The organism is Kovacikia sp. CALU 1929 (assembly GCF_056784235.1).
Genome location: NZ_JBXBCF010000070.1, coordinates 57,672 through 107,135 on the forward strand (window position 1 = coordinate 57,672; position 49,464 = coordinate 107,135).

Annotated in this window: 46 protein-coding genes and 1 pseudogene (1 of these 47 cut by a window edge); 28 read left to right on the top strand and 19 right to left on the bottom strand. The window is 50.3% G+C overall.

Translation table 11 applies throughout. The annotated features are described in order from the left end of the window. Window positions 1–939, top strand: the 3' portion of a protein-coding gene (locus AC1S52_RS16240; RefSeq protein WP_482030075.1) for a cation:proton antiporter. It extends 651 nt beyond the left edge of the window; only the last 939 of its 1,590 coding nucleotides appear in the window; the start codon falls outside the window, past its left edge; its stop codon occupies window positions 937–939. 230 nt (window positions 940–1,169) lie between these two features. On the opposite strand, the gene ctpB is transcribed toward AC1S52_RS16240, so the two are convergent. Then, the gene (gene ctpB, locus AC1S52_RS16245; protein ID WP_482030076.1) at window positions 1,170–2,510 is read right to left on the bottom strand and encodes a carboxyl-terminal processing protease CtpB; all 1,341 of its coding nucleotides are present in this window, start codon (window positions 2,508–2,510) and stop codon (window positions 1,170–1,172) included. A 727-nt stretch (window positions 2,511–3,237) separates the two neighbouring features. On the opposite strand from ctpB, the gene AC1S52_RS16250 reads away from it, so the two are divergent. Both AC1S52_RS16250 and alr read left to right on the top strand, forming a co-directional pair. Then, on the top strand, window positions 3,238–4,035 hold the full coding sequence (locus AC1S52_RS16250) for a hypothetical protein (RefSeq protein ID WP_482030077.1): 798 nt from the start codon (window positions 3,238–3,240) through the stop codon (window positions 4,033–4,035). 302 nt (window positions 4,036–4,337) lie between these two features. Beyond that, window positions 4,338–5,543, top strand: a complete 1,206-nt coding sequence (gene alr / locus AC1S52_RS16255; RefSeq protein WP_482030078.1) for an alanine racemase — start codon at window positions 4,338–4,340, stop codon at window positions 5,541–5,543. Between the two features lie 139 nt (window positions 5,544–5,682). Here alr and AC1S52_RS16260 read toward each other — a convergent pair whose 3' ends face one another. Continuing rightward, window positions 5,683–6,522, bottom strand: coding sequence for a GNAT family N-acetyltransferase (locus tag AC1S52_RS16260; RefSeq protein WP_482030079.1), 840 nt, complete (start codon window positions 6,520–6,522; stop codon window positions 5,683–5,685). Window positions 6,523–6,625: 103 nt separating this feature from the next. Between AC1S52_RS16260 and AC1S52_RS16265 the strand changes: the two genes are divergently transcribed. Both AC1S52_RS16265 and AC1S52_RS16270 read left to right on the top strand, forming a co-directional pair. Then, window positions 6,626–7,126, top strand: a complete 501-nt coding sequence (locus AC1S52_RS16265) for a hypothetical protein (protein ID WP_482030080.1) — start codon at window positions 6,626–6,628, stop codon at window positions 7,124–7,126. Window positions 7,127–7,207: 81 nt separating this feature from the next. Beyond that, window positions 7,208–7,612 (top strand): DUF1499 domain-containing protein, encoded by a 405-nt coding sequence (locus AC1S52_RS16270; protein ID WP_482030081.1) that lies wholly within the window; start codon window positions 7,208–7,210, stop codon window positions 7,610–7,612. Between the two features lie 122 nt (window positions 7,613–7,734). Here the strand turns inward: AC1S52_RS16270 and AC1S52_RS16275 are convergent, their stop codons facing one another. Further along, a complete protein-coding gene (locus tag AC1S52_RS16275) occupies window positions 7,735–8,475 on the bottom strand; it encodes a DUF928 domain-containing protein (RefSeq protein WP_482030082.1) in 741 nt (246 codons plus the stop codon). Between the two features lie 213 nt (window positions 8,476–8,688). On the opposite strand from AC1S52_RS16275, the gene AC1S52_RS16280 reads away from it, so the two are divergent. From AC1S52_RS16280 to AC1S52_RS16315, 8 genes are all read left to right on the top strand, one after another. Then, on the top strand, window positions 8,689–10,662 hold the full coding sequence (locus AC1S52_RS16280; RefSeq protein WP_482030083.1) for a ShlB/FhaC/HecB family hemolysin secretion/activation protein: 1,974 nt from the start codon (window positions 8,689–8,691) through the stop codon (window positions 10,660–10,662). Between the two features lie 12 nt (window positions 10,663–10,674). After that, window positions 10,675–10,896: a hypothetical protein gene (locus AC1S52_RS16285; protein ID WP_482030084.1), complete on the top strand. Its 222-nt coding sequence runs from the start codon at window positions 10,675–10,677 to the stop codon at window positions 10,894–10,896. 602 nt (window positions 10,897–11,498) lie between these two features. Continuing rightward, window positions 11,499–11,984, top strand: a complete 486-nt coding sequence (locus tag AC1S52_RS16290) for a hypothetical protein (RefSeq protein WP_482030085.1) — start codon at window positions 11,499–11,501, stop codon at window positions 11,982–11,984. A 129-nt stretch (window positions 11,985–12,113) separates the two neighbouring features. Further along, on the top strand, window positions 12,114–12,764 hold the full coding sequence (locus tag AC1S52_RS16295; protein ID WP_482030086.1) for a hypothetical protein: 651 nt from the start codon (window positions 12,114–12,116) through the stop codon (window positions 12,762–12,764). A 48-nt stretch (window positions 12,765–12,812) separates the two neighbouring features. Next, the gene (locus AC1S52_RS16300) at window positions 12,813–14,456 is read left to right on the top strand and encodes a S8 family peptidase (protein WP_482030087.1); all 1,644 of its coding nucleotides are present in this window, start codon (window positions 12,813–12,815) and stop codon (window positions 14,454–14,456) included. Window positions 14,457–15,274: 818 nt separating this feature from the next. Next, on the top strand, window positions 15,275–15,451 hold the full coding sequence (locus AC1S52_RS16305; RefSeq protein WP_482030088.1) for a hypothetical protein: 177 nt from the start codon (window positions 15,275–15,277) through the stop codon (window positions 15,449–15,451). Window positions 15,452–15,682: 231 nt separating this feature from the next. Next, window positions 15,683–17,158 carry a leucyl aminopeptidase gene (locus AC1S52_RS16310; RefSeq protein ID WP_482030089.1) on the top strand — a complete coding sequence of 492 codons (1,476 nt, stop codon included), beginning with the start codon at window positions 15,683–15,685 and terminating at the stop codon, window positions 17,156–17,158. A gap of 100 nt (window positions 17,159–17,258) precedes the next feature. Then, window positions 17,259–18,728 carry a DUF2079 domain-containing protein gene (locus AC1S52_RS16315; protein WP_482030090.1) on the top strand — a complete coding sequence of 490 codons (1,470 nt, stop codon included), beginning with the start codon at window positions 17,259–17,261 and terminating at the stop codon, window positions 18,726–18,728. Between the two features lie 58 nt (window positions 18,729–18,786). On the opposite strand, the gene AC1S52_RS16320 is transcribed toward AC1S52_RS16315, so the two are convergent. Next, on the bottom strand, window positions 18,787–19,212 hold the full coding sequence (locus tag AC1S52_RS16320; protein WP_482030091.1) for a GlcG/HbpS family heme-binding protein: 426 nt from the start codon (window positions 19,210–19,212) through the stop codon (window positions 18,787–18,789). Between the two features lie 24 nt (window positions 19,213–19,236). After that, entirely contained in the window at window positions 19,237–20,421 is a 1,185-nt protein-coding gene (locus tag AC1S52_RS16325) for a BMP family ABC transporter substrate-binding protein (protein ID WP_482030092.1), read from the bottom strand. 295 nt (window positions 20,422–20,716) lie between these two features. On the opposite strand from AC1S52_RS16325, the gene AC1S52_RS16330 reads away from it, so the two are divergent. From AC1S52_RS16330 to AC1S52_RS16340, 3 genes are all read left to right on the top strand, one after another. Further along, window positions 20,717–21,928, top strand: coding sequence for a M20 metallopeptidase family protein (locus AC1S52_RS16330; RefSeq protein ID WP_482030093.1), 1,212 nt, complete (start codon window positions 20,717–20,719; stop codon window positions 21,926–21,928). Between the two features lie 177 nt (window positions 21,929–22,105). Next, complete coding sequence (locus AC1S52_RS16335) at window positions 22,106–23,422, top strand: DEAD/DEAH box helicase (RefSeq protein ID WP_482030094.1); 1,317 nt, start codon at window positions 22,106–22,108, stop codon at window positions 23,420–23,422. Between the two features lie 48 nt (window positions 23,423–23,470). Then, the gene (locus AC1S52_RS16340; RefSeq protein WP_482030095.1) at window positions 23,471–23,698 is read left to right on the top strand and encodes a hypothetical protein; all 228 of its coding nucleotides are present in this window, start codon (window positions 23,471–23,473) and stop codon (window positions 23,696–23,698) included. A 224-nt stretch (window positions 23,699–23,922) separates the two neighbouring features. Here the strand turns inward: AC1S52_RS16340 and AC1S52_RS16345 are convergent, their stop codons facing one another. After that, window positions 23,923–25,035 (bottom strand): saccharopine dehydrogenase family protein, encoded by a 1,113-nt coding sequence (locus tag AC1S52_RS16345; RefSeq protein WP_482030096.1) that lies wholly within the window; start codon window positions 25,033–25,035, stop codon window positions 23,923–23,925. A 374-nt stretch (window positions 25,036–25,409) separates the two neighbouring features. Here AC1S52_RS16345 and AC1S52_RS16350 point away from each other — a divergent pair, with 374 nt between their 5' ends. Then, window positions 25,410–26,984 carry a sensor histidine kinase gene (locus tag AC1S52_RS16350; protein ID WP_482030097.1) on the top strand — a complete coding sequence of 525 codons (1,575 nt, stop codon included), beginning with the start codon at window positions 25,410–25,412 and terminating at the stop codon, window positions 26,982–26,984. Between the two features lie 94 nt (window positions 26,985–27,078). On the opposite strand, the gene crtO is transcribed toward AC1S52_RS16350, so the two are convergent. Beyond that, entirely contained in the window at window positions 27,079–28,755 is a 1,677-nt protein-coding gene (gene crtO, locus AC1S52_RS16355; protein ID WP_482030098.1) for a beta-carotene ketolase CrtO, read from the bottom strand. A 92-nt stretch (window positions 28,756–28,847) separates the two neighbouring features. On the opposite strand from crtO, the gene AC1S52_RS16360 reads away from it, so the two are divergent. Further along, complete coding sequence (locus tag AC1S52_RS16360; protein ID WP_482030099.1) at window positions 28,848–29,774, top strand: GDSL-type esterase/lipase family protein; 927 nt, start codon at window positions 28,848–28,850, stop codon at window positions 29,772–29,774. Between the two features lie 47 nt (window positions 29,775–29,821). Here the strand turns inward: AC1S52_RS16360 and AC1S52_RS16365 are convergent, their stop codons facing one another. Continuing rightward, window positions 29,822–30,991 (bottom strand): glycosyltransferase, encoded by a 1,170-nt coding sequence (locus AC1S52_RS16365; protein WP_482030100.1) that lies wholly within the window; start codon window positions 30,989–30,991, stop codon window positions 29,822–29,824. 340 nt (window positions 30,992–31,331) lie between these two features. On the opposite strand from AC1S52_RS16365, the gene AC1S52_RS16370 reads away from it, so the two are divergent. After that, window positions 31,332–31,541, top strand: coding sequence for a hypothetical protein (locus AC1S52_RS16370; protein WP_482030101.1), 210 nt, complete (start codon window positions 31,332–31,334; stop codon window positions 31,539–31,541). Window positions 31,542–31,619: 78 nt separating this feature from the next. Here AC1S52_RS16370 and AC1S52_RS16375 read toward each other — a convergent pair whose 3' ends face one another. Together AC1S52_RS16375 and coaD are read right to left on the bottom strand one after the other, a co-directional pair. After that, window positions 31,620–32,363 carry an ATP synthase F0 subunit B gene (locus AC1S52_RS16375; protein WP_482030102.1) on the bottom strand — a complete coding sequence of 248 codons (744 nt, stop codon included), beginning with the start codon at window positions 32,361–32,363 and terminating at the stop codon, window positions 31,620–31,622. Continuing rightward, a complete protein-coding gene (coaD, locus tag AC1S52_RS16380) occupies window positions 32,252–32,824 on the bottom strand; it encodes a pantetheine-phosphate adenylyltransferase (protein ID WP_482030103.1) in 573 nt (190 codons plus the stop codon). The genes AC1S52_RS16375 and coaD overlap by 112 nt, the downstream gene beginning before the upstream one ends. 314 nt (window positions 32,825–33,138) lie before the next feature. Between coaD and AC1S52_RS16385 the strand changes: the two genes are divergently transcribed. After that, window positions 33,139–34,080: a hypothetical protein gene (locus AC1S52_RS16385; RefSeq protein WP_482030104.1), complete on the top strand. Its 942-nt coding sequence runs from the start codon at window positions 33,139–33,141 to the stop codon at window positions 34,078–34,080. Between the two features lie 89 nt (window positions 34,081–34,169). On the opposite strand, the gene AC1S52_RS16390 is transcribed toward AC1S52_RS16385, so the two are convergent. From AC1S52_RS16390 to AC1S52_RS16405, 4 genes are all read right to left on the bottom strand, one after another. Then, the gene (locus tag AC1S52_RS16390) at window positions 34,170–34,784 is read right to left on the bottom strand and encodes a glutathione binding-like protein (RefSeq protein ID WP_482030105.1); all 615 of its coding nucleotides are present in this window, start codon (window positions 34,782–34,784) and stop codon (window positions 34,170–34,172) included. Between the two features lie 79 nt (window positions 34,785–34,863). After that, the gene (locus tag AC1S52_RS16395; RefSeq protein ID WP_482030106.1) at window positions 34,864–35,760 is read right to left on the bottom strand and encodes a PTPA-CTERM sorting domain-containing protein; all 897 of its coding nucleotides are present in this window, start codon (window positions 35,758–35,760) and stop codon (window positions 34,864–34,866) included. A 331-nt stretch (window positions 35,761–36,091) separates the two neighbouring features. After that, window positions 36,092–36,595 (bottom strand): GNAT family N-acetyltransferase, encoded by a 504-nt coding sequence (locus tag AC1S52_RS16400; RefSeq protein ID WP_482030107.1) that lies wholly within the window; start codon window positions 36,593–36,595, stop codon window positions 36,092–36,094. Window position 36,596: 1 nt separating this feature from the next. Beyond that, window positions 36,597–37,196: a MiaE family protein gene (locus AC1S52_RS16405; RefSeq protein ID WP_482030108.1), complete on the bottom strand. Its 600-nt coding sequence runs from the start codon at window positions 37,194–37,196 to the stop codon at window positions 36,597–36,599. A gap of 326 nt (window positions 37,197–37,522) precedes the next feature. Between AC1S52_RS16405 and AC1S52_RS16410 the strand changes: the two genes are divergently transcribed. From AC1S52_RS16410 to AC1S52_RS16420, 3 genes are all read left to right on the top strand, one after another. Next, the gene (locus tag AC1S52_RS16410; protein WP_482030109.1) at window positions 37,523–37,831 is read left to right on the top strand and encodes a DUF6464 family protein; all 309 of its coding nucleotides are present in this window, start codon (window positions 37,523–37,525) and stop codon (window positions 37,829–37,831) included. Between the two features lie 115 nt (window positions 37,832–37,946). Continuing rightward, window positions 37,947–39,476: an anthranilate synthase component I family protein gene (locus AC1S52_RS16415; RefSeq protein WP_482030110.1), complete on the top strand. Its 1,530-nt coding sequence runs from the start codon at window positions 37,947–37,949 to the stop codon at window positions 39,474–39,476. Window positions 39,477–40,172: 696 nt separating this feature from the next. Then, the gene (locus AC1S52_RS16420) at window positions 40,173–40,631 is read left to right on the top strand and encodes an RNA recognition motif domain-containing protein (protein WP_482030111.1); all 459 of its coding nucleotides are present in this window, start codon (window positions 40,173–40,175) and stop codon (window positions 40,629–40,631) included. A 301-nt stretch (window positions 40,632–40,932) separates the two neighbouring features. On the opposite strand, the gene AC1S52_RS16425 is transcribed toward AC1S52_RS16420, so the two are convergent. Continuing rightward, window positions 40,933–42,813: a CHASE2 domain-containing protein gene (locus AC1S52_RS16425; protein ID WP_482030112.1), complete on the bottom strand. Its 1,881-nt coding sequence runs from the start codon at window positions 42,811–42,813 to the stop codon at window positions 40,933–40,935. A 30-nt stretch (window positions 42,814–42,843) separates the two neighbouring features. Next, window positions 42,844–43,518: a response regulator gene (locus AC1S52_RS16430; protein ID WP_482030113.1), complete on the bottom strand. Its 675-nt coding sequence runs from the start codon at window positions 43,516–43,518 to the stop codon at window positions 42,844–42,846. Window positions 43,519–43,711: 193 nt separating this feature from the next. Here AC1S52_RS16430 and ndk point away from each other — a divergent pair, with 193 nt between their 5' ends. Further along, window positions 43,712–44,161 carry a nucleoside-diphosphate kinase gene (gene ndk / locus AC1S52_RS16435; protein ID WP_482030114.1) on the top strand — a complete coding sequence of 150 codons (450 nt, stop codon included), beginning with the start codon at window positions 43,712–43,714 and terminating at the stop codon, window positions 44,159–44,161. A 61-nt stretch (window positions 44,162–44,222) separates the two neighbouring features. Here the strand turns inward: ndk and AC1S52_RS16440 are convergent, their stop codons facing one another. Further along, window positions 44,223–45,002 (bottom strand): TerC family protein, encoded by a 780-nt coding sequence (locus tag AC1S52_RS16440; RefSeq protein ID WP_482030115.1) that lies wholly within the window; start codon window positions 45,000–45,002, stop codon window positions 44,223–44,225. Window positions 45,003–45,392: 390 nt separating this feature from the next. On the opposite strand from AC1S52_RS16440, the gene psaM reads away from it, so the two are divergent. Continuing rightward, entirely contained in the window at window positions 45,393–45,488 is a 96-nt protein-coding gene (gene psaM / locus AC1S52_RS16445; RefSeq protein WP_482030116.1) for a photosystem I reaction center subunit XII, read from the top strand. 619 nt (window positions 45,489–46,107) lie between these two features. Further along, window positions 46,108–46,503, top strand: a complete 396-nt coding sequence (locus AC1S52_RS16450; protein WP_482030117.1) for a slr1601 family putative cell division protein — start codon at window positions 46,108–46,110, stop codon at window positions 46,501–46,503. 200 nt (window positions 46,504–46,703) lie between these two features. On the opposite strand, the gene AC1S52_RS16455 is transcribed toward AC1S52_RS16450, so the two are convergent. Further along, window positions 46,704–47,501 (bottom strand): tetratricopeptide repeat protein, encoded by a 798-nt coding sequence (locus AC1S52_RS16455; protein WP_482030118.1) that lies wholly within the window; start codon window positions 47,499–47,501, stop codon window positions 46,704–46,706. 478 nt (window positions 47,502–47,979) lie between these two features. Between AC1S52_RS16455 and AC1S52_RS16460 the strand changes: the two genes are divergently transcribed. Next, entirely contained in the window at window positions 47,980–48,444 is a 465-nt protein-coding gene (locus tag AC1S52_RS16460) for a hypothetical protein (protein WP_482030119.1), read from the top strand. Window positions 48,445–48,579: 135 nt separating this feature from the next. Further along, window positions 48,580–49,134 (top strand): glutathione S-transferase family protein, encoded by a 555-nt coding sequence (locus tag AC1S52_RS16465; protein WP_482030120.1) that lies wholly within the window; start codon window positions 48,580–48,582, stop codon window positions 49,132–49,134. A 215-nt stretch (window positions 49,135–49,349) separates the two neighbouring features. On the opposite strand, the pseudogene AC1S52_RS16470 reads toward AC1S52_RS16465, so the two are convergent. Continuing rightward, window positions 49,350–49,464 (bottom strand): annotated as a pseudogene (locus AC1S52_RS16470) (IS1 family transposase); the annotation flags it as partial.

A 49,464-nucleotide genomic window follows, 5' to 3' on the forward strand; every position in this document is an offset into this window, starting at 1 on the left:
GGGCGGTCAGATGATTCATTGAGCAGTATTTTGCTGACCGTGGCGATCGCCCTGGGCGCATTTCAAATTGGACAATCCCTGGGAGTTTCAGGGGTAGTTGCTGTGGTCATTGCCGGGTTAGTGGTGGGCAATACTGAGCAATTCCATACGGTTTCTGCCTCCAGCCGCGTCACTGTCCTTAGCTTCTGGGAATATGCAGGTTTCGGCGTTAACACCTTTATCTTTCTGCTGATTGGGCTGGAGATTGATCTGGCAACCCTGGGCAGAACTCTACCCGCGGTACTGCTGGCAATTCTGGCTTATCAGATTGGTCGGTTTTTGTCCGTCTACCCTCTGCTAGCAACCGTGGGTCTGTTCGATCGCTCCATTCCGTTGCGCTGGCAGCATGTGTTGTTTCTGGGCAATATTAAAGGGTCGTTGTCGATGGCACTGGCGCTCAGCTTGCCTGCCACCGTTGCGGGCAGGGAAAGCATCATTGCTTTAGTGTTTGGAACGGTTCTGCTGTCCCTGGTTGGACAGGGCATCAGCTTACCCTGGCTGGTCCGTCGGCTCCAAATCGCCTACACTTCTGAGACACAACAGTGGATCGAATCCCTTCAGTCTCAACTGATGACAGCCAAAGCGGCACAGGAGGAACTGGATTCGCTCTTAAAGTCGGGTGTCTTACCTAAATCGGTCTATGAGGAAATGCGATCCAGCTACCAGGTACGGATAGCTGCCGCAGAACGGTCTCTACGGGACTTTTACAATCGTCGCCCCGATCAATCAACCACTGCCAGCGGTAAAATTGTGCGGTTGGACGCGATTCGCCGTCGGTTGCTGTTGGCAGAAAAGAATGCCCTCAATGATGCGTTAAGAAAGCGGGTGTTGTCTGAAGATGTGGTGCGATCGCGATTGCAGGCGATCGACCAGCAACTTTTGGATTTAGAGGATGATTAACGGGATGGGCAACTGATTTGCTCTCATGCCGATTCTTCCCCCCCAGGAGAAGGGCTTTCAGCCATTTCCGGTCCCCTCTCCCATCGGACGAGGGAACCGGAATTATAGCTCTATTCTCTTCAGGGAGAAGGGCTGGGGATGTCGCTTACCTCCCGCAGGGTGGTCAACTCCTATCTGACTTCAGCAACCCCAAAGAATCCAGGGATTGCTGCTGACTATAAAAGTACAACCTATTCTTGCCAGGTATTGACCTTTTTAGAGGCAGATATAGGCTGAGAAGCAGGCTTAGGAGCAGATTGCGCCATTGCTGCTTTCTCTAACACTGAAAGTGCCCGCGCATATTGAGGGTCATCTTTAGTTGCCAGTAGTTTTGGATTAGCGGTTAGCTTCTGGCGATCGCCATCGGTCAGGTCAATCTTAATGTCGGGTGTAATTCCCTTATGACTGATATCGGTACCATTTGGCGTGTAGTAATGGGCAATTGTGACGGCTAATCCCGATCCATCAGACAGGGAATGAACCGACTGCACCAGTGCCTTACCAAAAGTTTGACTACCAACCACCGTTGCCCGCCGGTTGTCCTTGAGCGCACCCGTCAAAATTTCACTGGAACTGGCAGAGTTTCCGTCTACCAGAACGACCAATGGCAATCGGGTTAGAGCCGTCTGATTTGCGGCTATTTTCTCATCCTTACCCATCCGGTCAACCGTTTTGACAATCCCCCCCCGATCCAGCCACATACGACTGATTTCAATACTGGACTGGAGTAGTCCACCGGGATTTCCGCGCAGATCAAGCAGAAACCCATCTACCTTTTGGGCAGACAATTCTCTAATTGCCCGTCGCATTTGATCAGCGGCATGGGAACTAAACTCGCTCAGGCGGATGTAGCCAATGCGGCGGTTGCCCTCCTGTTTGAGGGAATAACGCACAGTTGGCAGTTCAATTCGGGCACGGGTCAGGGAAATGACTAAACCGCCTTTTCCAGCCCGACCAATCTCCAGTTTGACCTGGCTACCCACATTCCCCCGGATCAAATTGGAGGCATCTTCAACCGTCATCCCCTTGGTCGATTTGCCATCAATCGACAGAATGCGATCGCCCGACACAATACCTGCCTTAATTGCAGGTGAGTTTTCAATCGGTTCAACCACAGTCAAAACTTTGGACTGCTCGTTCACCTCTAGCCGAATCCCTACCCCAGACAGTTCCCCAGAAGTTTGACTGGTCAGCGCCTCATACTGCTTGGGGTTCATAAAGCGAGTATAGGGGTCATCCAGCTTTTCTAAGGCTGCCTTTAATGCCGTGTATGCCTGCTCCTTTGATGTGTAGTTTTTACTCAAAAGCTCCTGTCGAATGGTCTGCCAGTTGGTTTTATTGAAGGAGCCATCGACATATTCCCGATTCACAATCTGCCAAGCCTCATCAATGATGGCTTTGGGGCTGTCTTCGAGAGCCGCGTAGGCGTGTCTCAAACCGGAATCAAACAAAGAAACAGTAGTTGTTGCAAGAATTGCCCCACTGAAGAGAGCAAGATGAAACAGGGGAGAGCGCTGGGAGATTCGGTTCATTGATTGTTGAGTTAATAGAGAAGTTGTCTATAAAGTGTGGGGAACAAATAAATAGCCTGGAAATGATAATAGGCTACCTAGGATTGCGATCCAGCTCTGGCAGAGAACCTGGGTTGTTACAATTGGGCAACAATTCCAAGATACCTGGAGGCTTCGATTGCAATCTATCTAATGGATGACAGTTTTCAAGGTGATCCAGGTATCCATGCATCCGCGCATCAGTGCATCCACCAGATTGTATGGGAAACCAGCATGGACGATGGGATGCCCCTGCTGATAAACCCATCAACCCGACATTTGCGTTCTTATAGACGTGGTGTTTGCTAAATACCTGAACACGTTGATCACTTCAGGTGAAAACCTTTCCGACAATCTAACCGAATCCAGGGGGATTGGCATAGGGGATCGGCGATCATTTTTGTAAAGTTTTTACACTAAGTTTGTTTGAGCTTCATTTACTTTTGTTAAGTCCAGCTTTTCTCAACATAACTTGCTCGCCTACTTACCTCATTAAAGAGGCAAAGTACCTTACCTTCAGCCATTTCCCCTTTGCCTCAGCCACCCTCATCCCCACCGATGTGGTTTACCATCTAAAAGCGTTGTAACTCCCCCATAGCGATCGTTCTCACGATACTGGCGGCTATAACAGAAGAATGAAGATATTGGGTTAAACCATCAATTACTTGAATAGACTTGGACGCATAGGTTTTATTGGGGCTGTCTGAAGGTGAGTGATCGAAGAGTAGTTCAGTCCAGATGGTTACGGTTTGTGGTCGGCGGTGCGATCGCGGCGATCTCTTTGGCAGGGGTCATTCTGATGCAGCAGGCTCGGTTGAGCTACCCCTCCCTTTGGGTTTCTGATGCTAAACAAGCGGAGCAGCAGGAGGCTCTAAGGCTAGAGGTTTTGGGCAAATCCCCTACCTTTGGGTTTGATAATTTGCTGGCAGATTGGGTGTTTCTTAATTTCCTTCAGTACTACGGTGATACCCCCGTGCGAGAACAGACGGGTTATACCCTCAGCCCTCAATACTTTGACCTGATTACTCAACTTGACCCACGTTTTGTCGATATTTATCTATTTCTTTCTGGAACTCTTTCCTACCAGCTCGGAACTCCTGAACTGGCAATTCAGTATATGAATCGGGGAACCGAGGCGCTTTCCCCCCAGGTGCATCCTACCGCCTATCAAGTCTGGCGTTTCAAAGGGCTGGATCAGCTATTGCTTTTAGGGGACATTCCAGGTTCCATTCATTCCCATGAAATGGCAGCAAAGTGGGCACAGGCAAGCCCGGATGCCTACCTGGCACCTATTTTTCAGGAAGTTGCCGACTTTCTTCGTAAAGACCCCAACAGCGTTCCGGTTCGTCTGAAGTCCTGGGCAAGCATTTATGCTCAGGCAATCCAAGTTAAAGATAAACAAACCCAGGAGAGAGCCAAACAGGAAGTTGAGAAACTGGGCTACCAGCTCCAGCTAAAGGATGGGCAGATGTATTTGGTGCCGAAGAAGCCAGCGTTTGAGAAGTGAGGGAGTTGTTAGTTGTTGGTTTTTAGTTGTTGGTCGTTAGGAGTCTCCAGACCTCGAAGGTTTTGAAAACCTCTGAGGTCTCAACCCGGCGAATGAGTGTCTCCAACTCCCAACTTTCAACTCTCAACTCCCAGCTCTCAACTCTCAACTCCTCCCTTCCCATTTTCTTCTCCCGGATCCCCGGTTCCGAACAACAAACGATCCTTTATAGTTGTGGTTATTTCTGTGGCTGTGGGCTGACAGTGGTTGGCTGACAGTGTCTCTGTGGTGTGTATAGGTGGTGTAAAAGGGAGTTCGTTGACATGCTGAGTTGGGAGCAAAGCCCAAGTTTGGCGCTGATGCAGCGTGAGCGGGCATGGGTTGAAGTAAATTTGGCGGCGATCGCCCATAATGTTCGCCAAATCCGGAGTTTGCTGGCAGAGCAAACGGCATTGATGGCGGTGATTAAGGCAGATGCCTACGGGCATGGGGCAACCACCGTAGCTCAAACGGTGCTACGGGCAGGGGCTACCTGGTTGGGCGTTGCCACAATCCCAGAGGGGATTGAGCTACGGGAGGCGGGGATTGATGCCCCAATTCTGGTACTAGGAGCAAACCATACCCCGGAACAGATTCGGGCGATCGCCCACTGGCAGCTTCAGCCCACCCTGTGTACGCCCCGGCAGGCGCTTAATTTTTCCGAGACGATGGCAGAGTTGAGGGAATATTCTCCCCTACCTGTCCATCTCAAGCTGGATACGGGCATGTCACGTCTGGGCACTTCCTGGGAGCAGGCGGCTGAATTTGTTCATCTGGTTCATCGGTTGCCCAATGTAAGCATTGCCAGTGTGTATTCTCACCTGGCGACAGCCGATGATTCCAACCCGGCGGTGATGAAACTGCAACAGCAGCGATTTGCATCCGCGATCGCCCAGATTCGTGCCACGGAGATCACCCCACCCCGGCTGCACCTGGCAAATTCTGCGGCAACCCTGGCAGATTCCGCCCTTCACTATGACCTGGTGAGAGTAGGTTTAGCGATTTATGGGCTTTATCCCGCTGCCCATCAACAGGGCGTTGTAGACCTGCGACCGGCATTGCAGGTAAAAGCCAGGGTGACCCAGGTGAAAACTATTTCACCGGGAACGGGGGTTAGCTATGGGCACCAGTTTGTGGCTGATCGGGAACTGCGGATGGCAGTGGTGGGGATCGGCTATGCCGATGGTGTTCCGCGCAACCTGTCTAACCGAATCAGTGTCCTGGTCAGAGGACAGCGGGTACCCCAGATTGGAACAGTCACCATGGATCAAATCATGCTCGATGTCAGCCAGGTGCCGGATCTTCAGGAAGGAGAGGTGGTGACCCTGCTGGGACGAGATGGCGACCAATCGCTCTCTGCGGATGACTGGGCCCAAGCACTGGGCACCATTTCCTGGGAAATTCTTTGTAGCTTTAAGCATCGTCTGCCCCGAATAGCCGTCAGCCAAGCCTTCCCTGCCATTCCAGTTGAGTCTCAGTTTCCCAGGTGAACTGAAGCGGTTGCGTCAATAAGCTGTAGCATTGATGGCTCTAGCTGCGCCCGGAATGTGCCACTGAGATAGTAGGAGGGCATCGCGAATGCAGCCGATGGTGAGAGACGTTGTAAGGGGGAGGCAGGGGAGGAGAGGTTTAACCTAATTCAAAGGTGGTGACACCGAAAATGCCTTCAATGTGGCAGTTGGGAGGCTCCTTTGTGTACATGCGGGCAGTTTCAAAAACGGGAGTCATCCCATAGGTTTTGGCGAGACTGAGGGCAGCAACATTTGGTTCTGGGACATCCAGAAAGCAAGTTTCTCCATTGCTGTAGGTCGCTAGGCTCCGAAATAGTTCATCGGCAGTGGGTTCATTGAGGGCAAATAGAGGTCCCAGTTTCCAGCCGACCTGGCAGGGACGGATCACGCCATAGCCAAGCAGGTTCCGTCCCTCCCGTTTAACCAGAGCGATCGAACCCGGTTGGCTGATCCAGGCTTGTAGAAAAGATGGGCGTGGAACCGGGAAAAATTGAGCATCAAATGCCAAAAGCTGCTCGAAAGAAACGTCTGATGCATTCACCAGGTGGTTCGATCTGGCTCGAAATTGAGGAAATGTTCCCTGATAACGAATGTTGCGATAAGCGAGGGAAAAGCCAGATTTGCGGTAGTTTTGCTGTTGGGCGATGACTCCATCCAACCCAATATTTCGGTCTCCCAGGTGGTTCATCCCCTGTTGCCAGGTCTGCCAGCCATAGCCCTGTCCCCGAAACTTGGGATGGACGATGTAGAAACCAATGAAACCAAAGGTTTCTCCGTAGGAAACGGCAGAAATACAGGAGATCGGGCGGCTATCCAGTTCGCCAATCAAGAAGCCGTTTGGGTCAGCGTTATAAAAGCTAGCGACATCATATAAACCAGGATTCCAGCCTTCCTGTGCCGCCCAGGAAATAGCGGTTTCCAGTTCAGAAAGCTGCATTTGGCGGATCAGAAACTCCATACTGCACATCCCTCAGGCAAAAATTGCTATATTTCTCAGGAATTACTGCTTCAAAGGCAAAAGGCTGTTATAAGATTAGTACAATTGTCCTGTTAAAAATCCTATGGTTCAGTACACACTGGTTCAGAGTCCTGAGATAATTCTGACGGTTTCTGGAAAAGATTCTACGAAAGCCCGCGAAAAAGCAATGGATCAGTTGATTGAACTGATGGATGCGGGTAAACTCCCTACTGATCTCTCAGATGGTTTTGGTCCTGACCAGTTTATAGAAGTGAAAGAACAATCAACAAGTCCCAGCCCGGAGGAAGATGCTGTCACCCATGCGGTGCAGGTACTCAGTAATCTGGCAAATCTGAAGCTGAAGGTGCAGGAATCCCGTACCGAAGCGCTGCAAGTCCGCTCCAAAATCGACATTTTGTTCAGTGATGATCCGGTTAGTGAGGATGAGGTTTCTAGCCTCAAGGAAGGCTTCAAGGTTTTGAAGACTTATGCCCAGTCAAACCTGCGCTACCGGGAAGCCAGGGCACAGGCAGAACAGGCACGGACGGTGTTAGATCAGGCGTTGAATTCTGCTGAGGCAGAGACAAAGGCAGCGAAGAAGTAAGGTTGGTCTGCTATGCTTTCATGCAGACTTATGAATTAGCTCACGGCTACACGGTTGATTGTTTCCACTAAAGAAGCCCTTATGTTTAAATTTTCAGGTCAGCGCCCTACCACGCTTGGTGTCAACAACGGCAAGTTAACGCCCTGTCCGGGCACCCCTAACTGCGTATGTAGTTGCGACCAGGATGCCCAACACGCGATCGCCCCGCTCTCCTATACCTCCAGCCAGGCAGAGGCAATGGTGGCGCTAAAACAGGTGATTCAGTCGCTTGAACGAACACAAATCATTACAGAGTCAGCAGATTATCTGTATGTGGAAGCCAGTACCAAGCTGATGGGTTTCGTGGACGATGTGGAATTTTACTTTGATCCAGCCCAACCTGTGATTCAGGTCCGCTCTGCGTCACGGTTGGGCAAATCTGATCTGGGCGTAAACCGTCAGCGAGTCGAGCTAGTTCGAGAAAAACTGAAAGAAGCAGGGGCTTGAAGTTGAGTCAGATTCGCCTGAATGGGTAATCACCCCCTCTAGGAGACTCTATGTAGACTGCGGGATAAATTTGGTAACGCTGGTTGAACCAGGGCGGAGTTCGGAGTACAAAGCCGGTCAAGTCAATTGCTACACGGCTGAGCCATCGGTTCCCCAGCAACTTTGTCTAACTTGACTGACTTCATCAGTGTTGTCCAACTGGTGGCTAGGGAAGTGTTCTCGGGATTGGCACAGCGCTGATCTGCCAGGGTGGCAAGGGTGTCAAACCAAATGCCGTTAGCTGCATACAGGTTAACGCGATCGCCCAGATTTGCGGTTGCTAGCTTGTTTGATAATGCTGCCTCAGGGGTAATCCGCTGCACCCACCCTTCGACCATGACATCCCGCTTGCGGTCATTTGGGTTGCAGATGATGGCAACTGACCAGCGGTAGTCTTTGCCTGTAGTCAGCGGTGGCAGGGTTGCCTGGTGGGGCAGTGCCAGGCTGGCAATGCCAGGACTACCCGAAATGCTAAAGGTGGTGGTGTAAACGAGGGAGTTATCTTCCTGGTTCTCGTCTGACTCGTACAGTCTAAATTCTGCAAATTTTGCTCGTGTTTGGGGCGTATACCAGAAAAAACGAGGGTAGGCAGCCGTGGTTAACCCAAAGTTGGTTTGCGGCATCAGTGCGGTCAGGTTAGCGGGTTTTGCCTGGACGCAGACGGATGCATCGCGTGTCCCCCCCCCTTCCCGTCGTCCCGGAATTCCCCGTCTTGGTGGTTTAAATTCTGCTGCCATTGCCACCAGGGGTAAGCTGCACACCAGCAGTCCCAGAAATAACCCCATGCTGCGGGTAATGGCTACGGAACGGTTTGACGAGCGCATAAATTTTGGATCCTTGCTGAGTTACGAAAGCATTCGGTACACCCTATCTTATTCAAGCAAATTTACGAATTTTCCAGATTTGTATTGACTCTGGAGAACAGAGAATACAATAAACTGGCTTGCGGTGTGAGGTTGATACCAAAAGGTTTGAGCGATCGCCAGACCGAAGGATCGTTCCTTGTCCGTATTGCCACAGGTTGGTAGAGGCGATCCATGCAGTTAAAGCAGATTGGCATTAGATGTATTGGCATCAGTTGGGTAGCATCCGTTTCGGGTGGGCTTTTATGGTTGGGTCTGATTCAACAGGGATACGCCATTCCCAGTATATTGGCGGGGCAAGTGGGAACAGGTTACCTCAACCAGCCAGCCAATCGACTATCGATCCAGCAAAACTCTTCTCAGGAAAATTCTTCCCCATCCTCTGCTCCATCTAACAAGACGGAGGAATCCGTTGAGAAGACGACTCAGGTTGTCCAGTTAGAAATGGTAGATGGTTCCAGGGATAGCTCTGGATTAGTTGCCCAAACTCCCTTTCCAGATTCCAGACAAACTCCCCCAGACCCTGCTCGCGATCGCCTGATTCAGCCTGCTCCGCTACCTACTCCAGAAACCCCCGAACAGGCTGAGCCAGTCTTACCTACCCCAGATCCCAGCCCAACCCCCTCAGAGCCTGCCCCAGAGCAGCCTGCGGTCAATATTCCAGTCAGCCGGATTGAGGTAGAAGGTAGCACTATTCTAGGGGCGGCAGAGCTAGACCCGATTACAAAGCCGCTAGAGGGGCGATCGGTCACCCTGGAAGAACTGAGGCAGGCGGCAGATGCCATTACCCAGCTTTACCTGAATCGCGGCTTTATCACTTCCAGGGCTGTCCTGGTAGACCAAACGATTACCGATGGGGTAGTTCAGATTCAGGTCGTAGAGGGGTCCCTGGAGTCGATCGCGATTGAAGGGGCGCAACGGGTGCGGGACTCCTACATTCGTAGCCGAATCGCGCTGGGAGCACAGCGTCCCCTTAACCGGGATCAGTTGGAAGACCAACTTCGGCTTTTGAAGGCGGACCCACTATTCTCAAATGTGGAAGCCAGTCTGCGTCCAGGCACCCAATTGGGGCAGAGCATTTTAATTGTGCGGGTAACAGAGGCAAAACCCTGGTCTGCCCTGGTTGGCGTTGATAATTACTCACCGCCGAGTGTGGGTTCGGTTCGGTTTGGCGGTGGGGTGGGGTACCGTAACCTGACAGGTTTAGGCGATGAACTGTTTGCTTCCTACTACCGTTCATTTACGGGCGGGTCGAGTGTGGCTGACTTTAGCTATCGGTTGCCTGTCAATCCGATGAATGGGACAGTCCAGTTTCGCTTTTCGCCCAGCTTTAGTCGGGTTACGGATGATGATTTTGAAGCGCTGGATATTCGAGGCAGAAACTTTCTCTATGACCTGAGCTATCGGCAACCCTTGCTTCGGACTCCACGGGAAGAGTTTGCCCTTTCCGTAGGATTTAGTGCTCAAAATGGACAGACGTTTTTGTTCCAGAACATTGGGTTCCCGTTTGGGTTTGGTCCGGATGCAGAGGGTAACAGCCGCACTCGTGTCTTCAAGTTTGGGCAGGAGTACATCCGGCGCGACCCCCAGGGAGCCTGGGCACTGCGATCGCTGTTTAACATTGGCACCGGAATTCTGGGTGCAACGGAAAACCCTGACCCTATCCCTGATGGACGTTTCTTTAGCTGGTTAGGGCAGGCGCAGCGAGTCCAGCGGCTAGGGAACAACCATTTGCTGATTGTCCAGGGCGATATACAACTAACACCGGATAGCCTACTGCCGTCTCAGCAATTTGTAATTGGGGGCGGTCAGTCCTTACGTGGGTATCGCCAAAACTTCCGCTCTGGGGACAATGGTTTCCGATTTTCGATCGAAGACCGAATTGCACTGGTCCGTGACGCATCGGGGATTCCCACGCTGCAACTCGCTCCCTTTTTTGATGCGGGCACCGTCTGGAATACTTCTGGCAACCCTAATTTAATTCCCAATGGGCGGTTTTTGGCAGGGATTGGAACGGGTGTTCTCTGGCAACCCATTCCTAACCTGAATATGCGCTTTGACTTTGCCTATCCCATTACCAAACCAGACGATCGCGGCAACGATATTCAGGACAAAGGAATCTATTTCAGCGTTTATTACCAGTTTTAAACCTGATCCAAGGTGAGAACTGGAGATTTTTCCCAGGAAAAACTACAGGTTTCTAAGGAGATTTCCACCAAACAAAATAGCCCACCGCCTACGGCACCTCCCCTTGGTAAGGCTACGGTGTATACACAAGTCGTAAAAGTTGAATCGGTAGGCGATCGCAGAGTCAACGGTGAGTGCCAAAACCCTGCTTGGGTGGCTGCCCCCCCCCGGCGTGGCAGGGGATTTTACGGGTGAAAACACGAGGCAAGCTTTGTCAGTTCTCACCCGTAAAACAGGTTGCGTCCCCCGCACCCCCTCCAAAACGATGTAATCTCGACGTGAATAGCAACATTCATCCGATTGAGTCTTCAAGCAAGGGCAAACGGGTGACAAGGGGAACGGTTGTCTTTAAGTTTGAGGCAATCTGCGACCGATTTTCGTCGAGTTAGACTTGAATGCTCAGCGCCAGACCCTTAACTCCTGTGGAGACGCTACGCGAACGGGGGGTTTGGGGGAGTTAGGACCCCAAGAAGCCGAGATCTGTATACACCGTAGCTTGGTAAGGGGAGGCTGAGAGGGGGTCAACGGGGTAAAAATATTCTTGGAAATCACCTAAGTTGATGAGATTTAGAGGATGTTTGAAAAGTTCTGAGGCATCAAAACTGATGTTAATCGCCTCACCATAAAACCAGATCATGGCGAGGTAGATAAACGTTTCAGGCTGAAAGTGGAAGAGTACCCAATCTGGGTACTGCCGTGCCCTGTGTGAGTCGGTCACTATAGATTTGTTCAGACAAAGGAAATCCAAGTTTGAACAACCAAAAACAAAATCACTCAACTAACAGGAACACAAAATCATGTCTGAAGCAATTCTACCTTTGACAACTGTTCGTCCCAGCCCTTCTTTGAAGGACGTTGCAGCTTCTTCTGAAATGGAACTTTGCTGTCATCCAACCTACGTCAAGATCAACTCCTTGACTGTAGAGTCCGATTCTTGCGGCGTTGACACCATCTTCCCCGCCGACCAGCCCTTCTACGTAAATTCTGAAATTGAATTTTACGGTTCTGGAGCGCTGGCTCTGATGGCGCTGAACGTGCCCATTCAGATTGTCTACACGGCTGAGTCCTATGGTCCTGGTCCTGAAAAGGAAATCGCCGTAGTTGAACTCACCACCCAAGCTGATCAATTGGTTTACACCGCTGGTGCGAACGTGGCTGCGGGTACTTTAGAAGGTGACAAACTCTATCGCATTAGCATGTTGTTCCGCATGGGTGCAAAAGGTTCACGCCTTTCCATCGCAAACGGATTCATCTCTGGCATCCTGGTGCAGGCTTACAACTAACCCTGATCTTGGACAAAGGATTGGAGGTCTGCCGCTCAACAGCCTAGACCTCCTCCAGTGAACAACCATTGAATTGGCAGGTGCGCCCGGAACCTGCCAATTTTACAAAAAAGAACTGAGGACACCGCCATGTATGACCCTCAAACCTTTTCCACTAGTTTGCAATGCACCCTTTCGGATTTGTCTGCAAGCGGCACAACCCCTAATGCGATCGCCACTGGCGAACCATTGCAACTAGGGGTAACCATTACCTTCAGCGATACCGTAAACGGAAACCTGCTTAATCTACTGCTGCCCCTGGGTTTGGCAATCCGGGTTACCTTTAGCGCTCGTTCCTTGACTGAGCCACGCCTTGAAATTGACCTGGGACAGATCACCCTGGAGACTGAAGCCCATGTGGTTACTTACACACCAACTTTAGTGGTGCAAGGCGGACCGGGAGTGCTTGGGCTTGATCCCAATGCGGTTTACCAAATTAAGGCGATCGCCCGCGTAGGTCATGCCCCCTTCTCAATGCCAGCCCTGGGACGTGGGTTTATCAACGGCTTAGATTTACCCGTTGGCACACCGGAGACTCCAATCAGCCAACCTGAAGCATTGAAAGTAGAACCTGAAACTAAATTGAATTTAGAACCAGAATTGCCATCTCAAATTCAATCTAAAGCGGAACTGAGAGCCGATTCAAAAGCACAACCTAAAGCAGAACGAAAGTCTAATAAATCTCAAACAACCTCTCGTAGCAGAGCATCACGCAGTAAGGCAACCAGAGCGCAGATATAGCAGATGCCCTACCGTCCGTTACCTTCTAATTAATCCAGGAAGTGAACCATGTCCGGGAAGCCACCACAATCAAAAGCTGAGAACCTGGGTAGCTACTTTTGGCGAAATGGGCAGCGGATTGACCTGGAGAAGGAAGGAGATCGCTTTACCGTCATCCTCTCTGACCCCAAGTGGTTGGAGCAACTCCAGAAGATGACTGGCATCCGGGAAATTAAACCAATCACCCAAAAGCTGTTTCGGATCACCACCTCTCCCGAATTGCTGGAAGGGACTATGGCAGCGTTGCGGTCTGATCTGGTGGGGACGATCGCGCACCATGCCTACCATCCCAAGGATTCAGAAGGCACTATCTACTACATTACGGATAAAATCATCGTCCGGTTTGTGGCAGAGGCAACCCCCGCTCAAATTGATGCCATCCTGAGTGCCTATCAGTTGACTAAACTCAAGCATTACGACTGGCTCTCTAATACTTACCTGGTGCAGGTCACATCCGCCAGTGGCGAAAATCCCGTTAAGATTGCAAACCGGCTGATGCGGTCAGCACAGGTCGCCTCTGCCGAAGCCAACCTGATCAATCGCTTTTTGCCTGCCAATCTTCCCACTGATAACCTGTTTCCCAAACAGTGGAATTTGAACTCTGTCCAGGCACCAGAGGCATGGAAAATCACTCGTGGCGATCGCCGCATTGTCGTTGCCATTATTGACGATGGCTTTGACCTGAGTCATCCAGACTTGCGGGGGAATGGCAAAATTGTCTCCCCCAAAGACTACGCGGAGCAGGATGATCAACCGTTTCCGGCAGTCGGTAATTTTCATGGCACGCCCTGCGCCGGAATTGCGATCGCCGAGTGGAATGGCGTTGGCATCGTCGGTATCGCTCCCAACTGTGCCTTTATGCCCGTGCGCTTTCAGTTCCCCGACCGGGGCGAAGATTTCCGTTTGATTGAAATTTTTAAGGAGGTGGGCGATCGTAGCGATGTGATTTCATGCAGTTGGGGACCGCCACCCGTAGATTGGCAACTTTCAGAGGCGCTACACGAAACTCTGAAGCAAGTTGCCACGGTGGGAGGACGGCGGGGGAAAGGATGCACCATTTGCTTTGCGGCAGGCAACTGCAACGCGCCCATCAATGCTCCCCACGTCAATCAATTCCTCTGGCTCCACCCCGTATCGGGTGAGCGGAGAACCAGCGGGCGGATTGTGAACGGATTTGCAATTCACCCCAACGCGATCGCCGTTGCCGCCTCCACCAGCCTGGACAAACACGCTGCCTACAGCAATTGGGGCGCTGAAATTAACGTCTGTGCTCCCAGCAATAATTCGCACCCGACCCGACCCGACCGGCAACTTCCCGGCGAACCCATCTGGACAACCGACAATGAACCCTTTGGCGACGGCTTTTCCCCCAATAGCCGTTACACCAATCGGTTTGGCGGCACCTCCAGCGCAGCTCCTTTAGTCGCTGGTGTCGCTGCCCTCGTACTCTCTGCCAATCCTGCATTAAGCGCCGCAGAAGTAAAGGAGATTTTGCAGACCACGGCGGACAAGATTGTAGACCCTAGCCCGGATATAACTGGCATGAACCGGGGACGCTATGACAGGAATGGTCACTGTCCCTGGTTTGGCTATGGCAAGGTCAATGCTGCCAGAGCAGTGGCAGAAGCTGTTCGGCGAATTGCAACCTGGTAAAGTAATCTAGAAGTTCTGCAACGTAGCAACGTAGATTGGGTAGAGCGCCAGCGAAACCAAACGGTTTCAGCAGTCAGATGTTGCAAAGTCAATGACTTACTGCACTAGTACAGGATGGCGTAAATCTGTCTACCATTCCTGACACCTAAAACCTCGCACCTAAGGAACTCGCAAATTAATAAAGTCCCAACGTCATTCCCGCGCAGGCGGGGATCCATCGTGGAGCAGATTGTCTAGCGGGTACTTTATTTTGGAGCACATCCCTAAAACCTCTACGATGGTATGTTTACTTACGCCATAGACTACTAATGGGTCGCTTGCCTCAAATGTAGCCATTGAAAATAGCTGGAAAAGCTGCTGTGTAGGGGTTTATAACAAATGAACCATGAGTAATCAGTGCTATGAACCCACAGGGCAAGCCCCGGTCCGTGTTTCGCCCCAAGGGGCGGGGAATGAACCCAAAGGGATTCAATGCTTCAAAATTTGGCTACAGAACAAGGGGCTTAAGCCCCTTGCCTGCCGAGCGTATCCGTAGCTCAATCCACCAGAATTGGATATTAACGATTCGAGGTTCCACTTGTAGATGAGGTTTTAGGGCTAGGCATCCACCACCCAATGATGCCTGTAATACCGCCCCAATAAAGAGCACGACTATTGGAGTCTGTTGAGCGAAGACCACTCCAGCAAAGACTTAACATAAATAACGTGATGATAACTTGCACCAGGAACTTCAAGCTGTCTGTTCTTCTTAAACTAAACTCATCATCAAAATAGCCAGAAGTTGAAGTTGGTTCAGAGGAAATTGTTGGTTGAGAACGATGATTGTCTGGACTGGAGGTGGCGGATCGTTGGCTGGGCATGGTAGGCAACTCCTGAAGAAAAACGGGGGCATTTTTTCCTTGACAGAATATACGCCTCTCAACCAGGGCTTTTCGGAAAATAAAACCAAAATGCCCCATAAGGGTTATCTCAATTCAGGCGATCTATCTGACTAGATCAGATTTTGGTTTTTGATGGGTAAAATACCGGCTCGCTCTCACCACTGGAAGGATGCGCTATTCAATTGAGCGGCTAGCGGCTAGCGTAGGCAAAAGTATAGCGATCCTGGTTTGGATTGAAAGCAAGGATTCTGCGGCAAGACTCGACTCCTAGAACCAGACTTCTCACCCCTCACCATCTCCAGTTTGATCGATACTAGAGAGGAGTAGAGGAAAAGGAAATCCTGAATGCAGTTTCGAGTTACAGCCACTCCGGTTCTGGAATGGTCAGGGGATGGATTGGCGCTTGGCATGTTTGAAGATGCCGTAGAGCTAACGGGTGATCTGACAGCATTGGATGAAAAACTGTCTGGCACCTTGAAAGAACTGATCGCTGAAGCCGAATTTAAAGGCAAAGAAGGCAGTACAACCGCAGCACGGGTAGGCAGTGGTAGCACCATTCGGAAAGTAATCCTGGTCGGGTTAGGTAAACCAGATAACCTTAAGCTGGATGGCATTCGGCGGGCAGCCGCAGCCGCAGCCCGGTCCGCCAGGAAAGAAAAATGTAAAACCCTGGGCGTTTCCTTTCCGCTGTGGAATGGGGAATCCACCACGACTGCCCAGGCGATCGCAGAAGGGGCTGAACTTGCCCTCTATCAAGACAATCGCTTCAAATCCGAGCCTGAAGAAAAAGGCAATTCTATAGAACAGATCGAACTGCTGGGGTTGGCTGGACAGGAAGCAGCCATTGCCCGGGCGCGTCAGATCTGTTCGGGGGTGATTCTGGCACGGGAACTGGTCGCCGCACCGGCAAACATTGTCACCCCCATCACCCTGGCAGAAACCGCAGAGTCGATTTCCCAGGAGCATGATCTGGAGTTAGAAATTCTGGAGCGAGAAGACTGTGAAAAATTAGGCATGGGCGCTTTCCTGGGAGTTGCCCAGGCATCTGACCTGCCTCCCAAATTCATCCATTTAACCTACAAACCAGATGGCACTCCCCGGCGTAAGCTGGCAATCATCGGTAAGGGACTCACCTTTGACTCTGGCGGACTCAACATCAAAGGGGCAGGCAGTGGGATTGAGATGATGAAAACCGACATGGGAGGTGCCGCTGCCACCCTGGGAGCCGCCAAAGCGATCGCCCAACTCAAACCCGATGTCGAAGTTCACTTTATCACCGCCGCCACTGAAAACATGATCAGTGGTCATGCCATGCATCCTGGTGATATTTTGACCGCTTCTAATGGCAAAACCATTGAGATCAACAACACGGATGCCGAAGGTCGCCTGACCCTGGCAGATGCTCTGGTCTTTACTGACAAACTGGGACTCGATGCCATGATTGACCTGGCAACCCTGACCGGAGCCTGTGTGGTTGCTCTGGGGGATGACATTGCTGGATTGTGGAGTCCCGATGATGCGATCGCTGACCAACTCAACCAGGCATCGGAACTGGCAGGGGAAAAGCTCTGGCGAATGCCGATGGAAGAAAAATATTTCGATGGCATGAAATCCCTCGTTGCCGATATGAAAAATACTGGTCCCCGACCCGGTGGCTCCATCACCGCTGCCCTCTTCCTGAAGCAGTTTGTCAAAGAAACAGCCTGGGCACACCTTGACATTGCCGGACCCGTTTGGGCAGACAAGGAAAACGGTTACAACAATGCCGGAGCAACCGGTTACGGCGTTCGTACCCTGGTGAACTGGGTCAGCAGTCCCTAAGGGTCTGTCCAGGGTTTTTTTGTGGGTTGAAAGGCGAATTTGGCTTTCATACCTGCATTCAGCCATGCCAAAAGGTGAGAGAAGTCAGTGGTTAGTACAAATGAATGACTCTGTCAACGCACGAGACAAAGGAATCAATCGCCACCGGCTCTTAAACCCAGGCATTGTTACCTGGATGATTGCTGGCAATGCGCTCCTGTTGTTCATTGCCAGCAGTGTGCGTCATAGCCTGTTCCAGTCAGGTGCCTTTGATCTGGGCTACTTTGATCAGGCAATTTATTTGATCAGCCAGGGTAAAGTTCCTGTTGTTTCCTTCTGGGGATATCACTTTCTGGGTGGACATGCGGACTGGATGGTGTATCCACTGGCGCTACTCTACAAAATCTATCCCAGTGTTTATTGGTTGTTTGGGGTGCAGGCGATCGCCCTTGCCCTGGGTGCTCTTCCCACTTATCACCTTTCTCTTCAGGCGGGGTTAGCAAAATTTCAAGCCACGACTCTGGCAGCCGTTTACCTGCTGTATCCCCTCATCTTTAATCTCAATCTGTTTGATTTCCATCCCGAAGTCATGGCGCTGCCCCTGATTCTAGCGGCAGTTCTGACTGCGCGGGGGAATCGGATTGGCTGGTTTACAGTTTGTACGATCATCATCCTGGGATGCCGGGATGCGTTGTCCTTGACCGTAGCCGCGATGGGGTTCTGGCTGCTGGTGTTTGAGAAAAGACGGGTATGTGGAGCGATCGCCCTGGTCAGCGGAATTGCCTGGTTTTTGATTGCCACCCAGGTCATTATCCCCGCTTACCGCCCGGAGGGAGTTGAGGCAACCCTGCGCTATGCCTATTTGGGAGATTCTGTCCTGGAAATTGTCCGTAACCTGTTCCTCAAGCCCCATCTCATCCTGGGCAGACTGTTCTCTTTTGCAACCGTGGAATATGGGCTACTTCTCATCGCACCGCTGCTCTGGGGGTTATCCTTCCGTTACCTGACCCCTTTGATTGCGGCACTGCCCATGCTGGCAATGAATATCCTGTCAGACTCCCCCAGCCAAAGGGATCTGGTGCATCAATATTCCCTGCCAATCCTGCCATTTCTGCTGCTGGCAGTCATCGCGGCGCTTGCTGCCCAAAAAACCTGGCTCCAAAAGCGTTGGAAAATTCTACTCTGGTCGTTGATTGCCTTTCTAGCACTAGCAAAGTACGGGTACTTCGGTTCACTGTATCTCACGTCTTTAGATACCTGGAGCGCCTCACGGGAGGCAGTTTCTCAAGTCCAGACTGGAGGTTCAGTGCTCACCACCCACAACCTTGTTCCCCATCTAACTCACCGCCCCCAGATTCGGTTTACGCTTGCCAATGCGCCCCCCCCTGACCTGGCACAGTTTGACTATATTTTGCTAAACGTTCGCCATCCCGGTTGGATGAGTACAACAGAATTTGCGACCGGGCTGATACGTCAACTTCAGCAAGACTCCCAGTTTCAACTAAGTTACCAACAGGATGACGTTTACCTGTTTACCAAAGCAGTATTGCTAAATGACCGTATGCTGCCGACCAGCTCCCCGACTTCTTAATCAAGGTTGCCGGGGATGAGCGATTCAGCAAAAGAAGGCGGGAATCTAAATTTTATGCTTACGTTCTCTGCTTAATTGCCTCCCTCAATGCCGCGATCGCCACTTCGGCGACTTCAATATCCTCTTCATCGGTACCAGATCCTACCCCGATCGCACCCACCACTTCACCATCCATTTCAATCGGCACCCCCCCCGCGATCGCGGCATAACGGTTGTTGGTTGCCAGGGCAATCCCATACCCCAAATCGGTGGGTAAATTTCCGGTTGCAACCCGGTGGGAGGCTGCTGTAATCGCTTTCTGCATCGCAGAATACTGACTCAACAGTTTGGCTCCTTCCATCCGCTCAAACGCCAGCAGATTCCCCCCCCGGTCTACCACCGCAACACACTGGGGAATTCCCATTTTTTCGGCATGGGCGATCGCTGCCCGCAAAACCACCCGTGCCCCCTCAATCGACAACTCTGAAACTTTACGGACGTACATTATGGACTTGACTCCTGAACAATTCTACGCTGCCTTCACATCCCCTACGACACCCTCGACCAGCCAATCAATGGTTTCCAACTGAGGATCCTGAAGGGTGTACTGCTGACCCGCTGGGATCACGACATTTCCCCGGTTATCTTTCATTTCGCCTTTGAAGATAACCAGGCTACCATCAATCAGCTTCGCTTTGGCGGCTTCGGCGGCTTGGTTTGCGGCTTCACTCACCGCAGAACCATAGGCGGAATTTTTGCAATATCCCTCTTTCAGCCCACCCCGCAGGACATGGGGAATGCCCCCATTCATCAAGGTTTTACCGGCACGGGTCATTTCTCCATAGTTTGTGTAAAACTTGCCCCAGTTCCATTCCACGCCGGTCAGGTAGCCTTTGGGAGCCAGACTCGACTGGTTAACGTGATAGCCGCAGCAGTAAACCCCCCGGTTTTCAGCCGTTGTAATCAGCACCTTCAGGTTATCGACACGACCCGTAATCACATCGGCTCCCTGGTCAATCAGGCTATTGGCGGCTTCTGCCTCTTTGACAGGCAACGACCAATCCCCCGTCAGCACAGCCTGCACCGTGATGTCGGGTTTAACACTGCGGGCACCGAGCGTATAGGCGTTGACCTCTCGCAATACGATGGAGATGGGTTTAGGAATCACGTAACCAAGCTTGTTGGTTTTGGATGTATAGGCTGCAACCATTCCGGCAAGGTAGGCTGGCTCCAGCAGGTAAGCAAGGTAAGATCCCACATTCTTGGGATGAACGCCTTCTTTGTAGAGCGCTCCCGTATGAAAAAACTGCACTTCGGGAAACTCTTGAGCCATTTTCAAGATGTGCGGGTCGTAGTATCCATAGGATGAGGGAAATAGCATCGTGACCCCATTCTCACTAATCATGCTCCGCATGGTTTCCTGGACAGCCGTGGTCTCTGGCACACTGGCTTCCGTCACCGTCTGCACCCAACTGAGGGGGGCAAGGGCTTTTTTTCCTTCCGAAAGTGCCTGATTGTAGCCATAGTCATCTTCTGGACCAACGTAAATAAAACCCATTTTTAGGGTCTGCTCTGGAGAGGGACTGGTCTGGCTTTGGGGAGGAGCCGGAGTGCAGCCTGTCCAAAACCGTGAGGTGACACCAAACGCCCCGGTCGCTAACAGCCCGCGAATCACCGACCGACGGTTCATGGAAGAAAAAGGTTGGCTACTCATTGAGTCATCTCCTGAAAGGGTGCGATCGCGTTGGCTGGTATTTGGAGTCCAGATCGGAATCGATCGGAATCCAGTGATGATATTGCCCTGAACAGCCTCAAATGGAACGAAAAGTAAACAATCTCAATGGAACCACGGGTCCTAAAGTTACGGTGGATGATCCTGGAAATTGTTAGTTGCAAGTGTCAAAATCAAGTTAAAGAGCCTGGACTAAAAGGCTTTATCAATCGATCCTTTTTCTGAGCCTTCATCTGCCTGGGAAATGCCCGGTATCTATCAGGAACTATCCTTCACTATGGTTTCAACCTCACTCCTTCCTCTATCTGTAGACTCAGCGCGCATTCGGGCAGATATTCAAGACTTGCATCCTCAAATTGTGGAGTGGCGTAGACACCTGCACCAACGACCTGAGTTGGGCTTCCGGGAGCAACTGACGGCAGAATTTGTATCCCAAAAGTTGCAGGAGTGGGGAATTGACCACCAAACGGGGATTGCCAAAACGGGAATCGTTGCGATCATTCCGGGCGGTAGACCGGGACCGGTGCTGGCAATTCGGGCAGACATGGATGCACTGCCAATTCAGGAAGAAAATGAGGTTTCCTATCGATCTCAGCACGATGGGGTAATGCACGCCTGTGGTCATGATGGACACACCGCGATCGCCCTTGCAACTGCCTATTACCTGTCCCAACACCGCGACTTCTTTGCTGGCACGGTCAAATTCATCTTTCAACCCGCCGAAGAGGGTCCAGGTGGGGCAAAACCCATGATTGAAGCAGGGGTACTCAAACATCCTGATGTGGATGCCATTGTTGGTCTGCACCTGTGGAATTTCCTGCCCATAGGGACGGTTGGGGTCCGGAGTGGTCCCTTGATGGCAGCGGTCGAACGGTTTGAGTGTACCATTTCTGGCAAAGGAGGACATGGTGCCATTCCCCAGCATTCAATTGACTCGATTGTGGTGGGGGCACAGGTGGTCAATGCATTGCAAACCATTGTGGCTCGAAATGTAGACCCGATCGAGTCTGCGGTGGTCACGGTGGGCAAGTTTCACGCTGGCACAGCGAATAATGTGATTGCTGCCAGCGCCAAACTGAGTGGTACTGTGCGCTACTTCAACCCCCAGTACGAAGGCTTTTTTGGCGATCGCATGGAGCAAATTATCCAGGGTATCTGTCAGGCGCACGGTGCCAGTTACAACCTGGAATACCACAGCCTGTATCCACCGGTGATTAACGATGAACGGATTGCCCAACTCATTCGCTCAGTTGCCGAACATGTTGTAGAAACCCCCGCTGGGATTGTTCCCCGCTGCCAGACGATGGGCGGTGAAGATATGTCCTTCTTCCTCCAGGAAGTTCCCGGCTGCTATTTCTTTCTGGGTTCTGCAAACCTGTCCAGAGGGCTATCCTTTCCCCACCATCACCCCCAGTTTGACTTTGATGAAACCGCCCTGGGAATGGGGGTTGAAATCTTTGTTCGCTGTGTAGAAAAGTTTCTTCCGTAACCAGCATGTTAAGATAAATATTCGCCACTCCATTCCGGTCTGTTGTTGGCGCATTGGAGCTTGTTTGTTCGAGAATTGTTCGTTCGAGCCGTCCAACTCATCCATAAATTCACTGCTCTTAGACTGGTCCCAGCATTTCATTTGGGGTAGGGGCACCATCAGGAGCAACCATAATTCATGACATTTCGTACCCTCGGTCTTTCAGCCGAACTTCTTCGTGCTGTTGCTGATGAAGGCTACACCACACCAACGCCGATTCAGCAGCAGGCAATTCCTGCCATTTTGCAAGGGCAAGATATTTTCGCCAGTGCCCAAACTGGAACAGGCAAAACGGCGGGTTTTACCTTGCCTTTATTACAACGCCTCAGCAACGCTCATCCCAGCAAAGGGAACCGTTCTCCCCGCGCCCTCATTCTCACCCCTACCCGCGAACTGGCAGCCCAGGTTAGCGATAGTGTTAAAACCTATGGCAAACATCTGTCGCTCAAATCGTCAGTGGTTTATGGCGGTGTTGGCATTGTGCCGCAAATTCAAGCTCTGCGGCGAGGGGTTGATATTGTGGTCGCCACCCCCGGTCGCTTACTTGACCACCTGGGACAAAAGACCCTCGACCTCTCCCAAATTGAGATCCTGGTGCTGGATGAATGCGATCGCATGTTAGACATGGGCTTTATCCATGACATCCGCAAAGTTCTGGCATATTTGCCCTCCTCCCGGCAAACGCTGATGTTTTCTGCCACCTTCTCTAAAGCGATTCAGCAGCTTGCCAGCACCCTGCTAAAATCGCCTACTCTGATTGAAGTGGCACCCCGCAACACGGCGGCTGAACAAGTCGAGCAGATCGTTCATCCCGTTGATCGCGATCGCAAACGAGAACTGCTATCTCATATGATCGGCTTCCATAACTGGAAACAGGTGTTGGTTTTCACCCGTACCAAGCATGGTGCTAACCGCCTGGCAGAACAACTGGCAAAGGATGGGTTGAAAACCAGCGCCATTCACGGTAACAAAAGTCAGGCAGCCCGAACCCGTGCTTTAAACGACTTTAAGCAAGGAAAAGTTCGGGTTCTGGTTGCTACGGATGTCGCATCGAGAGGGTTAGACATCGACCAGCTTCCCCATGTGGTGAATTTTGAACTGCCCAACGTTCCCGAAGACTATGTGCATCGCATTGGTCGCACCGGACGGGCAGGCAACGAAGGGCGCGCCGTCTCCCTGGTTTCTAAAGATGAATATCCACTGCTGAAAAGTATTGAACAATTGTTGAATCGAACCCTGACGAAAGATGTGATTCCAGGATACGAACCCACGGGTTCATCTCAGTCTGGGGCTGATCAAGCCAATCCTCAGCGCTCCGGGCAACGTCGAGGGCAGTCGTCGGCACAACCCCGGACTCATGCCGCCCCCAGCCGCCGCAACCAGGCTAGTTCAATCGAAAATCGCTCTAGCACTCCGCGTCAAAACGTCAGTCGCAAACGGCTTCACACAGCTTAAGCGACTGGTAAGGGTAATGATTGAGCCAAGCATAACGAGGACTTAACGATGTGGCGGGTTATGATTCAATGCTCGGCTGATGCTTGGCGCAACAATGCCACAGTTTTTAATGCAATTGCTGCCAAATATCCAGGAATTCCCATCTCTGCTAAAAAGATGAAAGACAATGAATCTCGCTTGATGGAATATCAGCTTGAAAACGTGAGTGATGCTGAAGAATTCGTGGAAGAATGCTTAACCCTGGATGGTTTCACCGCCACCTTTGAAGCTCTCTAAGAGACTGCCTTAAAGGGGATAGGATGGTTGTTGACTGACAAATCTTTGGACCCTTATCCCCCGACCTTTTTCGAGCATAGCTCTGCCGGGCGTGCTCAGATTGAACTGTGCTCTTGGGCGAAGACCACCTCTTTGATTTCTGTTTGCAGGCGGAGAATTTGAACGCCTTGTCTGGTGTAGCCCCAAATTGCAGGAACACCTAACGGGGCATGAATCACTTTTACTCAGGAATAGCTTGAGTCAAAATTACGCTGAATCTCAACTCCTCGCTCTTGCATGGTTTTTTCAAACAGGTCAGTTGGTAAAGCTTCCTCCACCGTCCATACGCCGGGTTTATGAAGTTGGTTTGAGAGCAGGAGTTGGGCAACGCTGCCAGTACCACAACCGGCGGCGATCGCCGTATTGGGATGCACCAGGGTTGAGCAACTGCGTGCCGTTTTACCATCTTTCTTACCAGTCACTTCTGAACGAATGGCGACACCAATGCCGCTCAGGTGGTCGGTAACATCGGTCATCAAGTGGCTAACGTGGGATAGGAATTCAATCACGGGGGTTTGCTTTAGCAGCCAGGGGTGCCACCAGCGGGCAACACTCCAGGTGAGAAGGTTATAGAAGCGGGGAACGGTACCAAATTTGGTGATAACCGTCTTTGCTGGAAATGCATTGGGTAAGGTGAATGCCTCCGGAACATCAAACCAGTAAACATCGACTGGACCATAGGTGGGAAACTGGATGATTTCGCGATCGCTGTAGGGTTTCACCAGTTGCCACTGCTGATCAATCCATGCCTGAAACGGGCGCTGGAGTCCTAAAAAGGTGGTTCGCATCACGGTAACACCTGCCCCCCCGGATCCAGCAACGACATAACTGAGATGAATCCGGTCTGGCTCATCCAGTTGTTCTACATCTTGCCGCACCATGCTGTTAGAAATGCCAGGGAAGATGCCCGTGTTGACAATGGCGGTAATGCCTGCGGCTTCTGCGGCAGACCTGCAATCCATCGCCTTCCGGGTAAAGGAAGGATGATCACTGACATCGACATAATTGACACCCTGAGCGATACAGGTCTGAAGCACATTGGCATCCCGGTGGTGAAAAGGACCGGCACAGTGAATCACGACATCTGAAGCCGAAATTGCGCTGGTTAGCTTCTCCCGATCTGCCAGGTCTAACTTCAGAAACTGAACCCGATCGCCCAGACGCGCTCGAAGCCGATTGCCAACGGTAGCATTTCTGCCAGCCAGGGTGATCTGCGCCTTAGTATGGGCGATCAAATCTGCGGCAACGCTGCTACCGACCCGTCCACTTCCGCCCAGAATTAAAACATGATTTGTCATCAGACTTGCTATCCAGAAATGTAATGTTTTGCGAAGGTATTAATCATTTTTTTACAATTTTCTAATTGTTTTGGGGTGATGGGCATTCTTATACCCATGAAAAAGTTTTTGTCCGCTATTCCATCCTCCCATTCACAAATAAGATTTACCAACAAATTATGCAACCTGGATCTGAATGCCCATACTGTTCCTACCCTTTACTATGTCATGTCCGACGGGGGAAACTTTACTGGTTTTGCAACCATTGTTTTTGCGATGTGCCCTATGGGGTTGAGCAACAAAATTGCCCGAATTTTGTTGCTAGTTCTGCCCAAATTCAATCTGAAAATCTTGTCCTGGATATAGAAAAACAATCGCAATCATCTATCTCCAGGATGCATTCCCTTCAATTAAAAGAACAAATCACCCAACTGCGCCACGAACAGGAAAAGCTGAAACGTCTGCGGGACGATTTTCTGAGTAACACATCCCATGAATTGCGATCGCCATTGGCAAATATTCGTTTGGCGATTCAAATGCTGGAATTGGCATTACGCAAACAAGGAATCATTTCTGCGGAACCAACTAATCGTGAATTCAGTCCGGCAGGGATTGGACACCATCTGACGGTTATCAAAGATGCTTGTGAGAAAGAGATTGGTTTAGTCACTGATCTGTTGACGCTGCAAGAGCTTGAGGCAGGAACTCAAACGCTGCTACCGACTAAAGTTGCCTTACAGCATTGGCTGATAGACTTGGTCACGCCCTTTGAGAACCAGGCTAACCGCCAACAGCAACAACTCAAAACCAATATTTCAGCAAATTTGCCCCCTCTCATGACAGACCTGGCTCTGTTAAAACGCCTGCTGACCAAACTGTTGGACAATGCCTGCAAATTTACACCCGCCGGAGGACAAATTACTGTCAGTGCATCTGCCCACGCAGGCTTGGTGAAAATTCAGGTCTGTAATTCCGTTGAAATTGCTACCAGTGAACTGAAGCATGTTTTCGATAAGTTCTACCGGATTCTGGGCGAAGATCCCTGGAAATATAGTGGAACCGGGCTGGGGCTGGCACTGGCAAACCAGATCGCCGTCTGTTTAGGCGGCACCCTTCAGGTAGAAAGTGGGGCTGGTCAAACCTGGTTCTCGGTGGAATTGCCCTGTCCAGAGAGTCCTGCCACGACTCTGATGGATAAGCTGATGAGTTATGTGGCTTACTATCTAAGTCGGGGTAAGCAGGTAGTCAGCCCGATGGATGGACGCTTACCGTTTGAAAGCTTGGTCTATGAGTACTGGGGCTATCATCGAGACTTTTTAGAGGTTTGGCGGCAACTGCAACAGCGCCACGATTTCCAAAATCTTTACCTGGAGGGAGATATTTATTCCTTTGGGCAATTTCTTCACAGTGGTTGCGCGGTTGGCGAATGTGCCCGCTGCCAGTTACCTATCGCGATCGCGTCCGACGTTACCTACAATTCCAACTGTCCCTGTGACCAGTTGCTTGCATCCGAGCAAGACTCCTCTGCTGCATCCACCGATCTCGCTACCAGACCTGCACCGGGTCAGGCTTTTCTTGCCATTGGTCCATTGCCCCCTGATTCAGAACAGCTTGATAGCCTGCTCAAACTCAACGGGTTGGAGGTCACGTTTGCCCCTGAACCAGACGGCATCCCACTCCAGTTACTAGCTCAATCCTTCAGTCTGGTGATTATCCATGCAGAACTTTCTGAAGCCGAGGTAAACCGCTGGGTTACCAGACTGCGGTGCTATCCCCAACTGGAGGAAGTTCCTATGGTGGCGCTGGGTGCCCCCAATAGCTTTAGTCTCCCCTGGTCAGAGCGAATGCAACGGCTTGAAGATTATCTGTTGCCCCCCCTGGGAGGCGATCGCCTGGCGCATTATTTATGCCATCGGAGCCACTCAGCGCAATCCACAGACCAGCCAGATCTCCACTGGTTCCCTCGTTAATTGGCGTTGCTGAAGCTGGGGATGAAAAAGGGACTGGATGCTTGAACCTTCGTTTCAATTCATCCCGCTTTTCAGCAACGCTCGTTAATTTGGCTCAGCGAGGTTTTAGTGATCGCAACCATGCTTGCGCCCGTTGTAGTGTTTGGGCAACGGGAGTCTGAGCTTGCAAAAAGACGTGGGCGCAATTCCGTCCCGGCATTCCCGAAATCGACCCGCCGGGATGGGTTCCGGCACCCGTCAGGTATAGCCCTTTGATCGGAGTCTGGTAATTTGCCAATTCTGGTAGGGGACGGAGAAAGACCATCTGTTCCAGGGTCATATCAATGTGGTAGTAGTTGCCCTTGAACGCTCCTAACCGTTCTCCCAACTCAGCCGGACTTTCCACCCGACGGGCAATAGTTGCCGTTTTCACATTCGGAGCATATTCAGCTAATTTGTCGATGACGCGATCGGCGACCTTATTTTTTAGCGCATCAGTCCAACCGGTTCCATGCAGTCCCGTGCCTTCCAGTCCCTTCACCTGATAGGGCGCAAAAAACTCGATCCAGAGGGTGTGCTTTCCAGCGGGAGCCATCGACGGGTCGAGCATGGTGGGCTGCACGATATACATGGAGGGGTCTGCATCGGGAATTCTGCCCATCATCGGATCGGCGTGGGCAACCTCCACATGCTCCATTGAGTCTGCAATCAGCACGGAGCCAATCAAGTACTCGTCCCGATGGTCGTACTGCTCAAACCGCAAGGGTTCAGCCATCGCCAGGTCAATTTTCAAAATGGTTTCGTTGTTGTTGACAATCCGACGTTCCAGGCGATCGCGTAAATTGGGATCTGCGCCATCCACATCGGCAGCATCCATTGCCTGAAGGAACAAGCGCTTCGCATCAATATTAGAAATGACCCCTCTGGTTGCTCGATATTCCGTGCCATTAGCCACCCGCACGCCAACCGCCCGTCCATCATCCACCAACACCTGCCTGACGGATTGGTCCGTCAAAATTTCACCGCCCAGGGACTGAACCAGCTTGACCAGTGCTTGCACCAGTGCGCCCGTTCCCCCTTTGGGTCTTGCCATGCCAGGATTGTGGCGCATCGACATCATCATCGCTCCGATCGCCAGATTTTTTTGGGAGGGAGGCACCCCCATTTCAGCCGCTAACCGTGCCAGGGGGGCTTTCACCACCTCCGAATCAAACCACTCATTCAGCAAATCCTCGGCACTGGAGAGCATGGTGCGCAAAAAATCCAGCGCTTTCTGAGTAGAACCCACCGATGCCATCACAGCTTGAAATTTGGCGAAATCATAATTTCTCAGAATGGTGAGAACGGATTTCGGTGGTGCATTGAACATGGGAATCAGCGCACTCACAATCCGCAGCCAGTAATTTGTAAACTCGGCATACTTTTCAGCATCCCGGGGACTGTAGCGCTCAATTTCAGCACAGGTTTTTTCCAGGGAACGATGCGCCAGAAAGTACCTGCCATCTGGTTGGGGGCAGAACACAACCGGGTCACAAAACAGATACTCCAAGCCATACTTGGTCAGCTCCAATTCTTCTACCACCGGACCCAGATGGATAAACTCATGGTCGATCGCACACAGGTTGAACTTAAAATCAGGCAATTCTGGAATCACAGCTTCCGTAGTGGCGGCTCCACCGGGCACCGGGCGCTTTTCTAGCAGTAAGACGCTATACCCCGCTTTCAATAGATAGGCAGCACACACTAAGCCGTTATGTCCGGCACCGATCACAATTACGTCGTAGGTTTGCATGGAGGTCGATTTTATTGAACAGGTGTAACAACTTTCCTGATGTGCCCAAAAGAGCAGTGTGAATATTCTTTCAGACGTTCGCCCTGTTTATAATGACAGACCCGCTTACCCTTGCCGCCGCCGCCCTGGCTCAACACCCGCTTAAACTGCCCACTCTCCACCTGACACCGCCATTCAATGCTTGCAAATTAGGACTGTCAGAACTCCAGCCAGTTCGCCTGAAGGCTTACCAGGCTAGGGCAAGCGTTCAACCCGATTCCGGTTTTCAACAAGTTGAGTTTTCTCAACCCAGGATTCAACTGCCTCGTTCCAATAGCCAGTTATATCGCCAGCGGCTTGAGGCATTGAGGGCAGGACAACTCTACACTCGGCTGCCTGCGGGTAGTTTTCGGGCAGCCTGGGCAAAAACCACTCAGCCACCAACCTACCAGCAGTGGCAGACTCTCCTGGCACGCGAGGCGGCTGCGGCTGCCAAAGGGCAGGGCAAAAATCGGCTGAGTGTCATCGTCGGAGACTCCTTAAGTCTGTGGTTTCCTAGCGATCGCCTGCCCCAAAATCAGTTCTGGCTGAACCAATCTCTTTCAGGCGACACCACCACTGGCATCCTGCGCCGCCTTTCCGCCTTTGCCAAAACTCGCCCCAATGTGATTTATGTGATGGCGGGAATTAACGATTTGAAACGGGGTGCCAGCAATACCCAAATCCTAAAAAACCTGAGCCAGATTGTTTCTCGCCTCCAGCAGATTCACCCTCAGGCACAGATTGTGGTGCAATCCATCCTACCCACACGTTCTGCCAATTTCTCCAATCATCGGATTACCCAACTGAATCAACAACTGGAGGAACTGGCGTTTCAGAATAATGCTTTTTACCTCGACCTCTACTCCCAAATGACCGATGGCGCAGGAAACCTGCATCCCGACTTGACGACCGATGGAGTTCACCTCAATGTTAGAGGGTACGAAACCTGGCAGATGGCACTGAGCCAAGCCGATGGGTGGATGGCAATGGGAGGATGATTCAGCACCAAGGGCTTTTCTTCAGTCCGCTCCAAGCATATTGGTTGTTAGCCTGAATTTCTGAGAACAGGCTGTCCGGTTGCAATCACTGATTCAATGATGTTGGCTGCTTGCTGTACCCCACCAGAGTTTTGAATCGCAGATTGTAAACGCAATGCCTGAGTCTTATACGAATCCTGAGTAAACACCTTATGAATTACCGATCGCAAGCTAGCAACGGTTAAGTGCGAAATAGGTAGCATCTCCCCTAAGCCTGCCCAAACGATGCGAGCAGCGGTTCCAGGCTGATCATTTGCGATTGGAATAGCAACCATTGGTACTCCATTAGCTAATGATTCTAGAACAGTATTTGCTCCTGCGTGAGTGATCGTGAGGGCAGCTCTATTAAGTAACTCTAACTGCGGTGCATAACTAATAACCAAAGGTTTTCCAGGCAAGGATGACATTGCCTCCAGTGACATTCCGCCCCCTAATGAGAGCACCAACTGAACATCGAGTCCGACACAAGCAGCAGCAATTGTCTCGAATACTGGGAAAATCCGATTTTGAATTGTTCCCATTGATGCATAAATCAACGGTTGCCCGGTTAATTGATCCCACGGAAAAGAGACTTTCTCTCGTCCAAGAGAACTGTGATAAGGTCCAGTAAAGTGAAAGTGCGGTGGCAGGTTAGCACGAGGAAACTCGAATTCAGCAGGCTGCTGGCTGAGCTGAGCCAGTTTAGAATAGTTGTCGTTCGGATGAGCATGGAGAGGTAATTTCCACTGTTGCCGATACTCCGCCGTTAACTTCCTGATAGTCTTCGTTAAGACGGTTGATAAGGTGTAACCAAGGCGGTTCCGTAATTTGGCACTCCAAGTCGGGCTATATTGCCAAGTCGTAAATATCGGTGGAATGCTAATGTCTTTATTGAGCGGCAATGCGGCACACAGGCTAATAAATGGGATCTTAAGGTAATCTGCAACTGTTCCTCCGACTGGAGAGCATTGATCAACCAATAGAACTTCAATTCCTTGAGATTTAATCACCTTCGGCGCATCCTGAAGAATCACTCGCATATCTTGCTCAACAGTTTTAAGAGTATGCTTCAAGGAGGCTATCCCACTTAATTTACCTCTCTGGGTCAAAATTTCGGCATCTGAGCCAATCGGTCGCGCAGCCTCACCAATTGTCCTGAATCCAAAGTTCGCGGCTAGTATCTTATCCCGAGCATCCAAAATGTTTAGAAAGGTAACGCTATGTCCGCATCGCTGAAGCTCATAACCTAAGACAAAGTGGGTAGTCAGGTGGCTTCCCGTAGGACAAATGACACCGAAATGGGTCATAGGAATTCAAGCCAATTATTGGAACGCAGAGGATTATAAATTCAAGCAGTTTAGCAATATATCGTTGTGACAACAAATGAACTTTTTGCGAAATCATCCGTCTACAGACAGAAGTTTCTACAAACCTTGTTGGTTTTGTCTAAATTGATGGGCAGACTCAACTTAGATTTGTAAAGTATTCAACCGCACTTTTTGTCATATGGGTAGAAAAAAAGACCACTCCTTCTTGATCATGGTTCTAGTTTGTAGTACTGCTGGTGCGGTTCTGTTTGGAACAGCTAGCTGGGCAGAAAGTAATAGCTGCATGCAAGATGAGGCACTTACGCCAGAATGCCTGACTAAAAATCCTGCTACTAAGACATTGGAAGGTGTAGGGTTTGGCTTGGTCGCCGGAGTTGGAGCGGCTATTGGTGCAACCTGGAATGCAAAACGTCGAGGATAAATTCTGTTTGGACTTCGATTCTTACCCATAGAGACGCGAATTCTCGCGTCTCTTCTTTATAGGGGAGTCAATGAGGGGTTAATTCTTAGCGCGATCGCCCTTTGCACTAGAGGATGAACGCATGGAAGAGCCACCAGAACCAGGTTCCCTACCTCGCACGACAGGCGGTTCCGGAGTGGGCTGAAGTTGCTGGCGACCATTGCGAACCACCCGCATCATTTCGGTCAATTGGTGTTCCATCTCCTTCAAGACGCGATCAGCATATTCATCTGCCCCTGCCTGGATTTCCTCACACTCTTCCATTGCCAGACGGTGCATTTCCTCCAGTTCTTGCTGTGCCTGACGCCGCATTCGTTCCAGTTCAGCGATCGTCTGTTCCTTTGCCACTTCGCATTCCTGCTGAACTCGCTGACGAATCTGCTGTGCCTCAAGCTCCGCCTGCCGCAGAATGCCCATCTCATTTAAAATCTGAGCAGCCCGTCGTTCAGCAGTTTCAATCATTTCCTGAGCATATTGCTCCGCATGAAGCAAAATCTCTTCCTTATGATGAACGACATTCTCTGCTTCATGAAATGCCTCTGGCAAGCTTAACCGCACTAGGTCAAGCTGCTCCAATAGTTGCTCTTCGTCAATCAGCGTGCGACGACTCAACGGAATCCGAGGGCTATCCAGAATAATTTCCTCCAGCCGGTTCAGTTCCTGCTGAATGTTTACGTTTCCGGTTCGCCCACTGTCTCGGTTGAGCGTTCCATTCTGGGAGGCTCCGGTACCGGCGTTGAGTCCTGGGTCTGGGCTGATGCTAGATGAATCTTGGCGTAACATTTGTAAATATCTGGAGCGACTTGTTGGGGAACAAGATGGTCAATTGGACCACCAAATCGGGCGATTTCCTTCACTAGACTACTGCTTAAAAAGCTGTACTCATTGGAAGTAGCCAAAAAAACAGTCTCAATCTGAGCAGAAAGGGTTTTATTAGTATGAGCCATTTGAAGCTCCATCTCAAAATCAGAGAGCACCCTTAACCCTCGAAGCAATACCGTAGCCTGCCGCATCCGAGCATAGCTGACTGTCAACCCGTCAAAGCTGTCCACTTCTAAGTTAGAGAGATGATGGGTGGCTCGCTGAATCTGCTCAATTCGCTCTGCCACTGTAAACAGAGGCATTTTGTTTGGATTTCGCAAGACTGCCACCACGACTCGGTCAAAAAGTTTGCATCCTCGTTCAATAATATCGAGATGCCCCAGGGTAATGGGATCAAAGCTACCAGGATAAATTGCTAGCACAGGCTGGAACTAAAACCACTGAGGCTGATTATAAAAGCAATTGTCTTGGGTAAACCCCTCCTGTCAGTTGTTCAAGCTTGAGGTCAAATGAAATGCCTTCAGAGGCTTTGTGGACTCTATAACAGGGAAATCAGCAGACGATTCAGGTAGACCCCAAATTCAAAGATTTCATTACTCTATCAGACCAATAGGGTTTCTCAAAAGGAAAGTATTCCAAGATCGCAGGGGGCGTGGGGAAACCGCTCTAATGAAACATCCCTAAGAAATTTCACGGATCTGAGACTTTAAGGTTTAAATAGAGATAATTTAGGGTGGTGTCATTGAATCTCTTGGGGTTCATTCCCCGCCTCTTGGGGCGAAACACCGACCGGGACTTGCCCCGTGGGTTCATACCATTGATTGCGCCGATGAAATCCTGCGCCGTATTAAGGGGACAGATGATGGTCGTAACCAGAGAGCTTTTAACCAGCGTCTATACATCAAATCCAGCTCTGGTACAGAAGGCAGAAGCAGAGATCACGGACTTTGAAAAATCATTTGCCCCTGGGGTGTGGCGTCATTTAGACAAGGCAACTCTGATTGCTGAGATGCGATCGCGGATACGGAATCCCTTCCAGGTAAACCAGGGAGGACAGCCATTCTGTGGTCCTGCCTCCGTGCTGGTTGAACTGATCTGGAAACAGCCACTCCGCTACGTTGAAATCTGCCGCACTCTGTTTTTAGTGGGTGGGTTCCACGGAGCGACGCAGTATATCGCCTCTTCCGATCAGCTACGGCAAGCCAGCTACGGCAACCTGCGAATGCCCCAAACCGACTGGATGATTCTATCAACCCTACGGGAGGCAGAAAACTTCTTGTTCCCCGTAGAACCCAACGCCCCCGAGCTGATTCGTAACCTGGCGGGTATGACGAAATCCTGGGAAATGAAAGGTTGGGTGCGGGAAATTTTGGGCTATAAAAATGTTCAATACAATCATGCTTACCTGACCAACGACATTGGCACGATGAACGATGCCACTGCCGCTTTAAAGGCTGGGGGAGCCGCCTTTGCCCTGATTACCGCTGAAGGTATGCTGACCGATACCTCACCTCGTGTTCGGTTCCCCAGTCATTGGATTGCGTTGCTGGGCAATATTGAAGTCCAGGGTGATCCGGTCATGTTCGACATTTTTACCTGGTCTAAACAAATGCGTCTCAAGATGGATGTAAGTTCGTTTAAAGAACATCTCTGGGCGACTGTGACGGGAACTCCGTAAATAGGGTAAGGGGTATCGGGTACGGGGTGGAGGCGTGAGCTTCAGCCGGTGAGGTGGGGAATTGCGCGAGAATTCTCAATGGACGCGACTCAGGCATTACGGGAGGGGACATTCATGCCTTTTTGAACGGCGGGGCGTGCCTGGATGGTTTCAAACCAGCGTTTCAAGTTGGGATGGTGGTTAAGGGTCAATCCTTGAAATTCATAGGAAGCGACCCAGGGGAAGGTGGCAATGTCGGCGATCGAATAGTCGCCACAAAGGAACTCATATTTTTCCAGTTGACTGTCTAGAACGCTATAAAGCCGCAGGGTTTCTTTCTCGTAGCGATCGATCGCATAAGGAATTTTCTCTGGCGCAAATCGCTTAAAGTGGTTCAGTTGTCCAAACATGGGTCCAACGCTTCCCATCTGGAACATCAGCCATTCCATTACCAGAAAGCGACCTTTTGAATCCGTTGGCATTAGCTTGCCAGTCTTTTCTGCCAGATAAATCAGAATGGCACCTGACTCAAAGATGGTCATTTCAGGGTCGCGATCAATAATGGCAGGAATTTTACTATTGGGGTTGATCGCCACAAATTCAGGCGTGAACTGCTCTCCTTTGGTGATGTCAATGACATGCACGTCATAGGGCAGTTCAACCTCCTCCAGCATGATGGAAACTTTCCGTCCGTTGGGAGTTGTAAATGTATAAAGGTCAATCATGGAAGACCGTTTTAGAGAGGGTTGATAGCATTTGCCTCTCTACTGTCACACAACTCCCAAAAAAGATCTGAGGATGTTGTTACTCAAACGATTCAGACTTTGTTTTCAGCATTTCAGTTTTACGTCTGCGAAAAGCTGCCACTCCCATCCCGATGATGCCAGGCAGGAGAGCGGGTGTCGGAACGGGTGTTGTGCTGTCGGCAGGGGTTGTAGGTGCCGTTTCCTCCCCCGGAGGATCGGACTCATTCTCAGAGAAACCTGACTCATTCTCAAAAGCCGTTGTTGTAATGCCAGCTCCACCACTGGAGGGGTTTGACCCACCCCCACCAGAGCCTGACCCATTCCCAAATAAAGCGGGTAGAGCCGCCAATCCAGCGCCTAAAATTCCAATCAGTGGAGGAGATGTGAGGGCAGCTTCCGGACGATCGCTGAAATACACCGAAACCTGGGATAGCCCTTGGGGATTTCCTAGCTCATCGGTACTGACTCCAAGGGTGTTCCAGCTCAGGTCAGTGGCGCTTTGCAGCGTTCCGGCTGGGATGTAGTAAATGCTAAACGCATTGTTGGCTCTCAGAACGATCGCCAATGCTTTTTCAGACAAATCAATCCCGGTGAAGTTTAGGGTTCCCGTGATAGCCCCCAGCCCTGTTTGACTTAAGCCAAGGGTGTTAGGACCACTTTGATTCGGGTTCAGGTTGACATCAAACGTCCAATTCGTAATGCCATCAAACACTCCAGAGTTGAGGATTTGATTGGCAGAAGATGTTGTTGCTTCTGCGCCCACCTGACGAGAACCGACACAGGAGGTAAATCCGCTGACCCCTCCTACATTACAGGGGAGAGATTGCAACTGAACTGAGATGGTGGAGTCTAAAGATGGACTATTCAAGTCGGCGGCATGGGACAGGGAAGTCACGAATGGACTAAAGCTCAGAAAAACCAGGGTAAGTCCAGACTTGAGCAAGGTTACATACATAGTCTTTTAGACAGGAAGGAAACAGGAAAAGTAGTGACTTCTTCTCAGCAGGGTGGTTGTGTTTATTACACCGACTGCTTTAATGCAAGCGCAATTAAGGCGCTAGATGGCACCCAGGAATTGATAGCCTGTTCAATGTGGGTAAACTGCCCTTCAGCAAGGTTAGGCAAGGTTTACTTAAAAGCTACTTAATTGATGAAGCGATAGAGACCCTTCTCCGTATTAATCACTAATAAAGCATTTTCTCAGAAGAAGGGAATAACCTGGTTGTGAAAGTTTACCGTAGTTTTACGGTTGAACCGAAGTTTGATGTTGAAGTGAAGCCTGGTTGCTAAGGGTTTACCGCTGATGGCTGGATCAGTGATTTTACATAAACCCGATCGCAGCGCTTTGTCTCAACTCCCTCTGCCGGTTGGTAGCCACTGCTCTCGTATAGTTTGACGGCTTCCTGCAAAACACTGGCGGTTTCAATCCAGATCTGGTCATACCCACGAGTGGCGATCGCGCTTTCTAACTGGTGCAGTAGAAAACGTCCCAGCCCTTGCCCTCTGGTTTCTGGCAGCAGGTACATTTTGCGGATTTCTACAGCATTCTGCCCCCGCTGGATGGGGTAGTAGGCAGCCGTGCCAACCAGATTTCCCTGCCGCTCAACAACCCAAAACTCGCCACCCGTTAACTGGTAGTAGGTTTCAATTTCCAGCACATCCCGGTCGGCATCCGTCGGTTCCCAGCCCAAGCCATACTCCGCCAGCACAGAACCGATGATTGCGGCAGCGGATAGGCGATCGCCCGGTTCCCAATCCCGAATCAGGAAATCTCGGTAGGAGGTATTCATTTCAACTATGAACTCTAGGTTCGGGGTGGAGGGTAAAAAGGAGCTTGCTTTCTACCGCAGCCAGTTCTTCCAACCGTTTTTCCACAATGGAACGGTCGCTGTAAGTGGTTGCCAGCATCCAGTAGGCTCCGTAGTGGCGAGCTTCTGAAGCCATCAAGCTGCGGTAAAATTTTGCCAGTTTGGGGTCTGGGCAATGGGCACCTAAAAGCCCCAAACGCTCATGGCTGCGGGCTTCAATTAGGGCAGATACCAGGAGCGCGTCTAGCAGACGATCGGGTTCCTGGATTCGGATTTGCTTGGTTAAACCCGCACCATAGGGCGGGGGAGCCAACGGCCGGAGGGCAATTCCTCGTTCTTCCAAAATTTGATTGACCTGCTCAAAGTGTTCCAGTTCTTCTTTAGCAATGGCGGTGAGCGATCGCACCAATTTTTCACTGGATGGATACCGAAACATCAGGTTCAATGCTACTCCCGCTGCTTTGCGCTCACAGTGAGAATGATCCAGTAGGATAGTGTCCAAATGGTTCAGCGCTTGATGTAGCCACGCCTCGGAAGTCGGTTGTTGTAAAAACCTGATCGTTGTGGGAATTGAGGAAATCACGGTCTAAAGTTGAAGTGTAGGCTTATAGCAAGGGCAGAGAGTCAGAGACGATGTCTGTTAAACCTCTTTGTACAGTTTATTCGTACAGTTTAGTAGAGAGTGATTAAATTACAGTCCTGTTTTGGTAGAGCATTCTTTGTTTTAGTCAAAGAGTCCTGTGTTGTTAGCCTAACGCCTTGCCGCAACTTGATCCAGATCTTTTTCCCATCCCCCCAATCAGTAATTTCTTTGTATGAGTTTGTATGAGATGGAGTCGCTAGGATGTAGGGTGCCGTTTGCTTAAAGAAATCCCGTAACGAGTTGCGATAATCACTGGTCAGCAGGCTATGGTAATAACGCTTATTATTGTGATTGCACTCATCCCAGCAATTTTCTCTTTGCTGTTGATGCGGAAAGCGGAATTGCGGGCAAGGGAGCAGTTGCGGGCAGCAATGAACTCATCCGTTACCCATCGGCTTGGCAGGTTTTATGGTTATCCCCATGCGCCTGATCATCGTTATGTGGAAGGGATTGGTTATTTATTTGGAGATATCACCTGCCGCTATAATGCCCGATCTCCCTACATCCGCTGTGCTGTCAACCCTGCTGGACCCTGTAAAGAATGTCCGCATTATGAGTCATCTGAGTCGGAGTGATAGGGGATGGGTGATGATGGTTAGGTTTAGTTATTGTAATGACTGGTTAGTGATTGGTAGTTAGTAGCACTTAAAGTTTGTAATGATTTTTCCCTCTTTCTCTGAATTTTCTAGGTTGGCAAGTCAGGGTAATTTTGTGCCGGTTTACCAGGAGTGGATAGCAGACCTGGATACACCAGTGTCTGCCTGGTATCGGGTTTGTGCCGGACAACCCTACAGTTTTTTGCTGGAATCGGTAGAAGGGGGCGAAAATTTGGGGCGCTACAGTTTGCTGGGATGTGATCCCCTATGGACGTTGGAAGCCAGGGGAGATCGCACAACTCAAACATTCCGTGATGGCTCAACTCAGGTGTTTGTGGGGAATCCCTTTGAGGCGCTGGCTGGCTGCCTTGAGCCTTACCATCCGGTCAAACTGCCCCAGTTACCCCCGGGGATTGGCGGACTGTTTGGGTTTTGGGGCTATGAGCTAATTCACTGGATTGAGCCTCGTGTTCCGGTCTATTCCGCCACCGAGAATGATCTACCCGATGGCTTGTGGATGCAGGTAGACAATTTGTTGATCTTTGATCAGGTGAAGCGCAAAATTTGGGCGATCGCCTATGCCAACCTGCGCGATCCCAACACCAATCTGGAAGCGGCTTATCAGCAAGCCTGCGATCGCGTGACTCAACTGGTTAATAAGCTCCAGTCTCCCCTGTCAGAGCAAGCCAGAATGCTGGCATGGACATCCCCCGAAGTCAGGAAAAACGGGGCAGGCAATCAGCCAGTGTCAACACCCAATGCAGGACTCTCATTCACGAGCAATACCTCTAAACAGCAGTTCTGCGCCAATGTGGAAAAAGCCAAAAACCATATTCAGGCGGGAGACATCTTCCAGGTGGTTCTGTCCCAGCGGCTAACGGCAGAATATATTGGGGATCCCTTTGCACTCTATCGGTCTCTCAGGCTGATTAACCCCTCACCCTATATGTGCTACTTCCACTTTGGTAACTGGCAGATCATTGGGTCTAGCCCAGAGGTCATGGTGAAGGCAGAACAGGCTGATCCCACGGCGGCGATGGTGGCGGTCGTTCGTCCCATTGCAGGCACCCGCCCCAGGGGTAAAACGCCCCAGGAAGATGTTGCACTGGCGGAAGAGTTGCTACAAGACCCCAAGGAAATCGCTGAGCACGTTATGCTGGTAGACCTGGGACGGAACGATCTGGGCAGGGTTTCCGTCAATGGTACCGTCAGGGTTGACGAACTGATGGTGATTGAACGTTATTCTCATGTCATGCACATCGTCAGTAATGTGGTTGGAGAGCTTGCCCCGGCAAAAACTGCCTGGGATTTACTCAAAGCCTGCTTCCCAGCGGGAACGGTCAGCGGTGCCCCTAAAATTCGGGCTATGGAGATTATTCATGACCTGGAGCCTTGCCGTCGCGGTCCTTACTCCGGTGCCTACGGATACTATGACTTTGAGGGGCAATTAAACACGGCGATCGCGATTCGGACAATGGTAGTTCGCTCGTTGGGAGGAGATAAACACGCGGTCAGCGTTCAGGCAGGTGCCGGACTCGTGGCTGACTCTGTCCCCGAAAAGGAATATGAGGAAACCTTGAACAAGGCAAAAGGCATGTTGGAAGCCATCCATAGCCTTAGTTGAGAGACTGTTGACTTGCATACACCCTGCATTAGTGTTACATTTCTTTGCAAATGGCGATTGACTATTTTGCCTTAGCTGATTGAGTAGGGATTTTATCGGGGTGTCTATCTCTAACTCGGTATCTCTACGTTCTATTCCAAATTTCTATCTCAGGATGTTGTTTGTCAGGCGTTGAGTTGCTTCAATAGCATTAAGCGTTTGTAATATTGATTCAATCCAAACTATTTTTCTGAACCAACTTGAATAGATGGAGTTGAATTAAATCAGAAATCCTGACTTCTCTCTGCTTGCACCCTACACACCGTGATACCTTAATGGATGGCATTAAAAACTCTGACATTGGTATAACAGAAGTTCGATGCTGGTTCCCAACCCTGCCGTGATGACAAAGAATTCGCAAATTGATGTTTTAGTTCCGGGCTTTCTGCTTTTGAGCCAGAAACAAGCAACACGGGGCTTTATGCGATATGTTTTTGAGCCGCAGGTTATCGTGTCATGAAAGTTGGCAGGGAGATGGATATTGATTCTTTTTTAAGAGATAGATTTTTCGTTCGGCTGGCGACAGCCAGATTGTTTATGGGGTGAAAGTCTATCCAGAAATGCCTTGACTGCTAAAGCCTAGCGCTGGACGCAAGCAGGTTTCGGGTTGCCTTTTAAGCCCGTTTAGTTGAATCACAGTTTGGAGGTATTATTTCCATGTCCGTTCGTCTTTATGTAGGCAATTTACCTGAAGAGCTTAGTCGCCAGGAACTGGAAGATGTTTTTGCTGACGCAGGCGATTCTATTTCTACCAAAATCATCACCGATCGCAAAACGAATAAGTGTCGTGGTTTTGGCTTTGTCACCGTTAAAAGCGATGAACAAGCGGATGAAATCATTGAAAAGTACAATGGTTTTCAGCTAAAAGATAACGCTTTGAAGGTAGAAAGGGCACAACCTCGCACTAAAGAAAAGGGTGAAGACCAACCTGGTAGTGTTTCAGAGGCTCCCAGCGCTCCTAACACAGGTAGTCGCCGGAAGAACAATAACAACAATAAGTCCAAGCGCTCTACGGGCGGTTCCCAATCTGACCAAGATGTACAACCCGATCCTCGTTGGGCACAGGAGCTAGAAAAGCTAAAGCAACTTTTAGCAGCTCAAACCACAAACTCCTGAGCATCTTTTTGTTGATTAAATCAAATCGGATCAGTATCTATCAGGGACAGTCCCTCTGAATCAATCCAGACAGATCGCTCAGATCCAGTGGGTTGACCAGATAGTTTGTCCCTGAATTTTTTTTAAGGGTTGTGAATGGTATACTCCAAAAACTTTACCCCGCCTACGGCACCTCTCTCCGAGTACGCAAATATGTAGAAGTGATTACAGAGAGTGTTTGAACAGCCCCATCCACTCATTCACATGCAGTTGTGCTTTACTCATCTAGACATCGCTGCAATATTCAATTTGCTTCACGTACTTACCAAAACCAGGATTGGGCAAGGGGAAACGTCAACTCGCAGAGCATTCCTTGGGGGGACACCGGAATTCTCTTAAATCTTCCTTTCAGTTGAGCAGCAAGCCTGCGGGCATTTTTTGTACCCTCTCCTTCGATAGATGGTTGAATACCTGTGCCATTATCAGCCACTTGCAGCCTGTACCAGTCTTTGTGGTGAGTGCCTGTAATACTCAGGTGAGTGGCTCCTTCAGCATGTTTGCCGACGTTGCATAATGCCTCTTCTAAAAAGCGACATAACCCGCGCTTTTGGTCAATCGTGAGCAGGTGTTGCTCAACGGGTTCAAATTGACAGGCAACTTTCAGGGTTTCAAACCTTGAAAAGTCTGGGCGCTCCAGGGTGTAGCTGTAGACCTCGTAGAATAGTTCGTGAATCGGAAGCTTGAGATCTATCTTGATTCCACTACCCAGATAGAGACTATCCTCTTGCACTAGCGTTTCTTGCTTAAGATGATCACTAATGCCTCGAATTTCTCGATTGAGGCTTTCAAGGGCTGAGAACACTTGCTCCTGAGACAAATAGCTATCCCGCATTCGCCTTAAAAGGCTGGCTAAGGTTTGTAGGGGACCGTTGTGAATGGTGTTGAAGGTTTGCTCCAGGGTGCGCTGGCGTTCATCCAGGCGGGTTTTCAGCGCTTTTTCCTGCTCATACACATATTCGTAAACCGCTGGGAATACCACACTCAGGTTGAGGGCAAGCAATGCCGGAACCACAGGGAGCCATAAGCCTCCAAAGGTTAAAAGCAGGTAACCCATGCCAACTAACAGTAAGTTAGCCACTCCGATCGCCAGGAGAGTCTGCATCAGTCGTTGAATCTGCCGCCCCAGAGCCACACCAACGGCTCCCCAGCTAACAATCCAGAGGTATTCCCATCCGCCTGCCCAGGTATAGAACAGCAATCGTCCATCCAGCACGGCACTGATGATCTGACTGACGGTATGCGCCTGAATTTCCAGGGAGTTGGTGTTACTGGTGGTTGCTGTTGGGATGATGGGTCGAATTTTGGGATCGGTGATGCCAACAATCACAATGCGATCGCGTAACCACTCCGGGTCAAAATCCCCGGTTTTAATCTGGCTCAGGGAGAGTAGCCGAAAGGGACTGGCACCCGTCCGAAAATTGAGTAGCATCTCAGGATCCCCCATTGGCGCACGCACATATCCTCCAGAATCGGGTTCCAATCGGGGAATCTCGGTCGTGCCAAACCGCATCGCATCCGGATCCTGAATCCCATTCGCCAACGCAAGGCTACTGTCGCGGGACACCAGATAAGCCTCAACCAGACGAATCGCCAGAGATAATTTGTAGGTTTTGAGGTCGATCGGATCAAGCGTCCCCAAAATCATGTGTCTCAGGTGCTGATCCCCATCGGGAATGACATCAATAAACCCTACCTGCTTACCTGAAAACCCTTTTGGTGGGGGAATTTGGTCAGAAGCTGGGAACAACCTTTCCGCCACAACTAGATTTTGCTGCTGCTTCAAGCCAGCAAAAAAACTCCCATTCGCAACCCTGGCAATCTGGTTTTGGGAAATGTGCAAACCAACCACCTTTGGCTGATAAGTTTGCAGAGTGTTCAGCAGGTTTACCAGTTCTGCCTCTGGGATGGGATAGCCGATTTTGTGGGTATCGGTTTCGTCAATCCCAACTAGAACGATTCGGTCATCTTCAGGCTCTGCCGGACGGAACCGCAAAAAGGCATCCAGGGCAACCAATTCCAGCCCTTGCAGAGATCCGGATAAACGTGCTGCCACTACCAGCCCAATCACCATCATTCCCGGCAATGCCCAGACGCGCCACTGGGAAAGGTTTTGTTTCAGGTGGCTCCAAAGGTTGCGTTGCACCGTCTCCAACTCCGGACTGGGTCAATCGATTCAGTCGATCAGCCCTTCTTCCCTGGCTCGAATTTCCGTTTGAATGCGGATGTTCTTCCCATCTAGTTTATCTTCCTCCGGGTAAACATCCAGCACATCCTGGATTTTTGTCCAGTAGTGGCGCACTGTTCTTTCAGAAACCAGCATTCGTTTGGCGATCGTCCGATCCTGCAACCCTTCATGGAACGCAAGCTTTAACACCATGAGCCAGTCCGGTTTGACCTCTAATGTTCGTCCAGGGCGAATATCTTTAGTATGGGTAATTCCATTCAACGCCCAGTCAACTCGGGTCAGCATTTCCTTACTTGACAGGCTTTTATCAGCAACGGTGAAGCCGCCATTGTGTTTGTCAATTTCAGGCTTAATCCGAACTAAGGCTTTGACGTGGGTACTCTGGACAATCAAATTAAGGGTTGGATAATCCCGCATCAGTGTCTTTAATAGCTGAACTCCCGCATCTGCCTGGGCAATTCCACCTTTTTTATCGGGTAGGGAAAGGTCGAGCACAACCAGATCAGGAGTATGAGCCTTGACTTGATCAAGCGCACTCTCAACCGTCTGGGCTGTCAAAATTGCAGCATCGGGATACTGGCGTTGAAGCAGGTCGATTGTTCCACCCAGAACCACCTCATGGTCGTCCACCACAAGAATTTTAAGCTTTACAGATTCGGTCACGTTCTAAACCATTGACAACAGAAACCGGACAGGGACATTGCCTAAATATACCTCCCACTTTGCAGAAAACTGCCTTGAAGATCAAGAGGACGGAGGAGACTTAACAAGAGCAGTTGTCATGTTCCAGGCGCAAATTGACAGGATGAGATAATCTGGATTCTGTAACAATGGATAAAAAATTGAGGAGTCAACCTTGGAACGGACATTTTTGGCAATCAAGCCAGACGGTGTGCAGCGTAAGTTGGTCGGTGAAATCATCCGTCGCTTTGAAACAAAAGGCTTTACCCTGGTTGGCTTGAAGCTGATGAACGTCAGCCGAGAACTGGCAGAAACCCACTACGGTGTTCACCGGGAACGTCCTTTCTTTGGTAGCCTGGTCGAATTTATTACGTCTGGTCCCGTGGTGGCGATGGTTTGGGAAGGGGAAGGCGTGATTGCTTCCGCTCGTAAGCTCATTGGGGCAACAAATCCTCTCAATGCCGAGCCAGGAACGATTCGAGGCGACTTAGGCGTTAATGTAGGACGCAACCTGATCCACGGCTCCGATGCCCCAGAAACAGCCCAGCAGGAAGTCAGCCTATGGTTTAAGGATGAAGAACTTGTGGGCTGGCAACCGACCCTGATGTCCTGGATTCACGAGTAGTTCAGAAAGGATGAGGGCTAGAGAATGAAGGTTCTTTAGCGCTCATCCTCTATCTAGCCTTCTATTTCTTAGCCTGCAAGGGTTCCTCTGGCTCAAGTTCTGCCATTTCGTGAGGGCTTTCAACCAGTTCCGTCACTCTTTCTGTGCCTGCTGCTTTAGTAACAGGTTCAATTCGTTTGGAGAATCCCCAGGCGAAGATAGCCGCGATCGCTGTCACCATTAACCATTCGGGGGGAACGAGCGTAGGGTAAACCACTCGGGCAAGCAGCCGTAGCCCCACCAGCGAGACGGTAATGTAGCCTGCATCTTCCAAATGGGTGAATTCGTTTAGCCAACGAATGAATAGTCCTGCCATAAACCGCAGGGTAATAATGCCAATGGTGGCACCCAGGAGAATCAGCCACGTTTCTTCCGAAACTGCGATCGCCGTCGTTACGCTGTCTAGGGAAAACGCCAGGTCCGTAATTGCAAGCATTGGAATGGCTTGCCAAAGTGAGGTGAACCGGGGAGCATGATGCTGATGGATGCCGTCTTCGTCTTCATCCGAGGTGAAGTACTGAAAAACCAGCCATAGGAGGTAGAGTGCCCCTGCCAGTTCAAACTGCCAGTAGCGAATCACCCAGGTTGCCGACAGAATCAGGATCGTTCGCAACACGTAGGCAAGCACAAGACCGACGTTCAGGGCACGCCTCTGCATTTTTTCATCGTGCATTCCCTGAGTCAGCGCAGCAAGGGCGATCGCGTTATCAGCAGACAGCACTGCTTCCATCGCTACCAGCACTAGCAATAGCAGTAGTGTCTCAAACCCAAAATTTGGAGAATCTATCAGTTGATCCAGCATTAATTAAGCTTATTCAAGTGAATCTTGTTGAATGGAGTCTTGAAAGTGGTTGATTCAGAAATTTCCTGACCAGCTCAGGGTGGCTAATCAAATTGACAACAACATTACTAAGCCTAACGCTTAAGCGAAAGGTTCTGCCATTTCAGGGGATAAAGTCAAGGGGGCATGGGAAGGGCGTGGGGCATGGGGCATGGGGCATGGGTACTCAGCCTTTAGCCTTTAGCCTTCAACCTACCCTGCGGGAACAGCAAAGCCTCACAGTTTTCGGACTTTAGCCGCTCACTCCTTTCACCCCCAATGTGTTTCATCTTGTAACAAGTTATTCCCGAAAAGCCCGTTTTGACGGAAATTGAGGAACGATACATCCTAACTCAAAGGAGTTTTGAAACAATGACTTTATCGGATACGCAAGTCTTTGTTGCATTAGTTATCGCGCTGATCCCAGGGCTCCTGGCATTTCGTCTGGCAACTGAGCTTTACAAATAGCCACCTTTCTTAACCTTATAGACAGCCTGTTTTAGTAGTTTAGCTTTACACTTTTTCTGGTAATTGTCTTCCTTTCGGAAGGCTGCTGCTGGATTCGGTAGAGCTAAATTAATAGAACAGGCTTTCTAGTTTTGATCTCGAAGCCGTCCCAGTAGAAGCTGGATGATTAGAGAAACCTATTTGAATTCAATCTGTTTTCCGATAGGCTGAATAGCGTTTCCTTTTGGGTGAGGTATATCTCATCTGTTTAACCCAAGGGTTTTATGGCTATCCATTTACCTGACTGGATTCAAAAACGCTATAAATAAATTTGCTATTCGACCTTTCATTAGCTTTAATGTATTAGACCTGCTTGACTCAACCTGACTAAAGGATGGTTTCGTGAAATCTTCGCGGTTTTTGCTGACCTGGAGATTTTGCAAAGAGATTTTGTAGATAGATGTTCAGGTAAATATTTGGTTAAATCAGGATTTAAACCTCATCCAAGTTGAGAACTGAAGATTCCTCTGAGGGAAAACTAAAGGTGTCTAAGTGGGTGGGTTTAACTGAGAAGTAAGGTTTGACTAAATAAAATAAGCCCTTATAATCTAATGCTTGCTGCTAGAGCGGACTTAATCCTATGTATGCATTTCAACTGCCCCAACCTGACCCAAAACCAACGCGACGCCCGCGGCGGGTACCCCGCTCCGATCAACGAAACCGCCAAAGCCCCTATCGACAGATTGCCGTAGAAACAAGCATTAAGCTGGGGGTAAACCTGTTGCTATCAGTGATCGCGATCGCGGCTCTGGTTAAGTTGCTTCCCTATCAGGCAACGCAGGAATCCAAGCTGCGAGAGCTGGATGTTGCTGTCAATTCGACCCAGAAGCGCGTTAGTTTGGTGCAGGCAAATTTCAGACAGTATTTTGACCCTACCCAGACCCGTTCTTTGATGCAGCGAACCACTAACCGAATTGACCCTTCTCAGCGCCGAATTATTTTGCAGGAGCCGAAAACAGAGTCAGTAAGCCGATAACGCTGGAAAGACTAAGGGCAGAAGGGTCAGTTTTGCTGTTTCTCTAGAAATAGAAATAGGCTAGTAGAGTAATCTAAAAATTCTGAAACGTCGTTGGGTAGAGCGCCAGCGAAACCCAACATTTTCAACGGTCACAGGTTGCAAAATTAATTACTCACTGAACACTGGTCAGATTTACGCTACAGACGACCAGGGGGTAATTAACCGAGGGGTTCCAGTAGGTCGTTGAGCCAGTTTTGCACCTGCGATCGCAGGCGGAAGGATGCGTTTGCGGTTAGGGATTTAGTTTGGGGTAAAACAGTCAGGGCACGACGGTAGTCAGCAACGGCACAGTTCCAGTCTCCTGAGAGATGATAGGTGCGCCCCCGTTCGGCATAAATATGTCCTTCCAGGTTAGATGTGCCGGGCTGATCGGAATCTTGCAAAATCTGGGTGAAGCGCAGGGCGAGATCAAAGTTTTCAGTTGCCTGACTATACATCTCCAAGTCGCGGAAGGTAATGCCCTGATTGATCCAGGCACGGATGTTTGCTGGGTCGAGATCGATGGCGGTATCGTAATCTGCGATCGCCTCTGCCAGATATCCCAGGGAAGCATAGCAGTTAGCCCGATTATTGTAGACCTTTGCCAGACGGGGGTTCAGGTCTAGTGCCTGATCATAGTCTGCCAGGGCAGCTTCAAACTGACCGTTTTGGAAATGCAGTAATCCCCGATTGTTATAGTGACTGGCACTGCAAGGGTTGTGGTCAATCAGTTGGGTCATCAGGGCGATCGCCTCCGCATATTTTCCTTGCTGGGCGTTCACTAACGCTTGCTGGCGTAAGCAGCGTTCCTGCTCTTGAATATTCAGTAAGGATGAGTCCTGGTCACAAACCGAGAGCAACTCCAACTGCTGTTTGCCAGGGTTCTGGGGTTGCCGGGATGCGGGGGTAACGGTTGAATTCATTGAGCGTGCATTTCCGTTGTAGGGTTGGCGACCTGGAACTAGGGGTAGGTTCATATCATCCTCACGGTCCTTACGGCATAGATTAGGGATTTCCCCGCGAGCCTTGCTCTACCGATGGGCCACTTGCCAATGCGTCTGAAGCAACCATTTGGATTGTGGGGTCGGTAGGAAACAATCTCTTTGATGGGATACAGCTCGGATTAGTTCCATTTCCGAAAGAAAAGCTCTAAATGTAGTGGCTGATGTTGGTGGTGGGGGAATGATCGGGTAATTAGTACTCCTCGGTTAAATGGGGACTTGATCCCGTAAAGATGGCTGCAATCCAAACTTACCTGGTATGGGCAATGAAGGAATCGGCAATTGGTGAGAGTTTTTCAAGGGAATAGAGACCGCTGGTAGATTTTGGATCGCCTGGTTGTGTATTGATTGTTCTAAAGGTTCCATTGCATTCCCTGGATATTGGTACAATTCGATCCAGGTGCCTGGATACTTTATTTCAGACACCTTGTTCTAAAATTTGGCGGAATGTTCTATGACTACTGCGACCGTGATTTCTAGTGCGCCAGACCTTGCAAGTGATGATTACCTGGTTCTCGGATTGGCAACCTGCTTCATTAAGGAAGAGGGTGAGGTTCACGAAGTCAGTGTTGTAGAACCCATTCCCTCCGCTGCGCTAGAAGCTATCCTGAAAGGGATCCCGACATCTTATCGGTTGGCTACCGCAACGACGGTGGGCGCTGTCCTGGTTGATGAAACACCTCAGTTACCCCCAGGTTTTCCTGCCGATGCTCACTTTTGTGACGAGTTTACCTATCGAGCGGTTGCGGCTGCCCGTACCTATAAAGTTCGCTCAGTTGCTCAGTCCCATATTCCTTTAGGCACGACAAAAGCTGACTTTAACTATTCGGTTGAACGGAAACGGGTTCTCAACTCCCAGCGGATGGTTCGCACAGAGGACAACGTGAAGCAGCATGAATACACCCATAAGGTGCTGTAAAGAGTTAAGAGTTTTAAGTTGAGAGTTTTGAGTTAAGAGCTTTTGAGTTAAGAGTTTTTGAGTTAAGAGCTTTGAATTTTGTGGTGGCAGTCGCTCAAGATTGTTCCTGACGTTTTCTGCTGGAGGAGGTTGTAAGTGCTGAAGCTATATGGGGGTGCCCGCAGTCGGGCATCGATTGTGCAGTGGTATCTGGAAGAGTTGGGCGTTCCCTATGAGTATGTGATGCTGGATATGGCAGCGGGGGAGCATCGCCAGTCACCCTTTACGGAAATTAATCCGGTGGGTAAAGTTCCAGCGATCTCGGATGGTGACTTTAAATTGTGGGAATCTGGTGCAATTCTGCTTTATCTGGCTGAGAAATATGACAATCCAGCTCTTTCCGTTGAGCAGCGATCGATTTTGAACCAGTGGATAATATATGCCAATGCCACCCTGGGACCGGGTGTGTTTATGGAAGCCACCCGTGCCACCGAAACACCGCGCCACATGACCCTGCTGAATAACCTGTTCAGCCGCCAGCCATTTGTGTTGGGGGATGAGTTTAGTGTGGCAGATGTGGCAGTGGGGGCACTGCTGGGATATATCCCAATCATGTTGAAGCTGGATCTGAGTGATTACCCGGCTGTGGTGGACTACATCCAGCGCATGGCTCAACGCCCAGCCTATCAGAAGGCGATCGGTGGACGGTGATTGTTCTAGGGAAGGCAGAGGGCAGAGGGGCAGGGGAGGGAGTGCTTGAACCACACCTCACACCTCACACCTCTCTAACACCCCACACCGCCCAACTAACAACTAACAACCCCTCTCGCCTTCTGCCTTCTCAAGCTCCAGTCCTCTTTGGCATCCAAACTTCCTGACTGCGATAATTAAAAACGAAATGAGGCGTTGCTGAATAGAAATATGATTTACTGCGGGACGGGCACATCACCAAATTTGAGGTAGTGTAGTAGCAAGCGAATCGAGTGCTTCAGCATTTCTACGGACTTGGAATAGCACAAGGTCTTGCGATGCAACCGGGCA

What these genes read in the sequence shown, in the direction of transcription:
- AC1S52_RS16270 (WP_482030081.1), top strand. Translation starts at nt 7,208, where the DNA reads ATGTTTAAATTTTCAGGTCAGCGCCCTACCACGCTTGGTGTCAACAAC.
- AC1S52_RS16395 (WP_482030106.1), bottom strand. Translation starts at nt 35,760, where the DNA reads ATGTATGTAACCTTGCTCAAGTCTGGACTTACCCTGGTTTTTCTGAGC.
- AC1S52_RS16265 (WP_482030080.1), top strand. Translation starts at nt 6,626, where the DNA reads ATGGTTCAGTACACACTGGTTCAGAGTCCTGAGATAATTCTGACGGTT.
- AC1S52_RS16305 (WP_482030088.1), top strand. Translation starts at nt 15,275, where the DNA reads ATGATTGTCTGGACTGGAGGTGGCGGATCGTTGGCTGGGCATGGTAGG.
- AC1S52_RS16335 (WP_482030094.1), top strand. Translation starts at nt 22,106, where the DNA reads ATGACATTTCGTACCCTCGGTCTTTCAGCCGAACTTCTTCGTGCTGTT.
- AC1S52_RS16360 (WP_482030099.1), top strand. Translation starts at nt 28,848, where the DNA reads ATGACAGACCCGCTTACCCTTGCCGCCGCCGCCCTGGCTCAACACCCG.
- AC1S52_RS16260 (WP_482030079.1), bottom strand. Translation starts at nt 6,522, where the DNA reads ATGGAGTTTCTGATCCGCCAAATGCAGCTTTCTGAACTGGAAACCGCT.
- AC1S52_RS16350 (WP_482030097.1), top strand. Translation starts at nt 25,410, where the DNA reads ATGCATTCCCTTCAATTAAAAGAACAAATCACCCAACTGCGCCACGAA.
- ctpB (WP_482030076.1), bottom strand. Translation starts at nt 2,510, where the DNA reads ATGAACCGAATCTCCCAGCGCTCTCCCCTGTTTCATCTTGCTCTCTTC.
- AC1S52_RS16400 (WP_482030107.1), bottom strand. Translation starts at nt 36,595, where the DNA reads ATGAATACCTCCTACCGAGATTTCCTGATTCGGGATTGGGAACCGGGC.
- AC1S52_RS16300 (WP_482030087.1), top strand. Translation starts at nt 12,813, where the DNA reads ATGTCCGGGAAGCCACCACAATCAAAAGCTGAGAACCTGGGTAGCTAC.
- AC1S52_RS16460 (WP_482030119.1), top strand. Translation starts at nt 47,980, where the DNA reads ATGACTACTGCGACCGTGATTTCTAGTGCGCCAGACCTTGCAAGTGAT.
- AC1S52_RS16290 (WP_482030085.1), top strand. Translation starts at nt 11,499, where the DNA reads ATGTCTGAAGCAATTCTACCTTTGACAACTGTTCGTCCCAGCCCTTCT.
- AC1S52_RS16420 (WP_482030111.1), top strand. Translation starts at nt 40,173, where the DNA reads ATGTCCGTTCGTCTTTATGTAGGCAATTTACCTGAAGAGCTTAGTCGC.
- AC1S52_RS16455 (WP_482030118.1), bottom strand. Translation starts at nt 47,501, where the DNA reads ATGAACCTACCCCTAGTTCCAGGTCGCCAACCCTACAACGGAAATGCA.
- AC1S52_RS16310 (WP_482030089.1), top strand. Translation starts at nt 15,683, where the DNA reads ATGCAGTTTCGAGTTACAGCCACTCCGGTTCTGGAATGGTCAGGGGAT.
- crtO (WP_482030098.1), bottom strand. Translation starts at nt 28,755, where the DNA reads ATGCAAACCTACGACGTAATTGTGATCGGTGCCGGACATAACGGCTTA.
- AC1S52_RS16375 (WP_482030102.1), bottom strand. Translation starts at nt 32,363, where the DNA reads ATGTTACGCCAAGATTCATCTAGCATCAGCCCAGACCCAGGACTCAAC.
- AC1S52_RS16320 (WP_482030091.1), bottom strand. Translation starts at nt 19,212, where the DNA reads ATGTACGTCCGTAAAGTTTCAGAGTTGTCGATTGAGGGGGCACGGGTG.
- psaM (WP_482030116.1), top strand. Translation starts at nt 45,393, where the DNA reads ATGACTTTATCGGATACGCAAGTCTTTGTTGCATTAGTTATCGCGCTG.
- AC1S52_RS16390 (WP_482030105.1), bottom strand. Translation starts at nt 34,784, where the DNA reads ATGATTGACCTTTATACATTTACAACTCCCAACGGACGGAAAGTTTCC.
- AC1S52_RS16340 (WP_482030095.1), top strand. Translation starts at nt 23,471, where the DNA reads ATGTGGCGGGTTATGATTCAATGCTCGGCTGATGCTTGGCGCAACAAT.
- AC1S52_RS16370 (WP_482030101.1), top strand. Translation starts at nt 31,332, where the DNA reads ATGGTTCTAGTTTGTAGTACTGCTGGTGCGGTTCTGTTTGGAACAGCT.
- AC1S52_RS16450 (WP_482030117.1), top strand. Translation starts at nt 46,108, where the DNA reads ATGTATGCATTTCAACTGCCCCAACCTGACCCAAAACCAACGCGACGC.
- AC1S52_RS16280 (WP_482030083.1), top strand. Translation starts at nt 8,689, where the DNA reads ATGCAGTTAAAGCAGATTGGCATTAGATGTATTGGCATCAGTTGGGTA.
- AC1S52_RS16440 (WP_482030115.1), bottom strand. Translation starts at nt 45,002, where the DNA reads ATGCTGGATCAACTGATAGATTCTCCAAATTTTGGGTTTGAGACACTA.
- AC1S52_RS16315 (WP_482030090.1), top strand. Translation starts at nt 17,259, where the DNA reads ATGAATGACTCTGTCAACGCACGAGACAAAGGAATCAATCGCCACCGG.
- AC1S52_RS16410 (WP_482030109.1), top strand. Translation starts at nt 37,523, where the DNA reads ATGGTAATAACGCTTATTATTGTGATTGCACTCATCCCAGCAATTTTC.
- AC1S52_RS16330 (WP_482030093.1), top strand. Translation starts at nt 20,717, where the DNA reads ATGGTTTCAACCTCACTCCTTCCTCTATCTGTAGACTCAGCGCGCATT.
- AC1S52_RS16325 (WP_482030092.1), bottom strand. Translation starts at nt 20,421, where the DNA reads ATGAGTAGCCAACCTTTTTCTTCCATGAACCGTCGGTCGGTGATTCGC.
- AC1S52_RS16295 (WP_482030086.1), top strand. Translation starts at nt 12,114, where the DNA reads ATGTATGACCCTCAAACCTTTTCCACTAGTTTGCAATGCACCCTTTCG.
- alr (WP_482030078.1), top strand. Translation starts at nt 4,338, where the DNA reads ATGCTGAGTTGGGAGCAAAGCCCAAGTTTGGCGCTGATGCAGCGTGAG.
- AC1S52_RS16345 (WP_482030096.1), bottom strand. Translation starts at nt 25,035, where the DNA reads ATGACAAATCATGTTTTAATTCTGGGCGGAAGTGGACGGGTCGGTAGC.
- AC1S52_RS16275 (WP_482030082.1), bottom strand. Translation starts at nt 8,475, where the DNA reads ATGCGCTCGTCAAACCGTTCCGTAGCCATTACCCGCAGCATGGGGTTA.